Here is a 57671-nt window from a genome sequence, read left to right as displayed (position 1 = left end):
GTATTGCTTAAAATAATGCCTGCACCCATTTCTTTTAATTCTTCTGGTGCAATACTTTTTACTGAGGCAAGTGTGCCTACTGGCATAAACATGGGTGTTGGAAAGGTCCCATGCGGTGTAATGATTTCACCTAATCTAGCGCCTGTATGTTTTTCAGTTTTAATTAATCTATATTTAATTGCTGGTTCTGTTGCCATTTTTGTACCTACTTTCTTTATTTCATAGCAGTTCATCTCTCCTATCATACACTTCCTTCACTACTTTGTGCAAGGAAAACTAAGAAATATCGCGTTACTTTTTAAAATATAAAGAAGTGGTCTTATTTTGTGTTGCCTTCACAAAATAAGACCACTTCTTTATGGCTCTATTTTCTCTTTCACAGAGATTGTACTAATATGTTCCGTATGACTGATTCGCTCATAAAGGAATAGCCTTTTGGTTAAAATAGCATATAAGGCATTTAACACAAAAATTAAAAGAATGACAGTACAGGCAAGTAAGCCAAACATCTCCCAACTTTCTACAACTGTAAAGTCAGCCGTTTCTAATAATAAACACTGCCCTGTTGAGGTCAACCCAACGACACCATATAATAACCCATATCTCACAATCAAGCCCCATAAAGAACAATTCTGATGTTCTCGGTTCACTAACCTGATTTTAACAATGGCTTTACCTAGTGTTCGTCCCTTTGTTAAAAATGGTATCAAAACAAAATAGATTATAATTAAACAGCCATATAACAGCAATGTTCGTTGATTTTTTACTTCTGAGATTGTCACAATGAGCTGTTGTTTTCCTAGTAATTGAACCAATATCGCCAAGAAACTAATCAAGCTCCAATCAAGCAAATAAGCGATAAATCTTCTGAAAAAGCTCACTCGACTCCCCTTTTCATAAGAACGCTGATCCAATGCTGCTCTTGATGGAAGAATAAACTGAATAAGTGGTGCCATATAGTAACCTAGCATGCCTCCCACAGTATTCGTCATTAAATCATTTACATCGAATAAACGGTAAGGTCTTGGATAAATAAAGAATAAACCAGTTAACTGACTAAGCTCGAAAAATAAAGAAACAGCAAAACAGATCAGTACAGTTTGACCAAATGAACGCTTAAAATAATAACGAAGATAGACACCTAAAGGGAGTAATAATAACATATTAAAAAAGGGTTCAGTAAAAGAATGGCTCAATAATGCTGGAAGATACGTACTGAGGTTGTTGTATTGAAAACCACTTTGATTCAAAAATACTGTCACAAAATGAAACGGTGTCGTTTCAGCATAAGGCGTGGTCATTTTTGCTACTTCTGAAATTTCCGGAAGCGGTAAAATCACCATAAAGTAAGCACATAATAAATAAAAGACAAAACTATAAACAATCAATATTTTCAAAAAAGGAAATGAACCATATTTCCGATATTGGATTAAAACAAAGGGAATCATTAAAATAGCCGCTAAAAATGGAAATAAGAGAATGCCCACTTCAACAGGAAAAGTATAGGCTGACATAAGACATCACTCCTTTCCTGCTGAATGAATGGTTTTTAAAACAATTTTTTCCCAGACAGACCAAGGAAATAAGCTTTTAGCTAACAACATCAGTCTGACATTTTTGCCCATTGGATAATGTAGTTTAGGCTTTCTGTGTAAGGCAACAGTCACGACTTTATCTGCTACCTCTTGAGGATTGCCATAATTTTTTCGACCATTCTTCATTTGTTTGGTCATATTCAGCAAAAGCTGATGGTAAAGCGAGGCTTCATTTTCATGAATTGGCGCCTGCTGCATCTCCCAAATATTGGTTTGATAAGAACCAGGTGAAATCAATGAAACAGCAATATTAAAAGGGGCTAACTCTAATCTTAAACTTTCACTCCAGCCTGAGAGCGCATGCTTCACACTGACATAAGGAGAAAGTCCTGGAAAGCCAATATAACTACTAATACTCCCAATATTAATAATCCTACCTTGACCTTGCTGATGCATTTTAGGTAAAACTTTTTGGGTTAATTGAATCAGCTTAAAAAAGTTCACTTCAAATTGTTGCTGGACTTGTTGAATAGGTACCTCTTCAGCGAACCCTGCTGCTGCATACCCTGCATTATTGACTAAGATATCAATTCTTGGTATTTTTTCTAAAGTCCTCTCAAAATCTTCCCAGCTATCTTTTGAATTTAAATCTAGATAGAGAATGTCTATTTGATTGAAGCATTGTGCTTGATGAGCGGCTTCTTTTAAGCGTTGTGCTTTTTCAGGATTTCGAACAGTTGCGATAACATGAAATCCTGCTCTAGCAAAGGTGCATGCTGTTAAAAGCCCAAAACCACTGGATGCGCCTGTAATAAGGACTGTTTTTTGTGTCATAATTCCCTCCTTTTTAGAAATAATCAGAGAAATAAGCACTGCCTTTTGGCAGCATTCTTTCAAGTAGCTCAAGACTATTTTTTGCGCCACTTATTTTATCATATTTGTGTAAATAAGCTGGTCTACGATAGCCCATTAGCATGGTTGTCAGCATTTGAATTGATACTTCAATTGGATGTGCTGTTTCTTCTTCACCGATTGTAACTTGTCCATCTTCTGCTATTTCAACAGAGAAGATTCCTCTATTCCAGGTCAGTAATGGATCTTTAACGATAAAATGCAGTTTTCCCTGTACCTTTTCAAATGGGTAGTCTATTAAAAATTGCTTCACATCTACAATTCTTGCCATGATATAAGGCTTAATTGTTTCTGTAATTGCACTATCTTCCATTAAAAAAGCAATTGGTTCATTTGTATAAGTACGTCCTTTTACTTCATCGACCATTGAAAAATGGGCTGTAATATAGTTCCATAAACCATTTCTAGCCTCTTGATTTAGGTAAACCATTTCTTTCATGTCAAATACATCATTTGAAATATTATAAAAAACATAGCCCTGTGGCAAGCCATCTGGATCATAATAAATCGCCGCAATGGTTTCATCCGTTTCCCAACGCCAATACTCTTCCCAAGCAATCTCGCCTCGAATCATTGCACCATGTCTGGTTTCAGAAAATTGCTGATAAATATGCAAAATATCTGGATAAGTGAAATCGACCCTTTCTACCATGCCATAAACTTCAGTTGGCTTTGGTAATTGCGTATCTTTCATTGTATAGTTCATCTTATCTGAAATAATTTCCCAACCCTTTTTGCGATAATAGGGAATGGAATAGGGATATAAGTAGGAAATAGTCTGCCCTGCTTGACACATTTCTGTTAAACAATGCAGCATTAGCTCATTAATTAAACCGAGATTAGCATATTCAGGATAGGTTCCTACCCCTGTCACACCACCCATTTTATATTTTTTCCCATAGATATTCACTTCAAATGGATAGACAGCGATTTGCGAAGCTAATTTATCGCCATCAAACCAGCCTACGACATTGGCTTTTTCTAAGACAGGTAATTTAGAGCGTTCAATTTCTTCATCTTCCCAACCGACTTCCTGTAAATCCTCATTGGTTACTTGAAACACATAACGCAATAACTCGTTGAATTGAGTTAAATGTTCTGCGGTTAATTTTTGAATTTTCAGTCGCTCTTTCAAGTGCTGAATTGGTGATTGTTCCATTATTTCTCCTTCTTCCATTTATTTTCATTAAATGATATCCATCATTATACCATTCCCTAAGCTTTTCGACTATTTTTTTCAAGTTTTCTCTTTCTATTTTTGGACAAAAATGGTATCCTATTTGAAGATTATTCAATCGGTGATGAAGTTCGCCTTTAACTGCCAATGCGCTGATGACTTCTACTAGTAAAAAAATCTGAAAGGATTTTCCTAGTAGGAGTCTATTCTTTTTTAAGGAGTTTGATAAATTTGGAAAAAGCAATGCGACAAAAAATAACCATGCAGTCTATCAAACAAACAGGTCTTTATTTCATCAAATGGCTGGTACTTGGAAGTAGCGTTGGTGCCTTAGCTGGGCTTGCTTCAGCAGTTTTCCTAACTAGTTTAAATTGGGCAACTGAAACAAGGATGGCTCATTCCTGGTTGCTCTATTTATTACCAGTTGCAGGTGCTATCATTAGTTTCTTTTATTTCAAATTTGGCAAAAATGCTGACAAAGGAAATAATTTAGTGATTGAACAAGCAAATGGCGCAATAGAAGAAGCGATTCCTTTACGCATGATTCCTCTGGTTTTAATGGGGACATTAGCTACCCATTTATTTGGTGGTTCTGCTGGACGTGAAGGAACGGCTGTCCAAATGGGTGGCGCCTTAGCAAACCAGGTCGCCAAATGGTTTAAATTAGTAAAGAATGAACGAAGTATCTTACTGATTTGCGGAATTAGTGCTGGCTTTAGTTCTGTTTTTGGGACACCTTTAGCAGGTACATTATTTGGCGCTGAAGTGTTAGTCATTGGCTTGATGCGAAGAGATGCGTTATTCCCAAGTTTTGTTGCCGCTTTTGTGGGAAATTTAGTGACGTTATCTTTTGGGATTCAACATCATTCTTATGCTATTGGCATCATTCCTGAGCTGTCAGTATTGTTATTATTGAAAGTTTTAGTCGCTACAATCTTATTTGGTTTAACAGGATTATTATTTAGTCGTTTGGTTCACTTTTTTAAGAAAACCTATCAGTCGCTATTTAAAAATCCAATGCTGAAAAGCTTTGTTGGTGGCTTAGTCATTATTTTATTCACTTTTATGGTTGGCAATCAAAAGTATGCTGGTCTAAGTCTTGAACTCATTGATCAGGCTTTTGCTGGTGTTTCTGGTGCTTTTGATTTTATTTGGAAATTATTATTTACGGCATTAACTTTAGGTGCTGGTTTTCAAGGAGGAGAGGTTACCCCATTATTTGATATTGGTGCAACACTAGGAAGTTCATTGGCACATTTGATGACACTTCCCCCTGCTTTTATGGCAGCATTAGGTTTTATTGGTGTATTCGCTGCAGCCACAAATACACCGATTGCTTGCTTTATCATGGGCATCGAGCTGTTTGGCTCAGAAGGTGCAGTCTTCTTATTTATCAGTTGTTTGATTAGTTACTTATGCTCAGGACATTTAAGTATTTATAGTGCACAACAAATTGGGATGCCTAAAAATCAACTATTTAAGCAATAAAATAAGAGCATGCCCTCGGGCATGCTCTGTTATTTTTCTAACATAAATCCTGGTTCTGCCATTGAATAAAATAGCTCCTGATTGTCTCTTTCGATTGGAATAATTAATTTAAAAACGGTCCCATCTGTTAAATAAAAATGAGGAAAAGTGATAAAGCGTTTGCGTTTCTTTTTTTTATCTTGATCTCGTACCTCTTGAATTTCACGATAATAAACCGTTCGTTTAAATTTTGCATAATCAATTTTCATCCCATGCTCATATAAAACGACCCCGTCTTTACGTCTTCCAAAGGACCAATAGCCCATTGCTAAACAGATGACAGCTAAAATGAAGATGATCATTTGTCCATTTGGATAGGCACTAGTAAAAAATAGACTCAGCATCCCGACGATACCTAATCCACCAAAGAAGATGGTGTCCCCTAAGCTTGGTTTTTGTAGTACTTTTATTTCTTTTCCTAAATAGTCTTCTTCCATATTTGGTCAGTCCTCACAATTCTTTTTTCTTGCTTAGTAGTATAACATATCTCACAAATTTTCAATAGATTCTCTTTAAGTCCTATTTTTTGCAAACGCTTACTCAAGGTGCTATACTCTAAGTAGAAAGAGAGAAGTAAGCTTGAATAAGGAGTCCATTCAAAAGTTTTAAGAATGCATATGTTTAAAATGTTCGTCTCAGTTTATGATTTGCCTATCACCTTTGTTTTACTAGGTAAAGTATTGGATAGTGTTAAAAAGAAAAATGTCGTGTGTTTTAACAAAATAACGTGAAGAAAGAGAAAAACCTCGCTTTACCTTATCTCCATGATTCCTTATTCTTGTCTCTCTGAAAGTATAAAGCCAGTTGCTATCACTTTAGCAACTGGCTACTTTTTTGTTTTATCGACTAAAACATAAGCTTTCATCATAATAGTTGCCATTTCCTCAGGTGTTTCTTGCATGCCATTTTTTTGCCAAACCTTTAATAAATGCCAAAAGCCACCAATACTAAAAGAAAGTGCATATTTTTCCATTGTAGTATTCTCATATTCAAAGGTTTGTCCTTCAAAAATTTCTCGAATATGGGGTAAATAAGTATCATACCTAGCAATCACAAAATGATATAAATGACTAGAGATTATAAGCGCTAGAAATTCTCGATGTTCATACCAAAATTCAAAATAAATGAAAGCCATGAGATAAAAATTGATTGGCATGACTTGTTTTAGTCTTCCAATATAAGCAAGGCAAAGTTCATCACAATAGTCTTCAATGATTTCTTCTTTTTGTACGTAATGCCGATAAAAAGTTCTTCGATCTAATAAGGCCTGCTGTGCAATTTCAGTCACTGTGATGCGAGTAAAATCTTTTCTTTTCATTAATTCAAATAAGGATTTTGTCAATTCTTTTTTTGATCGAGTTGCTTGATTCATTGGACTAGGCTCCTTTCTGTCTCACTTTTACTAGTTTTGATGCACTTTTATCCAACTACTAGATTTTCACAAAAAAATCAGCTAAACTGACGTTACTTCACATGTGAAAAATAAAAAAAGTAGGTGATGATATGTTTCAATCTAGCTTTATCATATGGATACTTCCCATTCTATTTATGATTCATGATTTTGAGGAAATCATTATGGTTCGTGCATGGAAAAAGCGTCATAGAAAAAAATTCTCTTCAGCAAAGCGTCCATTTTTTGGCAATACAACTAACACAGCTGCTTTTTCAATTGCCGTTTTGGAAGAGTTTTTGTTACTTTCTGGAGCTTCATTTTTTACACAATCAACAGAGAACTTCAGTATTTATTTCAGCCTATTCTTAGCTTATACACTTCATCTTTTTGTTCATTTTTTAATGTCAATTAAGGTTAAAATCTATGTTCCTGGTCTGTTGACTGCTATTCTTCAATTTCCCTTATGCTGCTATTTACTTCTGCAACTTTACAAGGAAATAACGGATTCTTCTTTAACACTTCTTTTAACTTGTATCGTATGTACTATTTTGGCATTTGCAAATCTCTTACTGTTACACCGGCTTATGGAGAAATTTGATGCTTGGCTCGTTCAATATGGAGCTAGAGTAAATTAAATAAGTAAAAAAGCGCTGGCAGGTGCTTTTTTACTTTAATTTCTCCATAAACCTTAGAACCAACATCTGAAATAAAGGTTCATTATCTATTTGAAAATTGTGTCCTGCAAAATTATCAATGTAACAGGAAAGATTTTTGAAGCGTTCCACTAAAAACAACTGATCTTGATACCCTACTTGCTGATCCTGTTTGCCTAGAAGTAGCATCGTAGGCACAGAAGACCTTTCTGTTCTCATTTTTTCTTCTGTCGATAACTGATAACCATTTTGTTGAAATTGTTGAATAAATTGCTTATTTCTTAATTGTAAGCCTGTTACAACTGATTCTTGATAACACTGCCAAGTCTGTTGATTCTGCAACATCATCATTCCTTGAAAGTCATCAAAATACGCTGTATTTTCCGAAACACTAATAGGTTCTTCTGCTACAACTTCAACTTGCAAAGGAACAGTTCGATTCTGAGAACTAGCAATCACAACTGGGCAAAGTAGAAATAATCCCTTGACTCTTTCTTTTAATTTAAAGGTTAATTCTAAAGAAAGGTAGCCACCATATGAGTTACCAAATAAGATAAAGGATTGGTTTTTTAATAGACTATTTAAGAATTCAATTAAAACCTCAGCTAAGTCATCTGCATTTTTCAGATTAGGACTAGCTATTGAGTTTCCCATTCCTGGTAAATCAATATAAATGCGTTGATATTCCTGATGATTGGACAAAATGGGTTCAAATGCTTCACTCATAATATGGTGATCAACTGCATAGCCATGTAGAAAAACAAGTGGCGTTCCAGTCCCAAATATTTCATAATAAATCTGACAATCTTTCACTGTTTGATACATCTGGTGGCCTCCTTTTATTTAATTTTACACTGCTGAGATTACTTCACAAACATAGCATCTCCAAAACTAAAGAAACGATAACGTGCTTCAACAGCATGATGATAAGCTGCTAAAACATTTTCTCTTCCTGCAAAAGCGCTCACCAACATGACTAAGGTTGATTTTGGTAAGTGGAAATTCGTTGAAAATGCATCCACAATTTTAAAGGTATAGCCTGGTGCAATAAAAATACTTGTCCAGCCACTATCTGCTTGGATATTTCCTTCAAACTTTGTCCCAATTGTTTCTAAGGTTCTAATAGAGGTTGTTCCTACCGCTACCACTCGACCACCTGCTGCCTTAACCTCTCTTAAGATTGCTGCAGCTTCTTCTGTTAAGCGATAGAATTCACTATGCATATGATGATCTGCTAAATTTTCAACACTTACTGGTCTAAAGGTACCAAGACCAACATGTAAGGTTAAGAAAACAAGCTTTATACCTTTTGCTTTTATCTGTGTTAATAATTCTTCAGTAAAATGTAGCCCAGCAGTTGGTGCCGCAGCTGAACCACTTTCTTTTGAATAAACCGTTTGATAGCGTTCTTGATCGTCTAAGCGCTCTTTGATATATGGCGGTAAAGGCATTTCGCCTAATGACTCCAATACTTCAAGGAAAATCCCTTCATATTTAAAATCAACAATCCGACCACCATGTTCAAGCTCTTCAGTCACAACACCTGTTAATCGACCATCACCAAACGAAACTTTTGTGCCTACTTTGGCTCTTTTAGCTGGCTTAACAAGAGTTTCCCATTCATCATTTTTAGTATTCTTTAACAGCAACACTTCTAAATGACCACCTGTATCTGGTTTTTCTCCATATAATCGAGCAGGTAATACTCTTGTATCATTCAGCACTAAAGCATCTCCTGGATTTAATTCATCCACAATATTAGAAAACACCTTATCTTCATAGGCACCTGTTTTACTATTTAATACTAACAGCTTTGAACTAGCACGATCCTCAAGTGGGGTTTGTGCAATTAGCTCTTCTGGTAACTCAAAATCAAAATCTTCAGTTGTTAACACACTTGTTCCTTCTTTCCTTCTCATTTTTCAGTCGATTGATCATAGCCTAGATGTTCATAAGCAAGCGCCGTGACAATCCGCCCTCTTTGGGTTCGCTTTAAAAATCCTCGTTGGATTAAATAAGGCTCATACATATCTTCAACCGTTTCTGTTTCTTCTCCAATATTTACCGCAATTGTTGTTAGGCCTACTGGCCCTCCTTGATACAATTCAATCATTGCTTTTAAGATTTTTTGGTCAATATAATCGAGCCCTTTTTTATCAACATTCAACATATATAATGCTTGATCAGCAATTTCTTTCGTGACAATACCTTCTGCCTCTACTTGGGCAAAATCACGGACACGCTTTAATAATCGATTGGCAATCCGTGGGGTTCCTCTTGAACGCAAAGCAATTTCAATCGCACCACTTGCTTCAATTTCTGTGGCAAAAATATCTGCTGAGCGCAAGACAATCTCAGCTAAATCTTTTTCTTGATAGTATTCCATATGCGCTACAATTCCAAAACGATCTCTTAAAGGCGCAGATAATAAACCTGCTCTCGTTGTCGCCCCTACTAAAGTAAAGGGTGGTAAGGGGAAATGAACTGGATGTGCATTTGGGCCTTCCCCTACAATGATATCAATAAAGAAATCCTCCATTGCAGAATACAGCATTTCCTCTACAACTCTTGGCATGCGATGAATTTCATCAATAAATAAAACATCCCCAGGCTCTAGCTCGTTCAACAAAGCCACTAAATCGCCCTGTCGTTCAATTGCAGGCCCACTCGTTGTTCTAATCCCAACATTCATTTCATTCGCAATCACCATTGCCATTGTTGTTTTACCAAGTCCAGGTGGTCCATAAAGTAAGACATGATCTAAAGCCTCTTCACGTCTTTTGGCTGCTTCTATATAAATCGATAATTCTCGTTTAACTTTATCTTGTCCAATATATTGGCTCATTGTGACTGGACGCAAGCTTTTTTCAATTGTTACTTCTTCACCATCAATCTGCTCCCCCGAAACAATGCGATTTTCCTCTGTCACAATTGTCACCTCTTTCACTTAACTTTTCTTTTGATGAAATAACTTCCGCCAATCCACCAGACCTTGTCCAAGTCCTCTTAATAGAACCTCAGCTGTTCCAATATTGCTTGCTAGTGGCACATCATAAACATCCGCTAATCGAAGCAAGGCTGAAACATCTGGTTCATGTGGCTGTGCCGTTAATGGATCTCTTAAAAAAATGACCAAGTCCATTTGACCTTCTGCAATCATCGCCCCAATTTGCTGATCGCCACCAAGTGGTCCAGAATTAAAGCGATGAATGGATAGTCCTGTTGCTTCTTCAATTCTTAAACCAGTTGTTCCTGTTGCAAAAAGTTCATGTGGCTTCAATAGTTCATAATAGGCCAAACAACATTCAATCATCCGTTCCTTTTTACGGTCATGAGCAATTAAGGCAATCTTCATCTGCTTCAGTCCTTTACAGAGTTATTTTTTCATCAATAATTTTAAGGCTGTTCGTAAATATTCATCTGTGCTTGTTGCTTCAACTAATTTTAATTTTGGTTCAATACGTTTCAATTCTTTCGCGCTATAGCCTAATGCTTTAAGGGCTTCCAGCGCTTCTTCCATATGTTTCGTTGCGCTAACAACTGGACTGGCTTCCATTTTCTCGGTGGCAGCCGCTGTAGTGCTTAATTCACCTAATTTGCCTTTTAAATCTAAGACAATTTGCTGAGCTGTTTTTTTACCAACACCAGGAAACTTCGTTAAATACCCTGCATCATCTGTTTCAATAGCATTGACTAAACCACCATGATCATCGCTAGCTAAGATGGCTAGTGCGCTTTTAGGACCAATGCCTGAGACACTAATTAATTTTAAAAATAATTGTTTTTCATCTAAATCAGCAAAGCCATATAGGGTAATGGCGTCTTCTCTGACTGCTTGATGGACATAAATCAAAATTTCCTCATTAAATTTGCTAGAAAAGCGAAATGGATTTGCAACAAATAATTGATAGCCAATTCCACCTACTTCAACTGCTAAATAACTTGGAGACACAAAGGACAAACGTCCCTTCATATATTCGTACATGTTCAATACCACCTATTCCATTCAATAAAGCATGCATTAACGCACACTTGTTCCCTAACATTTTAACATAAATCTCAAAAAAGAAGTAGTGCTTCGCTAAAGGTTTTCTTTTTTCTGTTGACTCTCTCACTATGTCATCCTTTATACTTATCTTAACTTAAAGAAATGGAAGTGACTAGCTATGGCAACCAGTGCTTTACCAAAAACAAAACAAGCGTTAAAGGATGAAATTCATAAGCGATATCTGCTGTTAGATGGTGAATTTGATGCAATTGCAGAGGCGGATCGTGATGTGAGGGATGAAGTTATTGACCGCACACCTGCTGAAATTATTGCTTATCAAATTGGCTGGCTCAGACTCTTAATGAAATGGGATGCTGATGAAAAGGCAGGAAAAGAAGCGGTCATGCCTAGAGAGGGTTTTAAATGGAATCGTTTGGGGGAGATGTATCAGATTTTTTATCAGGACTGTGAAGGGATGTCATTAACCGACATGCGCAAATGTTTTAAACAGCTAGAACAAGATTGCCAAGCTTGGATTGATGGCTTATCAGATGAAGAATTATTTACTCAAGGCGTCCGTCAATGGACTGGAGATAATGAAAGCTGGGCGATGGTTCGTTGGATTAAGATTAATACCATTTCACCCTTTACAAACTTCCGTACAAAGATTCGTAAATGGAAGAAAAATCAACTTGTAAATTAAAATAAATAAAAGCTTTCCCATTAGGTTTGCAACACTAAATGGGAAAGCTTTTTGTTAACTTAAAGGTTCTTCCTTCATAACGAATTCAGACTTGCTAGAATGAGTTTCTTTGCTATCCTTCATTCTCTTAGATTGTTTTTACTTTCCAAATAAAGTCTAAGGTTTCACTTCTCCAAGAGGATTCAATTGATAATCCCAGCTATAAGGTTTGATAACCTGTGCATCATTTGGCTTTAAGTAAATTGTTAACCAATAAACATCTGTATCTGCAAAATCTAGTATTGGAATAGGATCAGTTGCATTTCCATCCTTATTTGCCGCAGCATGTGGATTCGTGCTAGTCGGTTCTTTAGGCGTTACAACGAAACCGTCATACTGATAATACTCTGGTACAATCGGCTTCACTTGATAGCACCAATAATCAAAAGCTAATTTTAAGCTAATGGACTCAAAAGTTTGATTGCTATCATCCGTTAAAGTCTGTGTTTGTACATTATTCTCAGAATGAATAGTAGGTGTTGCTACGCTATTGAGATTTTGAAACACATAATAGCCTTTCGCTGGTACAACTATTTCATCTTTTTGAGCCAATACAACTTGTCTCACATGGATGGTCACTTCATCTCCAAAAACATGTGCTGTTGGCAGCTGACTCACTCTTGTAGGAGTAACACCACTATATAACAACCTGATTTTATAATCGCCTACCTGTTCCACGAGATTTAAGCCAGTGACATCATCCGTTGCACCTAAATAAGTTAAGTCCACTGATAATTGACTATCAGGTAATTGAGTATCGCCTTTTTTCCAGTTCATCTTAAAATCCCATGCAGATGCTTTAGACGCCGTAATGATTTCTGATGACTGCACTGTTTTTACTTTTTTGATAGATTGATTAAAATCAAAACCGTAAATCACAATATCTTGATCAATTTCAGTTGTATCATCAGTCACAAAGACTGTTGCAATTCGTTCACAAGTTCCATCTTTTGTTTGCATTGTAAAGGTTAACGGATAAGGCTTGATTAGCTTGGCTTTTTCTTCCGCATTAGGTTGACTACCTAGTGCATCATAGGCGGCTTTAGCAGCTTTAATTTTTTTTAATTCATCCTCATTTACAGTGATAGTATTTGTACTATTTTCTGTACTATCAAAGATGTTTCCATTGGTCAAATTCCATCCTATGCTATCAGATAATTTTTTTGCTTCAGTTGCTGTTAAACGATTTAAATCATCCACATGGATAGAGAAATTTGATGCAGCTAATGCTAATTTATTGTCGCTAGTTATTTCTGTTGCATCATCTACTTTATTTACCCATCTTGAATGAGCAGTTGTTAGATTTGTGAAATCAGTCATGAAGTATTTTACCTCATTAGCTCCACGCGTCGTCTTATCAAGCCCTAAAGCTTCCCAGGCGATTGGTAAACTAGGATTGATAGGATTGCGATTGATTCGTTTATCTAGCATTGCTTGTGTTTTTTGACCTGTTAGATTTTGTGGGGATAAATCATAGGTGTCAGAAACTTTCACGTCATTTAGTAAAATCGACTCCCATTCAGCAGCTGACCTTTGCTGATCAATATTAATAATCAGTGGATTCCCTACATGCAACCATGGAAAATGATTTTTACCAATATATAATGAGCCAAAGCCAGCATTATTGGGAACATGTATATCCTTACTATTTGCTGTTTCTTGCCAGCCAGTTTTTGGTGGAACAGTTGCCAAATCCCTAGTTGTTCCACTTCCTGTAATAAAGAAATGATTATCTTTTATTTTATCTAAAGAATAGATAATAAAGTTGCCAGTCATGGAAACTAGCCCTGCTTCTTTTTCTTTCATTTGATACTGATCGTCTAATATTGCAAAAAAGATTCCTGGTGTCGTTAAGTTTAAAAAGGAAGAGGGCTCACTGATTGAACCATAGATAACAAATTCATTCGCTCCATTTGCTTCTATCTGGACCGTTGAACCTTTTGGTAAGGAAAGAATTTTAGTTGAGCGAGGTGTACTTTCGGTTAAATCTACAAGATGTAAACTAACCTCATTTGGCCCTGTTTTTGTATAATAAAAAGCATCACCAGTTGCACTCGCTTTTGATAATCTCATTGGTGAATCCCTGGAATCATCGATAATGACTGGGTGATTTCCATTTTTATCCCATAATCTAATCTGGTATCTATAATTCCCTGGGCTAGTAAGCCCAGTAAATATGGCACCATAATAACCATCATTCATTCTGATTCTTCCTATATCATATGACCAAGTTCCAGAGTCTTCACTTTCTAAACCTGCCAAACTCAAATTGACTAAACGATTGTAAGTATTTTTTGTTGCATCCCACTGATAAACTTCTGTGACATTATGTTGACCCCTATTTGTTATTCCATGATTAATAATATCTTGTGTGCCATATAATTTGTGAACTTGCTCTAAATCTGTTCCTTTCATTACTGGTGGTGCATACTGAATTGTATGCCAATTTTTCACAGCTATTCGATTATTTTCAATTGAAAATTCCAAATCTCTCCATAAGTTTTGACGATTTCCATTTGCATAGCCACTATACTGCACATGATATAAATTTGTTGCTAATGGCATCACATCTGAAGGTGTCGTCGCAAAATGATCTGTATTTGCTGTAGCACCATTAAAGCTTGGACTTAAAGGAGCACCACCTGTCGCAACAGATATTTGATCGATAATTTCTCCATCAGGTTTAGCATAAAACAAACTAACATAATATATATCTGGGGTAGCGCCAGTATTTCTATGCATGATTGTAAATAATACATGACCATCTGCTAGATAATACGGAGAAGCAAAAAAACGATCTGAGGTTTGTGAACTATAACTATGTATTTGTTCTCTATAGAAAACGCGCTCATATCCTTTATCTTGAACGTAACCAGTTGGCATTCCTAATTCCTCTTGAGAATTGGCATCTGATGGCACCTCAAATTTTGCTAAACCTTCATCAATCTCAATAGGTCCTTTTTTTATCAGATTTTTTTGTACATTCGTTTGAGCTTCTATTCGATGATTTTTTTGATTTACCAGAATCATCAATAGTATACTCAACACGAGCACCCCATATTTCCACCATTTTGTCTTCTCTTTTTGTCTCATACTTAAACCCTTCTCCTTTAAATACAACCAGATTCTTTGTTCTAAAGTTATGCAATAAACATCTGTTTTTTACATATTTTCAATTTAAAATAGAGAAGAATAAAAAAAGCTCCAAAAAGTTGTTCTCACAACATTTTGAAGCATACAAATTTATGATGTATTATTATTTTCAGTACAGATAAACAGCGGTGCAATAAACAGATGTTACTTGCAACACCATAATAACGAATCAAAAAGCAGTTGTCAAACGGGGTTCAGCTAGTTTTAGCTAAGCTTCCAGCATTCTATCATTAGGATATACTGAATAAAAAATATAAACTATAAAAACAAATAAAAAAAAACCTGTTTTATTATTAACAAATAAAGAAATCTTTTTAAATATTTATTTCCCTTTCAAAAAACAAATCATAAGGTAATTTTTTCACGCCACCTGCTCTATATGCGCTCCGTGTCTCTTTAATCATTTGCTCTAAAGCTTGTTGCTTATCTTCAGTTTTGATAAATGGCAGTAAACTGTTTTTTTCAAATTCAAAAACAAAATCCCTTCTACCAATTTTACCTTCTGCCATTTCAAAATATTTATACTTCTCTACTTCTTGTTTGGTTATCTCTAACCATTTATTACCATCGGCTGTTTGATTGAACAGAAAACAAAAATAAGTAAGATACCAATAACGCCACATCCAACCAATTGAATAATCTTTTGTCGCTTCATCCTCTAATAAGATTTCATAGAATACTTGATGATTCTGAGCACTTTGAGCTAGCCGAGCAAAATGTTTTCGACTCAATAATTCATCAAAGCCATCAATTAAAGCTTGCTCAAAAGCACGATTTTCATTGAGATAATCTTCAGCCCTGACTGTTGCACAAGTTTCAGATAGGTACATGGTTACTTCATCTTTTCGACTATGTAAAAATTGGACTCCATATTGAAAGCGATAGCGCTCAGCAAACGAACTACTGTCTATCCAAATCCATATGAAAAAGTAGCCACAGTCCTTTACCCACTTTCTAGGATTATTTTTATGTTTCATAAAACCAAAGGGGCCAAGTTTAGCTTTAGCAACCTCGTTTAAAATACTTCTATTGGATTTCTCCATAGTAACCTCCTAATGCTTTTTATTCATTCTATTAAAAAAGATGAAACAAAAGTGTTGCTACTTTTGTTTCATCCAATGTCAGCTTAATTCTTTTCAAGCATTGCAATACGCTCAGCAACTAAGTGACGTTTTTCTAAATAATCTTTCTCTTTTTCACGTTCAGCCTCAACAACTGCTGCAGGTGCACTTGCCACAAATTTTTCATTTGCAAGCTTGCCTTGAACACGTTTGACTTCTTTATCTAATTTATCCATTTCTTTATTCAAACGAGCGATTTCTTCCTCAATATTGATTAGTCCTGCTAATGGCAGATAAATTTCAGCACCTGTAATCACTGCTGTCATCGCCATTTCTGGTGCTTCAATATCGCTTGCAATTACTAAGCTTTCTGGGTTACAGAATCTTGTGATATAGCCTTCATTTTCTTGTAGGAATGTGGCTATGGCTTCATCACTCGTTTTAATCAATAATTCAATTTGTTTAGATAATGGGGTATTCACTTCTGAACGAATATTACGAACAGAGCGGATTAATTCCATTAAAACTTCCATTCCTTTAGCAGCTTGCTCATCATTTAAATCTTTACGTGGTGTTGGATAATCAGCGGTTACTAAAGATTCTCCCTCATGAGGCATATTTAACCAAATTTCTTCTGTTACAAATGGCATAATTGGATGCAATAAACGTAAGGTTTGATCAAATACATGAGCTAAAATAGAACGAGTTGTGTGTTTAGCTGCTTCATCTTCGCCATAAAGGACACTCTTACTCATTTCAATATACCAATCACATAAATCATCCCAAATAAAGTTGTATAAATGACGACCTGCTTCACCAAATTCAAATTTATCAAATAGCTCGGTTACACGTGTAATGGTTTCATTTAAACGAGTTAAAATCCAACGATCTGCTACATTTTTCTTCCCAGTTAAATCAATCTCATCATACGTCATGCCTTCCATATTCATTAATGCAAAACGACTCGCATTCCAAATTTTATTAATGAAATTCCAAGCAGCATCCATCTTATCATAACTAAAGCGCACATCTTGTCCTGGAGAAGAACCATTTGATAAGAACCAACGAAGTGCATCTGCACCATATTTATCAATAACCACCATTGGATCAATCCCATTCCCAAGTGATTTACTCATTTTACGGCCCTCTTCATCACGAATTAAACCGTGAATCAGCACATTTTCAAAAGGACGCTCTCCTGTAAATTCTAAGCTTTGGAAAATCATACGACTTACCCAGAAGGCAATGATATCATAGCCTGTAACCAAAGTGCTAGTAGGGAAATAGCGTTTAAAATCAGGTGCATCTGTATCAGGCCAGCCCATGGTTGAAAACGGCCATAAAGCTGAACTAAACCAAGTGTCTAACACATCTGGATCCTGTTCCCAATTTTCAGCATCTGTTGGTGCTTCTGTTCCAACATATAATTCACCAGTTGTTTTGTGGTACCAAGCTGGAATACGATGTCCCCACCATAATTGACGAGAAATTACCCAATCATGGACATTTTCCATCCAACGTAGATAAGTGTTTTCAAAACGTTCAGGAACAAAATTCACTACATTTTCTTGTTTTTGTAAGTCAATTGCTTCATCTGCTAATGGTTGCATTTTTACAAACCATTGTGTGGATAAGCGTGGCTCAACAACTACACCTGTACGTTCTGAATGTCCCACTGAATGCACCATTTTCTCAATTTTTACTAATAAGCCTAATGCCTCTAAATCTTTAATCACTGCTTTTCTTGCTTCAAAACGATCCATACCAACATAAATACCTGCACGTTCATTCATTGTCGCATCATCATTCATCACATTAATACGTTCTAAATCATGACGATTACCAACTTCAAAGTCATTTGGGTCATGAGCAGGTGTCATTTTTACAACACCTGTTCCAAAATCCATTTCAACATAATCATCTGCCACAATAGGAATTTCACGATCCATCAGCGGTAACATCACTGTTTTCCCAATCAAATGTTGGTAACGCTCATCATCAGGATGTACAGCAATCGCTGTATCCCCAAGCATAGTTTCTGGTCTCGTTGTGGCAATCTCTAAATGACCACTACCATCCGCTAAAGGATAGCTCATATGATAAAACGCACCTTCAACATCTTTATGAATCACTTCAATATCAGAAAGAGCTGTTTTCGCTTTTGGATCCCAGTTAATAATATATTCTCCACGATAAATTAAGTCTTTTTCATAGAGCTTCACAAAAACCGTTTTAACTGCATCTGATAAGCCATCATCTAAGGTAAAACGTTCACGAGAATAATCGACTGAAATCCCGACTTTAGCCCATTGATCACGAATCACTTGGGCATATTCTTCTTTCCAATCCCAAACTGTTTCCAAGAATTTCTCACGGCCTAAATCATAACGTGTAACGCCTTCTTCACGTAATTTTTCTTCAACTTTCGCTTGTGTAGCAATTCCCGCATGATCCATCCCAGGTAACCATAAAGTATCGAAGCCTTGCATCCGTTTTTGACGAATGATAATATCTTGTAACGTTGTATCCCAAGCATGCCCTAAATGCAATTTACCTGTTACATTTGGTGGTGGAATTACGATAGAATAAGGCTTCTTCGTTTGATCACCACTTGGTTTAAATAAATCTTTTGCTAGCCATTCCTCATAACGTCCCGCTTCAACTTCTTGGGGATTGTACTTTGTTGGCATGTTTAACTCTTCTGTCATCTAAGCCACTCCTTTGATTACTATTTTTGGACAAATTAAAACAGCACTCATCCTAATTGACTTAGGACGAATGCTGTTATTCGCGGTACCACCTAAATTGAATCCTTATCTCATCTGATAAAAAATTCCTCTTCATTCACTTTGTTAACGAGGGCGACCCCGGATAAGCCTACTTGTATCCTTCAACTTATCAGCTCCCAAGCTACCTTCAACTGTTTTCTTTAAAAGCTTGCACCATCCGCTTTCTCTCTCTAAAAGAAATCCAATTTACTCCTCTTGTTCAAAGCTGTTATTTCCTTTATATTCTAGCATTGAAGCCTTTTTTCGTCAAATCATTTTGAAGAAACTAGCAAAAAAAGTTGAACTCGCTTACTTACGACTTCAACTTTTATTTGTTTTATTTTGCAGCAGTTTTCACAGCTATTTCAAGGGCTGTTGTATAATCAGGCTCAGCAGAAAGCTCAGCGACAATTTCATCATAAATAATTTTTCCATCTTGATCAATCACATAAATGGCACGTGCTAAACGTTTCATTTCAGTAATATATAAGCCATATGCTTGCCCAAAAACAGAATCTGGATCATGCAGCATTTCCATATCAACACCCTCAGCAGCACACCAATCAGCCTGCTCTTCTTTGGTATTATTTGAAATGGTCATTAATTGTACTTCTGGTACATTCCCTGCTTCTTGGTTAAAACGTTTTGTTTGAATCGAGCAAGTACGTGTATCAATATCTGGCACAACACTTAGTAAAACGACCTTTCCTTTAAAATCAGCTAGTTGAATCGTTTTATCTGCTAAGTTATTTAATGAGAAAGCTGGTGCTATATCTCCTGTTTTTGCCTGTGTTCCTTCTAAATGAATGATTTCACCTTTTTTTGTGATTTCCATTGTCTATCTCCTCTTTCGCTCATATGACTTCTCTTCTATTATAGCGTTGAATGAAAAAAATAAGCAATTTATTAGCTTATAAAGCTTTTTAAGATAAAGGGAAATTCGGAAAATTAGGGAAATGAGAGAAGAAAATAGGACAGATAGAATAATTTCTATCTGTCCCATAAATAATCGTACCATAAACAAACTTATCTAGTATAACGTTTACATATTCTCATTAAAATAAACAAGCGTTTGTAGCTCTGTTGTCAAATCAATATAATGCACATGAACATGCTTCGGCACTTTTACACGACCTGGTGCAAAATTAAGAATGGCTGTCACACCAGAATTCACCAGCAAATCAATCGCATTTTGTGAATATTTACTTGGGACTGTTGATATAGCTGTTCCAATTTTTCTTTTTTTAATCTGTTGTGTTAACTCCTTCATTGAATAAATAGGAATCTCTCCTACTGTTGTTCCTGATAAGGTTTCATTATTATCAAAAGCACAGGTAATCACTAAATCATCATTTCTTCTAAAATTATTTTTAAGCAAGGCTTTCCCCAGATTTCCAGCACCCACCAATGCTAGCTTGGTTACTTCTTTAACATTTAATGTTTGGCTAAAGACAGAAATTAAATAGGATACCTCATAGCCATAGCCACTTCTACCTAACTCCCCGAAATGTGAAAAATCTTTACGAATCGTAGCAGATGGGACTTGAACCAGTTTACTAAATTCACTTGAGTTGATTCGGCAAGTTCCTAATTCCTCCAAAAATTTTAAGTTTCTGTAGTATAAAGGAAGTCGCTTAGCTGTTGCATTTGGTATTTTCTTCACTTGTGTTTCTTCCATTTTAACTCACCATTTTCCTTCTCATTTCAATCTAGATACCTCTATAGTAGCATCTACAACTTCATTTTTCAATCTTTTTTGTGAACGTTATCACAAAAGAGAAAATCCTCACATACAAAAGGAGCGCAACATTACGTCGCTCTCCTTTTACTTATCTCTGTTCAAAAACAATCTGTTCATTCACAACCGTCATGGCCACTTTTGTATCCTTTAATTGTTCTACCGGTATCCTGAATGGATCTTCTTTAACAACCGTTAAATCACATATAAAACCAGGTGCAATTTTTCCTCTAGTTGTTTCTTTATAATCTGCTACACTACTCCCAATTGTATACAATGAAATGGCTTCATAAACGGATAATGCTTGCTCTTTAAAATAAGCCTGCTGATCTGCATCTGCTTTTCTTGTAACAGCACTATAAATGCCATAAAATGGGTTGGGTATCTCAATTGGTGCATCACTTCCACCAGCTAATAACAGACCTGCTTCTAATAAAGACTTCCAAGCAAAAGCTCGTTGGGGATAATGCTCCCCTAAAATATCTAAAGCCCAAGGCAAATCACTGCTCATAAATTGTGGTTGAATATCAAACATTAATGGTAAACCTTTTGCTTGTTCAATTAAAGCATCCGTTAACCAAGGTGTATGAATCATCCGATCTCGTTGCCCTGCTTTAGGTGGATATTTTTGTACCATTGTTAAGACTTTTTCAAAAGCTGCGTCCCCTAAAATATGGACAGCAATCGGTAAACCAGCTTTTCGGGCATTGATAACCATTGCCTCAAATGAAGCATCAGCATGAATTTGCAAACCATAATTAGCTGGATTATCTGCATAGGGTTGTGTCATTAAAGCTGTTCTAGAACCAACTGTTCCATCATAAAAGATTTTCATCGCACCTAATTCAACAAAGGGATCGCCATCTACAAATTTTTCACCAGAAGCGCTATATGCAGCTAATTCCTCATGATGAATTAATAGATGCGCACGAAATGGTGTTTTTTCTTGATCAATCGCGGAACGATAAGCTGCTAGTGTCCCAATAAAGCCATTAAAGTAATGTAAATCTTCACTATGCCCACCAGTCAGCCCTTTCGACCATAAATCTTTAATCGCTAGTTGAATCAAGGATTCCAATTCCTTTTGTGTTGGCATTGGAAAGGCATCAATCGCTAAGTTTGTGGCCTCATCCTTAAGAATTCCAGTTAGCAAACCCTCTGCTGTTAAGACAATCTCTCCTCCGCCAGCAAAAACTTGCTGATCCTTTAAACCAATCGCTTCAATGTAAGCTGTATTAATTGTGACACAATGATAATCAATTCTTCTGACAATCACTGGATGCCCGAAACTAACGCCATCTAAATCCTCTTTGGTAAATAGTGTCTGTTCATCAGTCCACATATTCTCATTATAACCTTCAACAAACAACCATTCTTCTGGTGCCAATTCTTTGACCCGCTGTTCAATTAAAGTCAAAGCTTCTTTTTTGCTTTTCACTTGAGATAAATTCAATCTTGACAGCGCTTGACCATACCAAAGAATATGCAAATGAGAATCCACAAAACCAGGAAAAGCGACTTGCCCTTTTAAATCAATTTCTTCCTGAATTTGCGCTGACCATTTAGCTCTGAGCATTTCAACTGCCCCAGTTGCAACAATCATCCCTTTATCAGATAAAACTGCCTCTACTGTTTTACCAGCTTGTTCCATTGTATAAAATAAACCATTTTTCCATAATTTCATTTGACTTTTCCTCCCAAATTACATTACCTTAATTCTACAGAATGTCCTCTTGAAATGCAAAAAGTTATGCTTCTGATACAGAAGCATAACTTGTGTTTAAAGTAAGTCCATAAAATCAGCTTTAGCTGCTGCTGAAGAATCCTGTCCTACCTTAATTTCTTCTACTTCTAAACCAGCGATTGAACGCTCAATCAAAGCATCTACTTCTAAACGTGCTTCAAATTTTCTAGCATTTTCCAATTTAGGCTTAGTCTTTGGTGCTGGAGGTGCAAAAATTGTACAGCAATCCTCAAATGGCTGAATGGATAAATCAAAGGTATCAATTTTCTTAGCCACTTCAATGATTTCATTTTTATCCATTGATACAACTGGACGAATAATCGGTGTATTGGTTACATCATTAATGGCTACCATACTTGGTAAAGTCTGTGATGCCACCTGACCAAGGGATTCACCATTGACAATTGCAAGCCCACGTTGTTGTTCACGAATGATATCTGTGATACGCATCATCATTCTTCTTGTAACGGTCATTAAATAGCCTTCAGGTACACTTTTTTTTATTTCCTCCTGAATTTCTGTAAAAGGAACCGTAATAAACTGAATACTACCTGAATAGGCTGCAATTTTCGCTGTTAAATCCTTGGCTTTTTGTAAAGATTGCTCACTTGTATAAGGTGGGCTATAAAAATGAACGGCGATAATTTCTACGCCACGTTTCATGGCTAAATAACCAGCTACAGGAGAATCAATCCCACCAGAAAGCATTAAGACACTTCTACCACCTGAACCAACTGGTAAGCCACCTGCACCTAAAATTGTTTCTGAAGAAATGAAAATCCCTTCTTTTCGCACTTCAACTCGAATGGTTAAATCAGGCTTTTTCACCTGCACCTTAATGCCCTCAACATTTCTAAGCACCGCGCCACCTAGATAATGATTGATTTCAGTCGTATCCATATAAAAACTATGATCAGACCTCTTTGTATTAATCTTAAAGGTCATTCCCTCTTCAAATTGACTTTGCACAAGTGCCACTACTTTTTCTTCAACCTGTTCAATATCCTGCGCCACTTGAATGACAGGAGAATAGCTTTGAATACCAAATACATCCTTTAAACGTTCGATTACAACAGCGCTATTGGCACCATGTAAATCTAAAAACATGCGGTCTCTTTCTCCATAAATTTTGATTTCTGGAAAATCATGTAGGGTCTTTCTTACATTTTGCACCAAACGATTAATAAAAGACTTTTTATTTTTTCCTTTTAAAGACAATTCGCCATAACGAATCATCACTCTATCATAATGAATCACTGAATTTCCCCCTTTTATGAATGAATCCCTGAGAATGTTTGACATAGTTGCTGAAATACTTGGATAAATTGTTTTGCTTCAGTCATTGTACTTTCATCGGATAAACTTAAGCGAACAGCACATTCAGCTAAGCTTGTTGGCACATTCATCTCACCTAATGTGCTAGAAGTTGCTTTACTTTTACTAGAGCAGGCACTTGTTGTAGATAAATAGATGGCTTCTTTTTCTAAAGCATGAACCATCACTTCTCCGCGAATCCCTTTTAAAGCAAAGCAAAGGATATGAGGTGCTTGCTGTGCTTGATTGCATCCAGAAAACAAGACCACATTTGGTAGCTGTTCCAGTTGTTGATGAAGGAAATCATGAATCTCTCGCTGCTTAGCAATCTTTTCTGTTTCATCTGTACGAATCAAGCGTAGCGCTTTGGCCATTGCTGCAATCCCTGCAACATTTTCTGTTCCACTGCGTCCATTGCTTTCTTGTCCACCACCTGATAAAAGTGGCGCGATTCTTCTCCCTTTTTTCAAATAAAGAAAACCTGTTCCTCTTAGAGCATGAAATTTATGTCCAGAAAAAGTGGCGATATCAATGCGGCTATTGGCTCCTAACGCAAGGTCCATTTTTCCAACAGCTTGTACGGCATCTACATGAAAATGAATCCGAGGATAATTTTCCAGTAAGTGACCAATCTCAGCAATTGGCTGAATCGTTCCGACTTCATTATTAATTGCCATGATGGATACCAAAATAGTATCTGGTCGAATGGCTTGTGCTAAAGCCTCAACTGTTACACGGCCATCTTTTCCTACTGGCAAATATGTGATATCAAAGCCTAGGAGCTCAAGCTGTTTAGCTGACTCTTTAACAGCAGGATGCTCAATCGCAGAGAGAATGATATGACGACCAAATTCTCTTTTTTCAATGGCTGTTCCTTTGATAGCCCAATTGTCTCCTTCAGTCCCACCACTTGTAAAATAAATTTCACTTGGCTGAACTTGCATCACTTCTGCTATTTGTTTTCTTGCCTGGTTCAATAAGGAAGCAGCTTTATTGCCAAGATTGTGCAAGCTGGAAGGATTGCCCCAAATATCTTCTGTTACTTTTATATGAGTTGCCAACACTTGTTGATTGACAACAGTTGTGGCGCTATTATCAAAATAAATCATTGTTTCACCTGAATTCTTTCTTATTTTGTTAAGAGGTATTTAAAAGCTATGGTAGGGTGTTAAATCGATGATTGATAATTATTCATGACATTATCAACACACAATGATTCGCCACTGGCACGTTCAAATAGACCCTAACCTTGATCAAAATTACCTTTAACATTATAGCACAAATCCTACTATAATAATGGTTAATTTCATTTTTTTCATCATAAGGTCTATAGACAAAAAAAGTTTTACATTTCTCAATATACTATGTTATAATATACCTGTAACACTTATATTTATCCTTATAGTCATTGCGACTCCATAATAGGGGGATGTTATAAGAGGATACGGGGACTATATTTTACGTGCCATATTTCTTAGGAAATATGGTATTTTTTTTGTTTTTAAACAGCATCATAAAAGGGATAGGCTCTTTTAGCCTATCCCTTTTATCTTTGCTTAATTTCTTTTTTCTGTAATAAAGATATCTTCCACTTTTTTAAATGCACCAGGTTCGATTGCTTCAAGTGCTGTTGAAATCATTTCAAGGGCATCTTGATAAGCAAATTGACGACTAAATAGATACATTGTATTTTTAACTGCTTGCTCAATCTCTTCATTTTGATGACGGTAACGGTTTGAATACTGAATCATATACTCAGTCAGCAATGCCGCATCTACCATATCCTCTGTTTTTTCTTTTAAATGACCTAAATCATCATCACATAAGAAACAAAGTTTACTAATTTCTTTCATATTAATTTTAATTCTATTTAACTCTTTATCTAAGGTTTCAATGCGATCACCTGTTGTGAAAAATAAATCCTTATAATCATTAGATAAGCCTGGTAAATGTTGTTTTTCAACATAGCGTTTTAAATTGCGCAATTCAAACTCAAAATCATCTAATTGTTTTTTCGCAGCCAATTCTTCTTTTCGTAATGAGTTTAGACCTGTATAAATGTCTTGTTGCTGAGCTTCAGCTACTGCCAAAGCTTCTGTCATCACTTTAAATTCTGCTTCAATATTAGAATAAACAGCAATTTGCTCATCCATTTGCTTCTTATACTGTTCAAATTGTTTCGAAAAATCTGTTAGCTTACCTTCAATTTCATTAGCACCCTCTAGTTCACCATTGACTAATGAATAGCTTTGAGAAATCATATCAATTTCATTTAACAACTTACGATTATTTTCTTGCGCTCGTTCTAATGTTTCATTTAATTCTTTTTGTATCTTGACGACATAGCGTTTTGCATCAATTTCAAGCTGCATCACTTCATATAAATGATCAATTTTCCCTTCAATTTTTTCAATATTCTCTGTTGCTGCTTGTACTTCACATTTTTCAGTTAACGTTTTTGTGGCTTCAATTAACTCATTTACTTCTTTCATTTCAGTAACTAAATCAGTACCATTGAAACAGTAATGTTGCTCTACCATAAAATCATAACCATTTTTAATTTCAGTTGTTTGTTCTTCAAAAGAAACAGTTAATTGTTTTAAAATATCTGGAATCGTATCAATTAAATGTTTTAATTCCGCCGTTTCCGTTTTTAAACGATCCAATACTTCACGTGCTTCAATATGATCACCATTGCTTGTTAGCTCAGAAAATTTAGAAAAGTTGACTTCTAAGTAACTTAATTGATTTTCTAGGTTTTCTAATGCGCCACCAAATGCAAAGCTTTGAGTCAATAGCTTTTTACGAATATCTTGGTAAGAATCTCTAACTAATTTCACTTCTGTGCGATTATCTTCTTCACTATCCGTTAGTTTTTTCAACGCTTTTAAAATCTTATCAATATCCACAGCTGTTTCTTCAAGTAAAGTAGAAACTTGCTCTTCTGCTGTTCTTGCACGATTCAACTGTAATTTATCGGTTGCTTGTTCTGCTTCAAATAATAAGTTTTCAGCATCTGGGAAACGGACATTGGCAATATTTTGCCAAGCTTTATTCCAAGATTCAAAGGTTCGTTCTGTCTGACCTGTTAAGTTTAAATTTTTAACCAGATTGATTTCATCAATGACAGGGATATCCATTAACTCAATTTTTCTCTTTTCTAGTTCATCAATTTTGCTATAATGATTTTTCTTTAAAATATAGCTAGCAGCATAAAGTGCAGCAGCTAAAATAATAATACCAATTAATATATACAAAAATACATTCATTTTGAGACCCCCACTAAATTGTTTTCATTTAATTTGTTCATTTTTTATATGATTTACGGTTATTTTCTTAATTCTTTAAAAAAAATATACACTCAAGTAAAAGTATACCACAGCAAGCTTTTTCCTACACTAAAAAAAGCCAAATTTATTGATTATTTCTTTTTTTTGCTTCCTATATGTAAAATCAAGACCTTTCAAGTAGAATTATGATAGGATAAGGTAACTAAATCAATTCCCTAAAAAATCTGAAAGGACTGATATAAGTATGAAAAAGACTGAAGCATTAAAACAAATGAATCGCCAGCTTGAAAGCTTAATTGCAGGAGAAAAAAATACGATTGCAAATTTAAGCAATGCTGCGGCTCTTTTAGCCCATCAACTACCAGATGTCAGCTGGGCAGGTTTCTATTTATATGATCGTCAAGCAGATCATTTAGTCTTGGGACCTTTTCAAGGCAAACCAGCATGTATTCGCATTCCAAATGGTAAAGGTGTTTGTGGAGCAGCCTTTGCAAAGAAAGAAACACTTATTGTTGGAGATGTTCATACTTTTAAAGGACATATCGCTTGTGATGCAGACAGTAATGCTGAAATTGTGATTCCACTTGAAAAAGATGGCATCTACTTTGGTGTCTTAGATATTGATTCCACAACTCATCATCGCTTTGATCAAGTTGATCAGCTTTATTTAGAAGATTTCGTGCGTATTTTAATAGAAAACATTGACGTGCTATCAGTGATTGAGGTATACTAGTCATTGTGTAAAATAATGCAGCATGTTAGTGGTATCCACGTCAACAGTTCATTGCCGTTTTCGGTGCAATTGCGTAACCTGCGGCTGCAAAGGTGAAGATTGAAGAATGAACTGCACGAATACTGAACTTACAATCTATTATTTTACTCCAACAAAAAACAATTTTCAATTGGAGGAATTTTATTATGTCACGTTACACAGGCCCAAGTTGGAAAGTATCTCGCCGTTTAGGTATTTCACTTTCTGGCACAGGAAAAGAATTAGAACGCCGTCCTTACGCTCCAGGTCCACATGGTCCAAATAGCCGTAAGAAATTATCAGAGTACGGTTTACAAATGCAAGAAAAACAAAAATTACGTAATATGTATGGTATGACTGAACGTCAATTCCACAACTTATTCGTAAAAGCTGGTAAAAATAAAGAAGGTAAACATGGTGTTAACTTCATGATTTTACTAGAACAACGTTTAGATAATGTTGTTTACCGTTTAGGTTTAGCATCTACTCGTCGTCAAGCGCGTCAATTAGTAAACCACGGTCATATTACTGTTGATGGCAAACGTGTTGATATTCCATCATATAGCGTTTCTATCGGTCAAGTAATCTCAGTTCGTGAAAAATCACGTAACTTAGAAATCATCAAATCATCAGTTGAATCATTATTAGGTCGTCCTGATTATGTATCTTTCGATGCTGATTCATTAACTGGTTCATTAACTCGTTTACCAGAGCGTGAAGAGTTACATGCTGAAATCGACGAAGCTTTCGTTGTCGAATTCTACAACAGATAATCATCTATTGACTATCAATCCCAACAAAATATGATTTTGTTGGGATTTTATTGTATATAAAACTAAAAAAGGAGCATGCAATTTGGATGGACTACTCTTAGATATTTTGCTCACAGGCTTCATCACACTAGGCTTCATTACCTATCTCTTTCTTTTTTTCACCACCAGATTTAAAAAAATTAGCTATCTATCTGATTCCTATAGTTACGGGATTGACCATCTGGCTAATGGGAATAACGACATTTCTCATTATTCTTGGGATAGCATTAATGTCAAGTGTGGCAATGGAAATTCATCTACTACTCATGAAACTAACCATCAACCACTCTTTCAGCTTTTTTATCATCAATCTCTTAATAGTGGCAGTTGCTTTCTATTTATTGAATAGTCAATCATTTTTAGCTGCTTCCCCTCCGAATATTTTCGACTTATTAATTGTGATTTTTGGAATGATTGCCCTACTGTCTATAAAAACCAATTTACGCTTGCTTTTTATATGGATTGAAATGCTAATAGACAAAAAAAGAACTTGATAGAAGTTTGTAGTTAACTTCATAAATCAAGTTCTTTTAATTAGGATCGATCATGTAACCCTTTTTCTTTTTGAATTTGTTTTAATTTTTCTGGTGTCACATCATTACCTTCAGTATCGACAACTTTCATCCCTTCGATATGATGACGCATTCCCCCGCGAAAAACTTCTAAATATTCTTCTCTAAGTAATTTTTGTTCATTTTGTTCATGCAAAGTTAGTCCTTCACCTTTAGCTTTTTTAGCTAAGTGATTGATACGACTTAATTTTTCTTTTGATAACATGTATCTTCACTCCATCATTTTTATTTCTTATACTATAACGTAAATTAGTCATAAAAACAATTGAACTGCTTTTTTATTCTTTTTCAAGTAAATACATCACTGCATCTCTCACATTTTTACAACCATTTATCAAGCTTAATTCTTGTTGTAATAAAGTTGCTCTTTGCTGATAATGTTGCTCATTTAATAATTGATGAAGCATTCTTTTGAAATATTCATAATCTCTTAGTTTAGATTTCTTGATTTGAACTGCATTGCCATATGCCACACATGCTGCAATATTATATTCTTGTTCTTTTTGAAGACCAATCCCAATAAATGGCTTACCAGCTACACATGCAGTTTGAATGGTTCCTTCTCCACCATGAAGTACAGAGGCTGTCACCATCTTTTGCACTTTTAGCGCTGGCAACCAATCGTAAATATAGACATTTTCAGGTAGTTCCTCTATTTCCTTATCTGCTAGAAAGCTTTTCATTGGGCTAATCACCTTAACGGGCAAGTCTTTAAATTGATGTAGTAAAGAAAGAATGACTTTAGCATTTCCAGAACTTCCCATGCTACAAAATATTGTTGGTACTGTACTCTCTTTTAATAATTTCTTTAATGTAAAAGGTATTGCTTCGTTTAAATGAGCAAAAATTGGTCCTACATAAACTGATCCTAGTGGCAAATTTGACTCTTTTGTTAAAACTTCCGGTGTTGTAATACAATTTAAATCTGCATCAAAAAAATCAATTGTATAGTTAAAATCAGCTTCTAAATGATAATATTTAATGACCTTTTTTAGGTTGCGAGGGAACCACTTTAATTGCAAGAAAAATGCACGCATTATTTCTTTTATATACTTATTGGATGCTTTCATAAAATGAACACTTTCAATATTGGCTCTTGTATAAGCATAAGGCTTTACATAAACCAGTGGAATTTTTTTAACTCTTGCACTAATAAACAAACTAATCGTCGATCCTATCAAAATGCAGTCTGGCTGAATCTTTCCTATTAATTGCAGCTCTTGTTGTGTCCTTTCCATTAACATCTCATAAGAAAATGGCATCCTGATTGTTTTCATCTGATCAAATTTCATAATATTGGTAACATCTTGCTCTGTTAAATGGGGGGTTAAATAGTAAAATTCGAAGCCAGCAGTTTCAATTAAATAAGCAAATTTTTGACTATAGCCCATAAAAATACAAGTAGCATCTTCTTTACAAGCTTTTGCTACTTCAATCATCCTAGTTGTCTCTGCTAAATTAAAAGTTTCTGGTGCAAATAAAAAAGTCCTCATCTCATTCCTCACCTTCTAATGAAATAGATGCATAAATTTTCTCAACATAGTCATCAATCTTACTTTCAGTTTCTGCATCAATCGCATTCATTTCAGGAATCTCTTCTATTAAATGAAGCATATGCTGATAATAATGTATTTTTTCTTTAAATGTTGCTTTTTTCAACGCTAACAATTTTTCTGTTTTATGGATACACTCTGCAGTTGGAATGTTGCTCATTGCTGATAATACTAGCTGAATTTCTTCTATTTGAAATTCTCCATATTTCATAACAAGAATGTATTTTAATGTCAGCAAATCAATTTCTTCATAGATTCGATAACCATTCGCCTCTCTTCTAGGGCTTAATAAATGCATTTTATCATAATATCTTAAGGTTGATTCTCGTAAATTTAATCTCTTAGCTGTCTCTTTTATTGTTTTCTTCATTGTTTTCAGCCTCCTATCATCTTCAATATAACATTAAAGTTAAGTTTAAGGTCAAGTCAAAAAAACAACAGCACATTTTATTATGTGCTGTTGCTTATTTTTATTTTACGATTTTACCTCATCCAAATCAGCTGTACAAAACGAACATTTGGTTGCCGCAGCTGGAATTTTAGATAAACAATGTGGACATTCTTTCGTTGGTACTTCTGGTGCTGGTTTCGGTTCTAAAGCTACAACATATTTTGTCATTAAACGAATTAACATAAAAATAACAAAAGAAATAATCAAGAAACTAATAATAGCGTTAATAAACGAACCATAATTTAATGTTGGTGCTCCTGCTGCTTTTGCAGCTGCTAAAGAACCATAACTTTCACCATTTAAACTAATAAATAAATCAGAAAAATCAACATTTCCAATCAATAAACCAATAGGCGGCATAATAATATCATTGACTAATGACGTAATAACCGCTGTAAAAGCTGCCCCAATAATAATCCCAATTGCCATACTAAAGGCATTTCCCTTTGCAATAAATGCTTTAAAATCTTTTAACATACTTATTCCCCCAATCATATTTCATTTTTATTCTACCTGTTTTCACTTTAAAGAACAACTTTTATCCCTTAAAAAAAATAGAACATTTGTTTGAAAAGAATGTATGTTTGTGTTATGATAAATTTATCAAAGAAAACGAGGTGAACATATATGCGTAAAAATCCTGAAACGAGACAAATTGAAGTCCTACAATATATACATGAAAAAGTACTTGAAAAAGGTTATCCACCTACTGTTAGAGAAATTGGAAAAGCAGTGAACCTTGCTTCTACCTCAACTGTTCACGGGCATTTAGAAAGATTAGAAAAAAATGGTTTTATCCAACGAGATCCAACAAAGCCTCGTGCTATCGAATTAACCCAGTTAGGATTATCAAGACTAGGTATTCGTTCTGATAAAATCCCTTTATTAGGAACGGTTACCGCTGGAGAACCCATCCTAGCAGTCGAGGAAGCTTCAGATTTCTTCCCTGTACCTCCTAACTTAAAATATGAAAATGATACCTTATTTATGCTAACCATTCGTGGTGAAAGTATGATTGAGGCAGGCATTTTAGATGGAGATGCTGTCATTGTTCGTAAGCAATCAACAGCCATTAATGGTGATATCGTTATTGCAATGACATCTGAGGATGAAGCGACCTGTAAACGTTTCTACAAAGAAAAAGGGCATTTCAGATTACAGCCTGAAAACGAAACAATGAACCCAATTATCTTAGATGAAGTTATCATTTTGGGCAAAGTTGTGGGTCTTTATAGAAGCCATATTTATTAAAAAAAAAACGGTTGTCCCCTATGCTAAGGAACAATCGTTTTTTTATGTTAGACAAGATCATCTAGTAAGTATTCTCTTATTTTTATCAAAAATAGAAAAATCATCTGGTAAAAAGGAAAGGAGCAAGCCAAATTTCAGCTTGCTCCTTTCCTTTATCTAACTGAATCATATTTCAGTTGATTATTCATCTATTCTATTAATACTTGCTTCCTTTGAAAAACCATTTGGATAACGCTTTTTCAATTTTTGAATATTTTGTACAGCAATTTCATCAAAAGGAATATCTGCCCATTGTGCAATTTGAGATAAATACCATAATACATCGCCCATTTCTTTTGTTAACGCATCTTTATCTAAAGTGTGTCCATGGAAAGTATATTTTTTGATAATATCAACTAATTCCCCTGTTTCCCCTGCAATCCCTAATGCACAGTTTGTTAAAACCTGTTCATTACCATATAATGTCCGGTTTGCTAAGTTTTGATACTCGTTAAATTCCATTGTACGACACGTCCTTCTCATTTCATTATCTACCTTATATAGTATATCTTAAATTTAATCAAAAGTGTACTGAATCAAATAATTAATTAGCTAAACAGATGCTTTTATATTTAAGCTACTACTATATAAAGAACATAAAAAAAAGATTTAACGCTCAATCATTCATGATTAAACATTAAATCTTTTTATCTTAATAAAGCTCTAAATATTGCTCACGTTCCCATTCAGATACTTGTTGTCTAAATGCGCCCCACTCAATTCTTTTTGCTTCAACAAAGTTTGTGTAAATATGCTTTCCTAAAGCTGCCTTTACCACTTCATCTTTTCTTAATTCTTTAATTGCATTGTGTAATGTAGAAGGTAAATCACTAATACCATTTGCATGGCGATCATCTTCTGTCATACTGTAAATATTGCGATCAACTGCTGCTGGTGGCACTTTTTCATTGATAATGCCATCTAATCCAGCTTTTAACAGTACAGCCATTGCTAGATAAGGATTAGCTGTTGGATCAACACTTCTTAATTCTAATCTTGTTGACATCCCTCTTGCAACTGGTACACGCACTAATGGCGAACGGTTACAGCCACTCCAAGCAACATAAACGGGTGCTTCATAGCCTGGAACCAGACGTTTGTATGAATTCACTGTTGGATTACAAATCGCAGTATAGCCTCTTGCATGTTCAAGAATCCCTGCTAAAAATTGATAAGCAGTTGCACTTAATTGCATTTCTCCTTTTTCATCATAAAAAGCATTGCCTTCTTTATTAAATAAGGACATATTGAAATGCATTCCTGAACCATTTACTCCAAAAAGAGGCTTCGGCATAAAGGTTGCATGTAGTCCGTGTTTACGCGCTATTGTTTTAACAACTAATTTAAAGGTTTGAATATCATCACAAGCTTCAACTGCATCTGCATATTTAAAATCAATTTCATGCTGACCAGGGGCCACTTCATGATGAGATGCTTCTACTTCAAAACCTAGGTCTTCAAGAGCTAAAACAATTTCACGTCGGCAGTTTTCTCCTAAATCTGTTGGAGCAAAATCAAAATAACCACCTTTATCATTTAATTCTAGTGTTGGATCGCCATTTTCATCTAGTTTGAATAAAAAGAATTCTGGTTCAGGTCCTAAATTAAAATCAGTAAAACCTAAATCTTTCATTTCTTTTAAAACTCTCTTTAAGTTATTACGAGGATCTCCTGCAAAAGGCTTTCCTTCTGAATCATAAATATCACAAATTAAACGACCAACCTTGCCATATTCTCCACCCCATGGGAAAACGAGCCAGGTAGATAAATCTGGTCTTAAATACATATCACTCTCTTCAATCCGAACAAAACCTTCAATGGAGGAACCATCAAACATCATTTTATTATCAAGAACCTTAGTAAGTTGGCTAATAGGTACTTCTACATTTTTAATCGTACCCATCACATCTGTAAATTGTAAACGTAAAAATCTAACATCTTGCTCTTTTGCTAATTTGACAACATCTTCTCTTGTGTACTTGGCCATTCAGTCTTCCTCCTAATATTTGTTGTTTTTTATTTATCTAAAAATATGAGAACCATCAAAATTTTGATAAGGATTATCACCATCAAGTCCACCAACTGCTTGGAATTCTGAACGTAAAATTCTCCGTACATCATCATCGGTTAAAACATGCTGCGTCGCTTTAAGTCGATCTGCCTTTTCATGCTCTTTTAATTCATACAATCGTTTAATGCCTGCCATATTCACCCCTTCAGTTAAATAATCTTTGATTTCTAAAAGGACATCGACATCATTCAGAGAATACATTCTACGATTCCCTTCATTACGTTCGGGATGAATCAAACCCTGTTCTTCATAGTATCTAATTTTTCTGGCAGTTAAATCTGTTAATTTCATCACTGTGCCAATTGGAAAAACAGATAAGGATCTTCTGAGTTCTTTTTCGCCCATCTACGCTCGCCTCCCTCTTATTATTTTTAAGTATACCGATTTATTTTTATCTGTCAATATTTTATGTGATATTTTCTTACATAAGTTTAAAAAAGCAAAAAAAGAACAACCAATTATGGTTGTTCTTTTATGATCAATTCCGGGAAGAGCATACCTAAAATTCCTAAAGTTAAGCGTCTTCCTTTACCTTGATAAGGAAAGGCATGCATATGCATCGCTGGATTAAAGTTTGCTTCAATCACAGCATAACCAGGGTGCTCTTTTGTACTTGGGATTGTTGCATCTGGAATGATTAAATCGACACCTGATACACGCGCACCTAAAGCAGCTGTCATTTCAATAGCTGCCTGTTTATAGCTGACATCAATTTCATCAGTTTTATCAATTGAATCGCCACCCGTACTGACATTAGAATTTTCTCTTAGATAAACGATTTCTCCCTTTTGAGGAATACTACTGATTTGATACCCTTGTTCTTTTAACATCAATTGTTCAATTTCACCTAATTGAATCAGCTCTAAAGGTGAACGATGATGACTACCTCTCAAAATATCTTGATTTTTTTCAGCTACTAAATCCGTAATGGTTCGTTTTCCATCCCCAATAACATTGGCTGGAACTCTTAACATGATCGCTTCTACTTTCCCATCTAATACAAAGAAACGATACTCTGTCCCTGTCACATATTCTTCAACTAATACAGCTTGATCTTCTTTAAAAGCAATCTTAATCGCTGTTGTATAGTCTTCTAAACTAGGTCCTTCTTTAAAAATAGAAATGCCAAGTCCATAGTTTGTTGATTTTGGCTTTACAACAATGGCTTTATCTTGATAACGCCAATAATTGGCAAGCGCTACTGCTTCCTCCTGATATTCTTCACCAGCAGGCACATGGAAACCAGCAGCCTCTAAAATGCGCTTTGTCACACTTTTATTTTCCATAATTAAAGGTGCAATATATTGATCTTTTGATGTCATGTTAGCATTTTTAACATATTCTATATGCTCATGGTATTGTAGTTTTAAGAATTGATCATGTTCATCAATCACTTCAGCTGTAATTCCCTTTTGAATCGCATCAAAAAGGAGTAGCTGTGTTGATAATTCCATATTGGTATAGCCTCTTAAGGCATACGGCTTAGCTAAACAATCTGCTTCATATTGTTCAGCTAAGGCTGTGACACTAGAAATAAAGCCATTTTCTGATTGAATCAATTCAATTAATTGATTGGCTAATGTTTTTTCTGGATATACCAATTTTTCTTTTGCTTGTTTTAATGCTTCCTCATAATAGGTTGGGAGTGCGAGTTGAGCACTCATTTTTTCCATTCCAGCGAGAATCGTCATTGCCTCAGCTTGATAGCTAGAGGGTTTATCTGGTTGCTCTAAAGCAGTTGTTTCATTCATTTTATGCCCTAAGCTAGCTTCAGCATCACTTTCATGAAGCTCTTCAATCCATAACATATAAAGCATAAATAAATGAACAAAGGCCATATCTTCTTTTGTCATTCCAAAAGGTGCAAAAGGATTTAAGTCAAAGACTCTAATTTCAATATAGCGAATGCCAGTTTCTAACAGGCCTCTCACTGATTTAGAACCACGAAAACGAATCGGTGAATAAAATTCTTTTTCAGCAATAAAATCACCATTCGCTACTAAACGTTCAATATCTGAAACATATTTTTCTAAGCTTTCAAAAGAAACAGCAATATGGCTATCATTCGAGTAGCCTAGATGGCTATTACGAATACTTCTTACAGGTAATTGAGGTTTTTCCATAGGATGTGTTTGATTACGCCAGAAAGACTCATCGGCTATTGGTGTTGCGCCTAATAAATAAGTAAGTACCCAGCGATAGCGTAAAAAGTTTTGTGCCATTTTTAAGTATAAGCTTGTTTTAAAAGTTTCAATGCAACCTGTTTCGCCTTTTCCTTGATAAAGAGCTTCAACAAATTCACTGCCTAATTCAAAATTATAATGAATGCCACTGACTAACTGTTTTGCTTTTCCATATTTTGCAGCTAATGCTTCACGATAAAGCACATCTTCCTTATCATCAAGCTTGGCAATTGGAATCTCTGACTCAGCAGGAATAATAGCAGGCATACTTGCAGGCCAGATAGCTTCTCCTGTTGCAAGGCTCCTTCCTGCTACATCATGAATGGCCATCATTCTACGATACATTTCTGCTACATCTGGTGCAGGGGAAGTAATCAATTCTAATTGTGATTCACTAAAATCAGTTTGGATATAAGGGTGAAATGAACGATTTCCTAATACTGAAGGATGAGGCGTTAAGCTTAAATGTCCATCCTTTGTGATACGCAGGCCTTCCTTTTCCATCCCAAATTGACCACTTGAAAAAGCAGGAAAAAGATTTAATTTTTTAATATCTGCTTGTAGATGTTTCACATTTAAAACTCCTAACTATTTTCAATTTGTCTAGCAACCTCAGCATGAAGCTTAGGTTCAGGAGCATAGTCTGCCTCCCAATTATCAGGTTTAATGACTTTACCATCACCTTCACGATAATGTGGTTTTCCATCTGGAAAAAGCTTGCCCATATTTGCTTGATGAACAATTTGGAATAATGGATCTGGATTCACACCCATTAATACAAAAGAACCATAAACAAAATAATTTGTATCAGTTAAAGCATCCACTTGTCCTACTAAAATATCTTCGACTGGCTCAGCCTTGGTTTTAATTTTGGTAACAGCATCTTGGATGCCTTCTTGCCATTGTGCTAATAGTGTATCAAATTGACTCATATCGCCACCTGATGTTGCATAAAGAAACTCAATGATTTCTTCTGTTGTAAAGTTCGCTCTATAAAGAGCCTCTTCTGATGTAAAAGCTGTAGGTTTTGTATTTTTAGCAGGTGCGAAAACCTGGTGAAATTCACGGACCATTTCATATGGTGTTTTTTGATTCATAATATTAATCTCCTCCTAAATAATGTCCTTTCTATTATAGCCTAAAGTACATAAAAAGTCATGATTGCTGATTATACAAAATGGAAATAGGCTAGCTTTATTTTAAATATATCATATAATAAAAGGTGAACATCATGAGAAAATACTATGCTTTTAGCATAATATGTCAATTTACAACAGAGAGATGATTAAAATAGATAATTAATGGAGGGTAAAACATGGCAAAATTTGGTTTTGGCAATTTTATTAATGCCACATTAGGTAACTTTAGCGAACGCACAATTGAGGAGCTAACAGAAAAATACGGTGCTTATTTATTTGAAGAAGAAGAAATTACAATGGGATACAAGCTTGTCCGTGACTCGTTGATTTTTACAAATGCTAGAATCATTTTTATTGATAAACAAGGTGCAACAGGTAAAAAAACTTCTTTTAAATCTATTTACCTTTCTTCCATTGTGGATGTTGAAATGGAGACAGCAGGTTTTGGTGTCGATGATAGCGAGATTACAATTACATATCTCAAAAATGTTCATCGCAGAGCTCATACTGAATACTTTGAAACTAAAATGTTTGAATTTCCTAAATCAACGGATATTGTTCCACTTTATACCATGCTAGGTTCAATTGTACTAGATAATAGACAGGAGATTAATCAATAATGAAAAATGGGAAAGCTAAAAAAATTATTTTTTTACTATTCTTATTATTCTTTATTACAGCTTGTCGTCAACAAAAAACTGCTCCTTCTGAAAAAAGAGACAGTCAAATAACTCAAAATAAAAAAGAAGAAAGCGAAGAATCTATTGTTTCCGAGGCTACTCTTTTAAAAATCATCAAAAAGGAAATTCCTGCTGATGATTATTTAGACCAAAAGATTGCTTTTGAATCTATCGCAATGTCTGAGTCCAGTAATCGAGAGAGTTTAGATGGAAAGCGCTATATTCAGGTATATATTGATCATTTAACCTACTTTTTAATGGTTAAAACAGAAGGAATAGACGAAAAGTTTCAGTTTCATGACAATATTACAGTAGTTGGTACCATCAAAGGATTTGAAAGTGCTGAAAATGATCTTGGTAAAACTGAAGTCTTAATTATTGAGCCTGACTACTTAGAAGATAGTAATGGCAATCAATATAAACCCAACTAAGCCACAATTTGATAAACTGTTTGACAATTAGCGTAAAAATAAAGGAGACCACTTCAGTTAAGGTAGTCTCCTTTATTGAATCATATATAAAACATATACCCTTCATCTACTGCATCATCACTCTGATGATCCATTAAATCCTGAATCGTCGTTTCCTTCACAACCAAATTTAATGCTCTTGTCATTCTTTGATAAAGCTCTCTTGTTTCAGGAGGCTCTTTTTCATCACTCTCTAACACCTGAATGGGTCCCTCAAAAACTTGAAATACTTCAGCAACGGTTATCTCTTTTGCTGCACGCGCTAAGTAATAACCACCTTTTGGACCTCGAACACTCTTAATCAGTCCACTTTTTCTTAGAGCATTTGCTAGCTGCTCTAAATACTGAATAGATAAATCATACTTCTCAGCAATACATTTTAAACTTTTCACTTGATTTTGCTCTGCTAAATAAACCACAATCAGCAAGCTATATCTGACCTGTGTTGTTAATTTCATCTTTTCCTCCAATCACAACAATTGTTGTTCTAGAAAAATAATTGATTCACAATTCCCATCATAAATGGTGCCGCAAATACCGTAACAATACCTGTTACACCAATTGCTAAGCCTGCCATTGCACCTTGAACACGGCCCATTTCTAAGGCTTTTGATGTCCCAATAGCATGTGCAGAACTTCCAAGAGCAATTCCTTGTGCGACAGGATCTGTAATCTTAAACCATTTTAAAACAGAAGGCCCGATAATTGCACCTATTACGCCTGTAAAAATAACCATTACCAAAGTCACTGCTGTCACGCCACCCATTTTTTCAGTAATACCCAAAGCAATCGCAGTTGTGACTGATTTTGGCATAATAGAAACAATAATTTTTTGGCCGACTCCGAATAAAATTGCAAAAATACCCGTTAAAAAGGTGCCTAGCAAACTACCAGTAATAATCCCGATACTAATTGATTTCGCATGTTTTTTGAGCAAATGGAACGTCTTATACAAAGGAATAGCCAATGCAACCGTTGCAGGTGTAATCAAGACATTTAACATTTCGCCCCCAATATAATAATTTTCATAAGGAATCTTAAAAACGACTAAAATTAAAATAATCACTGCAATTGAAATAATCAGTGGATTAAATAGTGGAAATGGAAATTTTTTAAAGAATGCCAGAGCAATCAAATAAACAGCCATCGATAAAATCAAACCAAACATTGGGTTACTTGTTAACTCATTATACATGGTTCTCCCCCTTTTTATCTTCCTCTGTTAAATTCACTTTATCCCCTTCAAATCGCAGCTTAATTTTCTGAACCACAACACCGATAAACGCGATAGAAATAGCTGTTGTCAAAACTGAAATAACTAGTAGCGCTAACCAACTGTTCTTGATGACAGAAAAATAAATCATTAAACTGACCCCTGCTGGCACAAATAGAATGGCTAAATTGTCAATTAAAAAGTGCCCGACCACTTCAACATCTTCAAGCTTTACAATATTAAACTGTAAAGCTAAAAACAAGAGCAGCATGCCAATAACACTGCCTGGAACCGGTAAGTTTAATCCTTTCGATGCGATTTCCCCTAGAAAAGAAAAAAGCAAAATATACGTTAATTGCTTATAGATTTTCATAAAATCCCTCCATATTATTCCTGTCTAATATAGCACACTTTTTAGGCTATTTCATTGAAAAATCAAGGTTTTTCTTATGTAAACCTTTTCTTCTAACCAAAACGAAACAAACGTTCTATTTTAGTAGTTTACAATGAAAGAGCATGGTATAATAAAGATATTAAGTTTGTAAAAAAGGAGATGCCTATTATGAAACAACCATTGGCTTACCGGATGCGTCCCACTTCAATTGATCAAATTGTTGGTCAACAGCATCTTGTTGGTGAAGGGAAAATTATTCGTCGAATGGTCGAGGCGGAAATGCTATCATCAATGATTTTATATGGCCCACCAGGTATCGGTAAAACAAGCATTGCCAGTGCTATTGCCGGCTCTACAAAATATGCATTTAGAATTTTAAATGCTGCTACTGACTCAAAAAAAGATTTACAAATTGTTGTGGAAGAAGCAAAAATGAGTGGCACAGTGATTTTACTTTTAGATGAAGTCCACCGTTTAGATAAACCCAAACAAGATTTCCTACTGCCACATTTAGAAAACGGTCGGATTATTTTAATTGGCGCGACTACAGAAAATCCTTACATTTCTATTAATCCTGCAATTAGAAGTCGAACACAAATCTTTGAATTAAAACCATTAGCCTTAGAAGATATTGAAATAGCTCTTTTACGCGCATTACATGACGCTGAGGAAGGCTTAGGTAGCTATCCAGTAGATTTAGAGGAGCAAGCATTACAGCACTTTGCACGAGCAACAAATGGGGATTTACGCAGTTCCTTAAACGCCTTAGAGCTAGCGGTTAAATCAACCAAGCCTGCTACAGACAAAAAAATTCATATTTCGATTGAAACAGCTGAAGAATGTCTACAACGAAAAGCATTGACCCATGATAAAAATGGAGATGCCCATTATGATGTCATTTCAGCATTACAGAAATCTGTTCGTGGGAGTGATGTGAATGCTGCACTTCATTATTTAGCAAGACTAGTAGAAGCAGGAGATTTGCCGATTATTGCAAGAAGAATGATGGTAATGGCTTATGAAGATATTGGCTTAGCTAATCCTGCGGCAGCTGCTAGAACTGTGACTGCCATTCAGGCCGCTGAAAAACTTGGCTTTCCGGAAGCCAGAATTCCCTTAGCCAATGCGATTGTTGACTTATGCCTCTCCCCTAAATCAAATTCGACTTACGTAGCGATTGATGCAGCCCTTGCAGATGTAAGAGCTGGAAAAAGTGGTGAGGTACCCAATCACTTAAGAGATGCACATTATAGTGGTGCAGCCGATTTAAACAGAGGCATTGACTATCAATATCCACACCAATTTCCAAATGCCTGGGTGGATCAACAATATTTACCTGATACACTTAAACATGCTAAGTACTTTGAGCCTAATCATACAGGTAAATATGAGGATGCACTAGCAGCCCAATATGATCAAATTAATCAGAAGAAAAAAATAAAGCAAAAAAATAATCCAAATTTATGAGTATCATTGATTGTAAATTTTTAGCCCCTGTGCTAACATAAAGATAGGAATTCTGAGATGTTTGTTCCGTTCTCATTCGTGTTGACCGAACAATTATTATTACCTTGGGATCCAAACAAGCCATGTGGATAACAAGCCTTTTCATTTGGAAGTTAGAAGCCTGACATAGGAGCCCACCTGCAAACATGCGGGTTCAATACTCAGAGAACCATATAACGGCATTATCGGATTTCCTATTAATAAGTTTATTAAAAAGCCACGCTACTTTATGTAACGTGACTTTTTTTATTTGGCTTGATAGGCCTTAACTAAGCTTCCAGAAACAACGCTTGTTTTAGACACCATATCCACTAAATGTTGCTTTTTCGGTGTGAGACCAACCATTAAATAAAGTGGTAACAAGATTTTTTGACAATAACGGCCTAGGCCTTCTCTTAAAAAGATTGCGCCCCATGTTAATTTTCCGCCTGTTAAAGAGACCACTCTTAAATCAAAAATCATTTTTCCAATTGTTTGTCCATTATTTATCTTAGTAAATAACACAAAGTATAACACAAAGACAAGTACTTGAATGTATTGACTAAGGGAAAATGGTCCAATTAATAAAGAAACATTCGCGGCTTCCTTCAATTGATTCACAACAATTCGATGAAAACTACTCACCATTAAAATATCCACTAAATAGGCAAACATCCGCATCCAAAAACCTGCATATACAACATTTGGGTAAACTGCAGCTGGCTCTTGTACCTGCTCAGCTTCATTCATTTCAATAGCCGGAGCCATTTCTTCTTGTATGATTACTTGCTCTTTGGTTTCTGTTGCTACAGCATTTACTTTTTTATGTTTTTTTCTACTTGATCTTGGTGGCAGTGGAAGAGCCGCTACCTCTGGTTCAATTTGCTTCTGCTTCAACCGTTGTAATTCAGCAAAAATTTCAGATGTTTCTGTTTGAACAGGCACCATTTGCTGTTTTTCCACAGTATCTTCTTGCAACACTTCAACTTCAGCAAATTCCTTATAAGCCAATTGCTCTGCTTCCATATCAGACTCTCGACATAATCTTTCTAACTCAGCACGATGAATTTCAGAATAAGAAGCTGCATCTTCCATTTCACTTTCTTGTTCTGTAAACAACTCTTCATCAATTTCACCTAATAATTTAGAAATTTCTACCTTTTCTTCCTCAATTGTACGTTCTTTTATGCCACTTCTTAAATCATGATTTAAAATAGCATTTTGAATATTCAATGGAAAATCAGTTAAATTTAAATCTTCCATATGCAAAACAATATCTTCTTCATTTTCCTCATGTTTTACTGTTTCATTGTGATGAATTCCTGGAAAAGGCGTCACATTATGCCCAAATCCAGCAGAATCTTTGTCTTCTTTATAAAAATCTGGCATAATTACTCCCCTCCATATAAATACATCATTTGTGGTATATCTGAAACATTAGGCTGTTGCTCTTGTTCATTTTTGAGCTGTAATATTTGAAGCATTTTATCAGTCATCATGTTAGATACAGTTGGATTGGATGGTTGATACATAAAAACTTCTGCATCCTCCAATTGATGATCATTCATCAATACCGCTAAAGCATCCTGTTCATTGCCTATTTCATCAATTAAACCATTCTTTTTGGCTTCATTTCCATTAAAAATACGACCATCAGCTAGAGCGGTTATTTTATCTTTAGGTATCTCTCTACTTTGACTCACAATATCAAGAAAACGAAGATAAGAGTCATTCGTTGTTTTTTGTACAACTTCTTTATTAGGACTATCAGCGTTCTTCATTGTTGCTTGAATAAATCCTGTTATCGTTTCATTTGAAGCAAATAACTTATCTCCACTAGTTGCAATAAAATAACTACCACCAGTTGCGATATTTTTCATTGCTACATAAATTGGAATAGCTTGTGTCTTTTGAATTTCAAGCAAGCGTTCACGAACTTGATTGCTTTCATAGGCACCACCACCTGGTGAATTCAGTACCAATAAAACACCACCAATTGTTTGGTCTTTTTTTATGGCTGTTAATTCTTCTAAAATAATTTCATGGTCATAACCATTTGTAGCAGATTGTGGGTTATTGACAATGGTGCCATCAATATTTAAGATCACAATTCGTTTTTTAGAATTACCTTTATGGATTATTTGTTCGGTTAAGGCTTCATCTTGATTATCAAACTGATCAAGTAGAGCAGTTGCTGCAGCTTTATCACCTTGAATAGCGGAGACAACATTTTTCACTGTTTCGATTGAAACAAATGAAAAGACAAAAATCGCTATTGCTAAGACAATCGCTAACCAACGTTTTTGACTCATTTTTTCCGCCTCCTTCTCTCAAGTGATTGCATTAATTCTTTACTAAAATTTAAAAAATGCCATATATACTCCATTGTTACAAAAAAAAGCAATTTTAGCAAGAAATATCTTTGTTTTCATCTACTAGTCTTTAGGAAAGCATACACTCAAAGGGAAATACTTCCTATTTAAAAGAGTTAGACACCATAAAAAAACGTCATTTAGTTCAACTAAATGACGTTCAAATCTTATTCTCCAGCTTCTTCTATTGTTATTTCAAGCGCTAATTCTTGAAGTTGAGCAGTTGCTACCTCACTTGGTGCCTCAGTTAATGGATCAGCTGCACGCCCATTCTTAGGAAAGGCAATCACTTCTCTAATATTATCTTTACCCGCAAGTAACATTACCAAACGGTCTAGGCCTAAGGCAATCCCCCCATGTGGTGGAAAACCATATTCTAGTGCATCTAATAAGAAACCAAATTGTGCTTTTGCTTCTTCTTCTGTAAATCCTAAAGCAGCAAACATTTTTTCTTGGACTTCCCGTTGATAGATACGGAGTGAACCGCCTCCAAGTTCATAACCATTTAAGACAATATCATAAGCTTCAGCATACACCGCACCTGGATCAGTTTCTAGCAATGAAATATGTTCGGCTTTTGGCATCGTGAATGGATGATGCGCTGAAGTATAGCGACCATTTTCTTCATCATACTCAAGTAATGGCCAATCTACAATCCATAAAAATTCAAAGACAGATTCATCAATCAAATCTAAATCTCTTGCTAATCTTCCACGTAATGCACCTAGCGCATCTGCTACAACTGATTTTTGATCAGCAACAAATAATAGTAAGTCACCTGGCTCTGCAGCCAAACGCTCAATCAAAGCTGCTGCATCTGCTTCAAAGAATTTGGCAATTGGTCCTTTTAAGCCTTCTTCTTCAACTTTTAACCAAGCAAGCCCTTTGGCACCATAACGCCCAACGAATTCACCCAAGGCATCAATGTCTTTTCTTGAATAGTTTGCGGCAGCTCCTTTAGCATTAATGGCTTTTACTTCACCACCATTTGCAACTGCACCACTAAAGACTTTAAAATCAGAATTTGCGACAAGGTCACTAATTTGTTGTAATTCTAAATCAAAACGAACATCAGGCTTATCACTACCATAACGATCCATGGCTTCATCATAAGACATACGAGGAAGTGGTAATTGTAATGTGACACCTTTTGTTTCTAACATGACCTTAGCAAGCATTTCTTCTGTCATTGTTTGAATTTCCTCAGCAGATAAAAAGCTCGTTTCAATATCAACTTGTGTAAATTCAGGCTGTCTATCTCCACGTAAATCCTCATCACGGAAGCAACGAACGATTTGATAATAACGATCAAATCCTGCCCCCATTAATAACTGTTTAAATAATTGTGGTGACTGAGGCAAAGCATAAAAATGACCTGGATGTACACGAGAGGGTACAAGATAATCCCGTGCGCCTTCTGGTGTTGATTTGGTTAAATAAGGCGTTTCAGTATCTAAAAAGCCTTGTTCATCTAAATAATTACGAATCGTTTTTGTTGTTTGATGACGTAATTTTAAGCTATTTGCCATTTCTGGTCTACGTAAATCAAGATAACGATATTGCAAACGAAGCTCATCTGAAACACTGACACCATCTTCAATGTAAAACGGTGTTGTTTTAGCTGTATTTAAAACCGTCATTTCCTTGACTTCAACTTCAATTTTACCTGTTGAAATATTAGGATTAATGGCTGCCTCAGCTCTAGCAACCACCGTTCCAGTTACCTCAAGTACATATTCGCTACGCACCTGTTCCGCACCTGTTAAGGCCTCTTTTGAGAAATCAGGATTGAATACCACTTGCACAATGCCCTCTCTATCTCTTAAATCAATAAATATTAATCCACCTAAGTCACGACGTTTTTGAACCCACCCTTTTAAAGTAACTGTTTGTCCTATTTGTGCTTCAGAAACCTGACCACAATAAATTGTTCGTTTGCTCATACTGTAATCTCCCTTCGTCTATTAGTCTTCCTTATTAAAAAATTCATTAAATGCGGTCATATCTGTTGTTTGGATATTATAAAATTTTCTAAAATCTTGATAAATTTCAGCTAAAGGTACTTCAACTTCTTTACCAGATGCTAAGACCTTAAATCTTGCGACACCCTTTTCAAGCTCATCTTCACCAATGATAAGCACTGTTTTTGCTGCTAATTTATCAACTACTTTAAATTGACCTTTCATTTTGCGATTAAGATAATCGCGTTCTGCAGATAAGCCAGCATCTCTAGCAGCTTGAACCAGCTTCAAGGATTCAATATTGGTTGCTTCCCCTAATCCCATGATATAAACTTCAACTTCATGTAAGTCAGGAATCTTCACATTTTCAGTATCTAATACCATTAATAAACGCTCAACACCAAGTCCAAAACCAAAACCAGGCGTAGCAGGTCCACCAATTTCTTCTACTAAACCATTGTATCGTCCACCAGCACAAATCGTAGTTGCAGTCCCACCAAATGCAGGTGCATCACTCATAATTTCAAAAATCGTATGATTATAGTAATCTAACCCACGAACCATTGTCGCATCCACTTCATATGGAATTTCCAAAGCTTCTAACATGGTTTTAATCGTTTCAAAATACGTTTTAGAGGGTTCATTTAAATAATCCAAGATAGAAGGTGCTTGCGCCACAATTTCAATATCTTTTGGATCTTTACTATCTAAAATACGCAAAGGATTTTTTTCAAAACGACGCTTAGAATCTTCACTTAATACCTCAAAATGAGGAGTTAAATAAGCAAGTAAAGCTTCTTTATGCGCAATCCGACTTTCAATATCCCCCAAAGAATTAATGATTAATTTTAGATGCTTCAAACCTAATTGATCAAATAAACTCATAGCTAAGGCAATGACTTCTACATCAGTCGCTGGATTATCGCTACCAAAAGCTTCTACACCAAGCTGGTGAAATTGACGCATTCTACCATTTTTAGGACGTTCATAGCGAAACATTGGTCCCATATAATAAACTTTATAAGGCTTGGTATGCTCTGGTCCAAATAACTTATTTTCAACATAAGCGCGAACGACTGGGGCTGTTCCTTCTGGTCTTAAAGCAACATGACGATCGCCTTTATCATAAAAATCATACATTTCTTTTGACACAATATCCGATGTTTCCCCAACACTTCTTGAAAATAAATCATAACTTTCAAAAATGGGTGTGCGTACTTCTTGAAATTGATAATCAGCAAATGTCATTCGTGCAATCTCTTCTACATATTGCCATTTTTTTGTTTGATTTGGTAATAAATCAGCGGTTCCTCTTGGTTTTTGAATTGCCATTTTAATCTTCTCCTTTTCTTTTGATAAACAAAAAAACCCGCACTTAGATTCATTCATCTAAGGACGAGTTGTTAATTCCACACGTGGTACCACCTTTTTTTAGAAGCAAGCGAGCTGCTTCCCTTAACGATTAACGCTCGTAACGTAGTAGCTTTGCACTACTAACTCTCCAGAGTGTCCTTCAATAAACGAATGGGTAAACTGCTTTCAGCTAAGGCAGTTCTCTCTTGTACTCATCTCACATTTATTTACTTTTTCCTTCATCGAGAAATATTCTATCTATTTACACAAGATTACAAGAATATGCCCTACTTGTCAAGGAAAGAACGGACTTCTTTCACAATAAATCGTTTTTAACTAAATAATGATACATGGCACCATAAAGATTGGCATCATTATAGAAGGTACAGTTCACAACTTGAGGTGAGGCCAGATGAAAAGGGTTCATTTTTTTGATTTTCTCAATGCCTTTTTTTATTCCTGTTATGACCATGGGTTGACTACTAATGCCGCCACCAATTGCTATCAGCTCAGGATCGAAAATATATTGTAAATTCATCACTTGATTGGCTATTGCTAGACAGTAGGCATCAAAAATAGGCATAACCTCTGCATCATTAGCTTGAATATGGTCAAAAGCACGTTCACCCCCTGCGGCTACTTCTCCTTTTGCTACTAATACTTTTTGAATCATTCGAACCGAAGAACAAACACTACCAGCATAAATTCCTTTCCCAGTTGTACAATCCATCTCAGAAGCTACAAAGCTCAATTCCCCTGCTAGCAAATGCTGTCCATGTAATAACTGTCCATTAACAATGATACCGCCGCCTAAGCCACTACCGAGCACCAAAACAGCTGCTTGCTGCTTTCCTTTGATACTTCCTAACCATAACTCAGCCAAAGCAGCACATTTCCCATCATTTTCAATCGTTGCTGGCAATTGAAATGCTTGCCAAATTTCTGCTATTAAATTTTTCCCATCTAAATAACGTAATGAACCGCCAAATTTAATCTCACCATTATTAGGTTGAATTATCCCTGGACAACTCATTGCAATCCCTATAATGTCTTTTCTATGTATCTGAATAATTGAGAAAAAAAGCTGAAGAAATGTATCATAGCAACTTTTAGGAGAAGCTACCTTATCCTTTTTGATGATTTTCCCATGTTGATTCATTAAACTATATTTTATAAAAGTCCCACCAATATCGAAAACTAAGTACATCATTTCCTCCTCTTTTTACCCTTTTTACTTCATTATAACGAGTTCTCTCATTAAATTCACTAAAATACCTCTTTCAGGCGATATTTATTTGTGCTAAAATCTATATTGAAGTATAATAATAAGGACAAACTCACCAATGATAAAGAAAGATTTGGGGAATATATAAATGAAGAAAAAAAATCAAACAAAATTTCAGACTAGCTTGTCTGTTTTTCTAATTGTCTTTATGCTCCTTGCCAGTACAATCATTTCAACAATTGTACTAGCAAATGTTCAAACAATTAGAGTAGAAGCCAATGTTGTCAATATCCGAACGGGTCCTGGACTCTCCTATGATATTTTATCTCAAGTGAGACAAGGAGACATTTTAAATGTCATTGATGAAGAAAATGAATGGTATAAAGTACGATTAAGCAATGACCGTGTTGGTTGGATTGCTAGCTGGCTGATTTCAAATGTTGATGTCAGTGTTGCGAGTAATACAACAGGTACTATTAATGTAAATGCTGTAAATGTTCGTGATCGTCCAACAACTGCAAGTGATATTATAGGAAAAGCAACAAAAAATGAGAAAATGATTATTTTATCGCAAGAAAATGGCTGGACACAAATTCAGTATAATAATAATGTTGCTTGGATTAGCTCTGAATTCATCACACTTGAAGGTTCTCCAACTCAGGAAACGGCAATCACTGATAAAGAAGAAACAACTGAAACACCAATGGTTCAAACGGTTACGGTTCGTTCTGATAACACAAAAGTCAGAAGTGATGCCTCAATTGAAAGTAGTATTATTACAACTGCATCCGCAGGAGATACTTTTAATTATCGAGAAACAAAAGGTGATTGGTATTTTGTAGAAGCTACAGATGGTACTACTGGTTACATTGCCAACTGGGTTGTAGACTTATCTCAAACTGAAGAAGCTGCACCTATTGCAAAGGTTTCTTCTCTTGCAGAAGCAACTATTGTGATTGATCCTGGTCATGGTGGTGAAGATCCTGGTTCGACTTCACAAACTAATTACTATGAGAAAGAAATTACCCTAAGTACTGCTGAAGCTGTTGCTGAAAAATTAAGAGCTGCTGGTGCAAATGTTGTCTTAACCAGAACAGCAGATGAATATGTTACCTTAAAAGAACGTGCACAAATCAGTCAAGAAATGAGTGCTGACTTATTTATTAGTATTCATTATGATTCTACTGAACAGGTTAACGCTGTATCTGGCACAACCACTTATTATTATGGTTCAAAAGAAAAAGCTGCTGCAGATTCGATTAATGATGCATTAGAAAATACGCTCCCATTAGATAATTTAGGCGTTCGTAAAGGAAACTTTTATGTGCTAAGAGAGAACACACAACCATCAATTCTTTTAGAATTAGGTTATATGAGCAGCGAAAATGATTCAGCTGTTGTAAACTCTAATCAATATCGAACAAAAGTTGCAAATGGTGTATATGAAGGTTTAACAGACTACTTCAAATAAACAAAAGCTTGCCATTAAGATTTTTCTTAATGGCAAGCTTTTTAGTTTGTAATGAAAAAAGACCTTTTAACCTCTAGCAAGGTTTTAAAAGTCTTTTAAATAGCGCGGTCATTTAGCTACATAATATCTGTTGCATTTGAAAAGTATTCAAACATATCTCTACCAAAAGTACTATAAATTAAACTTTGTGTATCAGAAAAGCTTGGTTTTAAGCCAACTAAACTCTCAATTTTTTCTAATCCACCTTCTAGCATACTTTCTTCAAAACTGATTGATGTATCTACTTCATTAAGTAATTCTCTTCCCTCTTCAGTAATAGTAACGATGGTTACGCGAGTATCTTCAACATCTTTTTCTAAATGTACAAGCCCTCTTTTCTTCAAACTTTGAGAACTATTTAACGCAGTGGATACATGCATCAAACCATAGCTTGAAACATCCGTTACACGACATGAGTCTTTTTTCGCTACCACACGTAAAATACTATACTCATTAATCGTCAGGTGATGCCCTCTTAAATGATCTTGCCAATCTTGCTCTACGATACGCCACATTGCTTTTGCTAACCAAAATAATTTACTGTGGTACGCTAAACCCGGATCTACCGTCAATTCTTCTTTGCTTGTCATTTCATTCATCATTAAACTTTCCTCCTCTTATAACATGTCTTTTTGTTGATTGGTTGTTTTTTGAATTGTTAGGTGCTGACCTATAAATAGGACATTCTGGGTCAAACCATTCATTTTTTTCAATGTTCTTGGATTCATTTGATAACTTTTCGCAATACTTTGAAGTGATTCTTTTCCTTGAACAATGTGTTGAATGGTTCTTGTTGCTTTGTCTAGCACAACTTGTTCTGTTGTTTTTGCCTCTTGTTTATTTATTGGTTCAGGGAAACCAACAATCAACTCTGTTCCTGTATAGATGAGGTTTGTTTCTAATTGATTCCAAGCTTTGATTTCATCTACGCTAACACCATACTGTTCCGCAATCTCCCATAAGGTATCATCTGCTTGAACAATATGATAAACCGGCTTTTGTTTTGGTACATCATCAAATTGGGTAAGGTTATAACATTCAATTAAGCCATTCAATTTTGCTGCATATCGGGTATCTGTTGCATATCTTCCAGTTAACCATTTTGTGGCATCTTTATAACTGGTTGTATTGCTTCTCCATACCCCTTTATAATAATCCGCATTGAAACCAGGACCATCTTTTATGACTTTTGCATAGTCTAAGAAAGACTCCTTATAGCTTGGGTATTTTCTAAATTGACTACTAATAGAGAACAGATCTCCTCTACCGTTGTCTTCTTGTGTCTTCATTTTAACTGTGCTACCTTGATAATTTCCTTTCACTCCGAATAGATTATGATTAGGTGCTTTAGATAAGCTACTACCACCTGAACCACTTTCTAAGATGGCTTGTGCAATCATCACGGATGGATAAAGATCATTAGCTGTACCTACTTCCACTGCTGATGGCGCCACAGATGCAATAAACTCTTCTGTTGTTTGTGTCTTCGCATAATGAATGCTCTCTTCCTCTGGTTCTAGCTCTGAAGAAGCTTCGTTTTTTGAAGGTATTGGCGCTGCTGGTGCTTGTTTAACAGGTTGTTTAGGTGCAACAGGTTTAGGACTTTGCGGTTGTTGAGCAGGCGATGGCACCACAGGTGCTTTTACTGGCGGTGTCGGAGCCACTTCTTTTGGTGGCGTTACAGGAATGACTTCTTCCTTTTCCGGATTTGTTTGCTCGCCAGTTTCCTCTTCTTTTGGTAGCTCTTCTGAAGGGATTTCTTCCTTAGGTTCTTCACTTTCAACTTTTTCTATAGGAACTTCTAAGTTCTTTAATGACACCTGCTCTTCACTTAAAGCTTTCACAGTTGTATGACTACGAGTTGCGGTTTCATTTGCACTTGCTTTAACTGAAAATGAAGGAAGAGCTAGCGTGCTCAACAGTAAAGTCGTACTCAAAAAAGCTGTTCCTTTTTTGAATGTTTGATTTTGTCGATTCCTTCTCAGTTCTTCCATTCGTTCTTTTCTTGTTGGATACACTGATGCTTCACTTCCTTCCATTTACTGTTAATCAGAGATACGCGTAATTTGATTTTGCAAGTTTGAAAAGACTTGATTGGCTTCATGTTGTGTCATTTCTAGTTGTTGATTCAAGTTTTTCGCTTTTCCTTTAACTTGTTCTAATTCTTCATAGGCATCACTCTTAATTTGAACTGCTTCTTTAATCGCATCGTCTAACATTTTCTTCGCTTTTAATTTTGCTTCAACTAGCACTTCTGCTATTTCCGCTTTTTCTTCACTTAAACGCGTATCTACTTGTTCATGTGACATTTTCAGAACATTGATTTCATTGCGTGCTGATTTCAATTGTTCTTCTAAGATACGTGTTTGCTCGCTTGTTCCACGAGTTGACATAGTCGGCTGAACTGGAGCTGGTGCGCGACGCTGCTCTTCTTGAAGTTGTAACAATTGGTATTCTTTCATAGCCAATTCTTGTTTCAAAGCTTCATACTGACTTTGTTCTTGGGCTAAGTTTTGGCTTAATTGTTCCATTTTTTCAGTTGAAACATAGTTTTCTGTCATTTTATCAGTCTCCGCAATTTGTTGTTCTAAGCGACTATTCTTTTCAGACAAACGTTCAATCGTTTTTTCATATTGAGCTAATTTGTCTTCTAAGCCTTCATAATGTTTTGGCAAAGCTTTCGTTGCATAAATTTCTTTTTCTAATTGTTTCTTTTCTTCAGAAATTTTCTTTAATGCATCTACACATTCCATGAGTTTGCTTTGCATGTCTCTGTTTTTATTGGTTAAGCGTTCGATTTCATCTTCATAAGCTTCAAAGATGTCTTCTTGTTTGTTTTTCTTGCTTAATACCTTAGGAAGCCAGCTTTTATTTTCCTCATCTAACGTTCTGTGTACGCGTTTTTCCTCCATGATTTATTCACTCCTTACTCAGTTAATTTTTTGTTAATTTTATCTCGAGCACTATTTGGTGGGATTTCATCATTCCACCATGCTTTGCTAAAACCGCCTGCTGTTGTATTGATTCCTTCTACTTTTACTTCGAAATCAAACTGACTATCTTTATATTTAGCATCAATATTCGCATCAATCACTATTTTTGAAAGAAGATTTTGTGTGGTTGCTCCTGGTTCCAATTTTTTCAAATAATAATAATAACCATCATCACCATACATCCAGTTCGTTGTATCTAAATCCGTATACTTAAACTGTTTTGGATGTTGTGCTTCTAGTGTTATCTTATTTTTATCAATAATTGTAGGAAACAACATGACACGAACATAAGAAGCATTGTTTGCTACATTTTTAACTGCTACTCTTTTGGTTATCTCTGCATTTGGTACTAAAGGATTGGGAATTACATCTGATCCATCATTTACCAATTCTAATTCCAAATTTCCTACTTGATAATTTTTCGCTTGTTTATCCTCATCTTTAAATGTTGCTTGTGTATTTAACAAAAGCAAACTAAAGCAAAGAATAAAAAGTGAACCAAAGAAGCCAAGTATGATTAGTCTTTTTTTCATCCGATTATCCTCTCCTTTTAGTTTGTTCTGTTCATAATTTTGGGATTTATAAGCTCATAAACTTTACTAGTAGTTTGTGATAAACCCCATGTATCTAAGGCACCTTCGGTAGCTGATACAGCTTCCAAATTAATTCCTAAGTCATAAAGAGTCGCTTTTAAAGCATTAGGTGAATCTGCTGATAACTCTAAGTCTGCTAACAAAATTTCTGTTGCTTTTCCTGGTTCTACAAATTGGGAGTAGTAAAAATAACCATCTTCATATACCCAGAATGCTTTATTTATATCAGCTGGTGGAATAGGCCAATCCTTTAATACACCAAATTTTAGATTCATATATTTTAGTAGTTTTGTATTAGCACGAGCTGGATCCTTCAATAAATAAGGTCCTTTTTCTACTTCTTTACTCTTTAATTTTAATTGACCATAAGAAAAAGTCTCGCCTTTTTTCCATGTAGCTACATCATCTTCTTTAATCGTAACAGGGGGATTACCCGCTTGCCTTAACAAATTCCCATTACCTTTTCCCACACCGTCAGTTGTATCAATTTCAAATGACAACATATGCTCATCAAAGGATACTCTGACAATTGCTGGCACATTAGATGTATTTTCTACACGAATATCTTTTTTGACACTTAAGCCAGGCTGCCAATCTTTTTTATCTTTAAATAGTTCTTGTATTCTGACACTTAGATAACCTGCTGTAAAATGATTTTCTATATTGTCTTCAGTAACAAGCCAAGAATATGTACTACCTACCACTAATACAATCGAGAAGGTTAAAGTAAAAAAGAATAAGAGAAAACGGTAGCTCAGACGGGTTATTACTTTTCTTAAAAAATCCATAGCTTACACTTCCTCACGTTTAATTTTCGTCTTCTTTTTTGCTTTTCTTCTTGAGTAAAAAGAGGAAAATAGCAATTAGGAAAAGACCTGCACAAATTCGGTAAATAGCATTTCTCCACTCTTCACCAGTATGAGGTAAGAATCCTTTAGGACCTTCAGGTTTTTCTTTTGGCGTATATTCATCTTGTCTTGCGGTAAAATTCCATTGAATATTTGCAATATTTTTTTCAGTTAAATATTCACTGGTAATATTTCCAGGCAATGTGAAAGTTGCTTCAATAACTTCGCTGTCTCCATATTCAAAGCGACCAATTTCTAATTTTTCAGCAGAAATATCTATATTTCCTTTACCGCCTAAATTCCCTTCATATAAAACATTCCCTTTATACGTAATAACTAAAGAAACTTTATCAAATAAATTTAATTTCCCATCATTCGATAGCGGTTCTACCTGTAAATATAAATAAAAAGGTTTTTTTTCTTCCAAATTACGAACAGAGATCTCTTTTGTAAATTTATCTCCTGGTTCCATGTCAGTAGCTTCAATGAAATACTTACCTTGTCCATCAGCATTTATTCCTTTTTCATCAGCTATAATCAAACCAGGAGGGAGATGAGTCTCCGCAGCAGAAACTGGTTTGGCAAACAACATCGTTGTTATAAGTAAAATTAAAACCAATATATTCTTCTTCGGTTTCATCACACTTCCTCCTTTACTTTGATTAAATCTCTAACATATTATTTACTAAATGCGCCTGCAGCTTTCATTGCATCGAAAATTAATGCTTTGTCTCCTGCTGGAGTTTCTCCGAATGCCCAACCGCCTGCATCAGTAGCTTTAATAGCTGCTTCTTCAGCTTGTAAACCAGTTGCATGAATATCTAAAATAGCATCCATTAAACTATATACTTCTTTTGCACTATCTAATAAAGTAACTGATTTAATTAATTGTGGAGATTCTCCGCCTGCTTGGATTTGTCCAATATAGTAGAAATAACCATCTTTTTCGTTATAGAACCATTTGTTTGCTTCAGGTGTTGTTGAATTTCTTGTTACAGCATCATTATTAAATTCAATCTTCATTAATTTGCCATGGTCATTAACAAATGTACCAGTTAAAGCATCTGCTTTAACATCAAATACATCAACAAATTTAGGAGAAACTGTATAAGATGGAGTTCCAGCTGTTGGATTAGCCCAATCTAATTCTTTATGTTCTTTTTCTGCATAGAAAGCAAATGTAATTGCTGGGTCAATATAAACTTTTCCAGCAACTGTTTTAATACCATCTGTTGGTACGTTTACTTTTTGTGCTTTACCGTTACCAAGATCACGATAAGCTACATAAGTTCTAATTGTTTTTGTTGCATCAGTTGCATCTGCAACTTCTTTGTATTTTACAGTAAGACCATTATCTAATGCCGCAACACCAGAAGGGTCTAAATCGCCAACAGCAACAGTGTTCCAAGTGCTATAAAGTGCTGTAGGAACTTCTTTAGCAACCCATTTTGGGTCAATAGAAGCTAATTCAGCAATAGTTGCATCTTTCATTGCTGGTTTAGTTGCATCTGTACCATCCGCTTTTAATTGATCTAGAACTTCTCTAAAGTTCACACGAACGATAAATGGGCTATCACCCAAGTTTTGAATGCTTACTTCTTTCACGATTTTCTCACCTGGTTGCCAGTTTTCTGGCTTTTTAAAGATCTCGTTGATGTGTAAGCTATCATCTGTTATACGTTTTGTAGAGAACTCATTCTCCACGTTCTTACTAGCTGTCCACCAAGCAAATGTTGCACTAACAATTGCTAGCATTGCGAACAACGCAACAACTGTTAATTTCTTTTTCTTGTTTTTTTTCATCAAAAAAACCTCCTATAATAATATATATGTATATCAAGCTCTATTAAGAGCTTCATACCCGTTAATTAATTCTTCGCAACATTAAATCTCTTCTTTTGAAAAATAATGTTTGATTGCAAAGATAAAACCAAAAAATGAAATAATAAAGACTAAGCTGACCACAAAGTTATTTCTAACGAATAAAATCAATGGTCCAACTTTAGGTATTGTGAATATTTTTTTCCCTGATACTAGTTTTGCATTGAAGGGCGAATCATTTATTTCATTCGCATCCCCTTTAGTCATCAGAAATTCACCTTGTTCGCCATTTAAATCAGAAATTTTTTCAACAATTCTATGTGTTAAGTATGCTTTGCTTTCTTCACCAGGAGAAAAAGTAATGACATCTCCAACCTTTAAATCAGCATATGGTGTTTTTTTCACTATAAGAATATCACCAGCTGCAAAGCCATCTTTATGTTCACTTCCATCACTCAACATTGAATTTGTCTTAACTGTATAAACCTGAAAGCCTAAAAAGTCTTTCTGTTGATTACCATTTAAAGCAAATAATGCAGAACCTGATATCAATAGCAAAATAAAAGCATAAAACAAAACATCAAATACTATTTTCATGGTTTTTTTTAAACCAGTTGGCTTCTTATTCGCAACTTTCGTTTGCTGTCTTTCAGCTGAACGTTTAAAGTTCTCTTTTGAATTGCGCGCTTCCGTTCTATTTACTGTATTGTTTTTTGAAGGACGCGTTTTACTTTTTTCATTATGTATATGTATAGGTACAAATTTTTCTTTCTGAGAAACAACTGGTTGTTTTTGTGGTTTGTTATTCTCTTCATTGACGTTTCCATATTCTTCCGAAATGCTTTCAATTAATTTATCAATATTATCTGTCAATACTTTCACTCCCTGCTCTTAATTTAAGTACAATCATAGGGACAGTGCAATAAACACTTGTTT

General features: G+C 35.4%; 56 protein-coding genes, 1 other RNA gene, 1 riboswitch and 1 other annotated feature (1 of these 59 running past the window's edge). Of the genes, 12 read left to right on the top strand and 45 right to left on the bottom strand.

Features of this window, described 5'->3' with window-relative positions; all coding sequences use genetic code 11:
* From tgt to BMW29_RS05030, 4 genes are all read right to left on the bottom strand, one after another.
* A protein-coding gene (gene tgt / locus BMW29_RS05045; RefSeq protein WP_092650987.1) for a tRNA guanosine(34) transglycosylase Tgt crosses the window boundary here: on the bottom strand, positions 1–197 show its start. The gene continues 952 nt to the left of window position 1, outside the view; only the first 197 of its 1149 coding nucleotides appear in the window; its start codon is at positions 195–197; its stop codon lies off the left edge, out of view.
* Positions 198–356: 159 nt separating this feature from the next.
* Positions 357–1514, bottom strand: a complete 1158-nt coding sequence (locus tag BMW29_RS05040; protein ID WP_092650985.1) for a VanZ family protein — start codon at positions 1512–1514, stop codon at positions 357–359.
* A 6-nt stretch (positions 1515–1520) separates the two neighbouring features.
* Complete coding sequence (locus BMW29_RS05035) at positions 1521–2369, bottom strand: SDR family oxidoreductase (RefSeq protein WP_092650983.1); 849 nt, start codon at positions 2367–2369, stop codon at positions 1521–1523.
* A 13-nt stretch (positions 2370–2382) separates the two neighbouring features.
* Positions 2383–3606, bottom strand: a complete 1224-nt coding sequence (locus tag BMW29_RS05030; protein ID WP_092650981.1) for a GNAT family N-acetyltransferase — start codon at positions 3604–3606, stop codon at positions 2383–2385.
* A gap of 129 nt (positions 3607–3735) precedes the next feature.
* Positions 3736–3796: riboswitch (Fluoride riboswitch) on the top strand.
* A gap of 89 nt (positions 3797–3885) precedes the next feature.
* Here BMW29_RS05030 and BMW29_RS05025 point away from each other — a divergent pair.
* Complete coding sequence (locus BMW29_RS05025) at positions 3886–5112, top strand: voltage-gated chloride channel family protein (RefSeq protein WP_245706233.1); 1227 nt, start codon at positions 3886–3888, stop codon at positions 5110–5112.
* A gap of 29 nt (positions 5113–5141) precedes the next feature.
* Here BMW29_RS05025 and BMW29_RS05020 read toward each other — a convergent pair whose 3' ends face one another.
* Both BMW29_RS05020 and BMW29_RS05015 read right to left on the bottom strand, forming a co-directional pair.
* Positions 5142–5588, bottom strand: a complete 447-nt coding sequence (locus tag BMW29_RS05020) for a hypothetical protein (RefSeq protein ID WP_092650979.1) — start codon at positions 5586–5588, stop codon at positions 5142–5144.
* Between the two features lie 389 nt (positions 5589–5977).
* Positions 5978–6523: a TetR/AcrR family transcriptional regulator gene (locus BMW29_RS05015; RefSeq protein WP_092650977.1), complete on the bottom strand. Its 546-nt coding sequence runs from the start codon at positions 6521–6523 to the stop codon at positions 5978–5980.
* Positions 6524–6654: 131 nt separating this feature from the next.
* Here BMW29_RS05015 and BMW29_RS05010 point away from each other — a divergent pair, with 131 nt between their 5' ends.
* Entirely contained in the window at positions 6655–7179 is a 525-nt protein-coding gene (locus BMW29_RS05010) for an HXXEE domain-containing protein (protein WP_092650975.1), read from the top strand.
* Positions 7180–7209: 30 nt separating this feature from the next.
* Here BMW29_RS05010 and BMW29_RS05005 read toward each other — a convergent pair whose 3' ends face one another.
* Genes BMW29_RS05005 through ruvA form a run of 5 tightly spaced genes read right to left on the bottom strand, consistent with a single transcriptional unit; the run spans position 7210 to position 11182 of the window.
* The gene (locus BMW29_RS05005) at positions 7210–8022 is read right to left on the bottom strand and encodes an alpha/beta fold hydrolase (RefSeq protein WP_092650973.1); all 813 of its coding nucleotides are present in this window, start codon (positions 8020–8022) and stop codon (positions 7210–7212) included.
* Between the two features lie 38 nt (positions 8023–8060).
* Positions 8061–9092 carry a tRNA preQ1(34) S-adenosylmethionine ribosyltransferase-isomerase QueA gene (gene queA, locus BMW29_RS05000; RefSeq protein WP_092650971.1) on the bottom strand — a complete coding sequence of 344 codons (1032 nt, stop codon included), beginning with the start codon at positions 9090–9092 and terminating at the stop codon, positions 8061–8063.
* Positions 9093–9112: 20 nt separating this feature from the next.
* Positions 9113–10126, bottom strand: coding sequence for a Holliday junction branch migration DNA helicase RuvB (gene ruvB, locus BMW29_RS04995; protein WP_092650969.1), 1014 nt, complete (start codon positions 10124–10126; stop codon positions 9113–9115).
* Between the two features lie 18 nt (positions 10127–10144).
* Positions 10145–10552, bottom strand: coding sequence for a methylglyoxal synthase (gene mgsA, locus BMW29_RS04990; RefSeq protein ID WP_092650967.1), 408 nt, complete (start codon positions 10550–10552; stop codon positions 10145–10147).
* 21 nt (positions 10553–10573) lie between these two features.
* On the bottom strand, positions 10574–11182 hold the full coding sequence (gene ruvA / locus BMW29_RS04985; protein WP_092650965.1) for a Holliday junction branch migration protein RuvA: 609 nt from the start codon (positions 11180–11182) through the stop codon (positions 10574–10576).
* Between the two features lie 181 nt (positions 11183–11363).
* Between ruvA and BMW29_RS04980 the strand changes: the two genes are divergently transcribed.
* Entirely contained in the window at positions 11364–11888 is a 525-nt protein-coding gene (locus tag BMW29_RS04980; protein WP_092650963.1) for a ClbS/DfsB family four-helix bundle protein, read from the top strand.
* A gap of 156 nt (positions 11889–12044) precedes the next feature.
* Here BMW29_RS04980 and BMW29_RS04975 read toward each other — a convergent pair whose 3' ends face one another.
* The 9 genes from BMW29_RS04975 to BMW29_RS04935 all read right to left on the bottom strand — a co-directional run bounded on the left by BMW29_RS04975 (position 12045) and on the right by BMW29_RS04935 (position 26974).
* On the bottom strand, positions 12045–15020 hold the full coding sequence (locus BMW29_RS04975; RefSeq protein WP_092650961.1) for a hypothetical protein: 2976 nt from the start codon (positions 15018–15020) through the stop codon (positions 12045–12047).
* A 374-nt stretch (positions 15021–15394) separates the two neighbouring features.
* The gene (locus BMW29_RS04970; protein ID WP_092650959.1) at positions 15395–16123 is read right to left on the bottom strand and encodes a hypothetical protein; all 729 of its coding nucleotides are present in this window, start codon (positions 16121–16123) and stop codon (positions 15395–15397) included.
* 83 nt (positions 16124–16206) lie between these two features.
* A complete protein-coding gene (locus tag BMW29_RS04965) occupies positions 16207–18849 on the bottom strand; it encodes a valine--tRNA ligase (protein ID WP_092650956.1) in 2643 nt (880 codons plus the stop codon).
* A gap of 59 nt (positions 18850–18908) precedes the next feature.
* Positions 18909–19142 (bottom strand) — a binding site (T-box leader).
* A gap of 104 nt (positions 19143–19246) precedes the next feature.
* Positions 19247–19744 (bottom strand): thiol peroxidase, encoded by a 498-nt coding sequence (gene tpx, locus BMW29_RS04960; protein WP_092650954.1) that lies wholly within the window; start codon positions 19742–19744, stop codon positions 19247–19249.
* A gap of 207 nt (positions 19745–19951) precedes the next feature.
* A complete protein-coding gene (locus tag BMW29_RS04955) occupies positions 19952–20587 on the bottom strand; it encodes a redox-sensing transcriptional repressor Rex (RefSeq protein WP_092650952.1) in 636 nt (211 codons plus the stop codon).
* 151 nt (positions 20588–20738) lie between these two features.
* Entirely contained in the window at positions 20739–22331 is a 1593-nt protein-coding gene (locus BMW29_RS04950; protein ID WP_092650950.1) for an amidohydrolase, read from the bottom strand.
* Positions 22332–22427: 96 nt separating this feature from the next.
* Positions 22428–23645, bottom strand: coding sequence for a tRNA uracil 4-sulfurtransferase ThiI (gene thiI / locus BMW29_RS04945; protein ID WP_092651024.1), 1218 nt, complete (start codon positions 23643–23645; stop codon positions 22428–22430).
* A gap of 17 nt (positions 23646–23662) precedes the next feature.
* Positions 23663–24814 (bottom strand): cysteine desulfurase family protein, encoded by a 1152-nt coding sequence (locus tag BMW29_RS04940; protein WP_092650948.1) that lies wholly within the window; start codon positions 24812–24814, stop codon positions 23663–23665.
* 447 nt (positions 24815–25261) lie between these two features.
* Positions 25262–26974 carry a septation ring formation regulator EzrA gene (locus BMW29_RS04935; RefSeq protein WP_092650946.1) on the bottom strand — a complete coding sequence of 571 codons (1713 nt, stop codon included), beginning with the start codon at positions 26972–26974 and terminating at the stop codon, positions 25262–25264.
* Positions 26975–27239: 265 nt separating this feature from the next.
* Here BMW29_RS04935 and BMW29_RS04930 point away from each other — a divergent pair, with 265 nt between their 5' ends.
* The 3 genes from BMW29_RS04930 (at position 27240) to BMW29_RS04920 (ending at position 28907) form a co-directional block, all read left to right on the top strand.
* On the top strand, positions 27240–27728 hold the full coding sequence (locus BMW29_RS04930) for a GAF domain-containing protein (protein WP_092650944.1): 489 nt from the start codon (positions 27240–27242) through the stop codon (positions 27726–27728).
* Between the two features lie 185 nt (positions 27729–27913).
* Positions 27914–28519, top strand: coding sequence for a 30S ribosomal protein S4 (gene rpsD / locus BMW29_RS04925; RefSeq protein ID WP_092650942.1), 606 nt, complete (start codon positions 27914–27916; stop codon positions 28517–28519).
* An 82-nt stretch (positions 28520–28601) separates the two neighbouring features.
* Positions 28602–28907, top strand: coding sequence for a hypothetical protein (locus BMW29_RS04920; RefSeq protein ID WP_092650940.1), 306 nt, complete (start codon positions 28602–28604; stop codon positions 28905–28907).
* A gap of 185 nt (positions 28908–29092) precedes the next feature.
* Here BMW29_RS04920 and BMW29_RS04915 read toward each other — a convergent pair whose 3' ends face one another.
* The 4 genes from BMW29_RS04915 to mscL form a co-directional block, all read right to left on the bottom strand.
* Positions 29093–29335: a DUF896 family protein gene (locus BMW29_RS04915; protein ID WP_092650939.1), complete on the bottom strand. Its 243-nt coding sequence runs from the start codon at positions 29333–29335 to the stop codon at positions 29093–29095.
* Positions 29336–29408: 73 nt separating this feature from the next.
* On the bottom strand, positions 29409–30623 hold the full coding sequence (locus BMW29_RS04910; protein ID WP_092650937.1) for a glycosyltransferase: 1215 nt from the start codon (positions 30621–30623) through the stop codon (positions 29409–29411).
* Between the two features lies 1 nt (position 30624).
* Entirely contained in the window at positions 30625–31053 is a 429-nt protein-coding gene (locus BMW29_RS04905; protein WP_092650935.1) for a MerR family transcriptional regulator, read from the bottom strand.
* A 105-nt stretch (positions 31054–31158) separates the two neighbouring features.
* On the bottom strand, positions 31159–31611 hold the full coding sequence (gene mscL, locus BMW29_RS04900; protein WP_218139645.1) for a large conductance mechanosensitive channel protein MscL: 453 nt from the start codon (positions 31609–31611) through the stop codon (positions 31159–31161).
* Positions 31612–31761: 150 nt separating this feature from the next.
* On the opposite strand from mscL, the gene lexA reads away from it, so the two are divergent.
* On the top strand, positions 31762–32385 hold the full coding sequence (gene lexA, locus BMW29_RS04895; protein WP_092650934.1) for a transcriptional repressor LexA: 624 nt from the start codon (positions 31762–31764) through the stop codon (positions 32383–32385).
* 180 nt (positions 32386–32565) lie between these two features.
* On the opposite strand, the gene BMW29_RS04890 is transcribed toward lexA, so the two are convergent.
* The 5 genes from BMW29_RS04890 to BMW29_RS04870 form a co-directional block, all read right to left on the bottom strand.
* The gene (locus BMW29_RS04890) at positions 32566–32886 is read right to left on the bottom strand and encodes a nucleoside triphosphate pyrophosphohydrolase family protein (protein WP_092650932.1); all 321 of its coding nucleotides are present in this window, start codon (positions 32884–32886) and stop codon (positions 32566–32568) included.
* 190 nt (positions 32887–33076) lie between these two features.
* Positions 33077–34411, bottom strand: coding sequence for a type I glutamate--ammonia ligase (gene glnA / locus BMW29_RS04885; protein WP_092650930.1), 1335 nt, complete (start codon positions 34409–34411; stop codon positions 33077–33079).
* A gap of 33 nt (positions 34412–34444) precedes the next feature.
* Positions 34445–34840, bottom strand: coding sequence for a MerR family transcriptional regulator (locus BMW29_RS04880; RefSeq protein WP_092650929.1), 396 nt, complete (start codon positions 34838–34840; stop codon positions 34445–34447).
* A 113-nt stretch (positions 34841–34953) separates the two neighbouring features.
* Positions 34954–37251, bottom strand: a complete 2298-nt coding sequence (gene gshAB / locus BMW29_RS04875; protein WP_092650927.1) for a bifunctional glutamate--cysteine ligase GshA/glutathione synthetase GshB — start codon at positions 37249–37251, stop codon at positions 34954–34956.
* 11 nt (positions 37252–37262) lie between these two features.
* Positions 37263–37775 carry a pyrophosphohydrolase domain-containing protein gene (locus BMW29_RS04870; RefSeq protein ID WP_092650925.1) on the bottom strand — a complete coding sequence of 171 codons (513 nt, stop codon included), beginning with the start codon at positions 37773–37775 and terminating at the stop codon, positions 37263–37265.
* Between the two features lie 218 nt (positions 37776–37993).
* On the opposite strand from BMW29_RS04870, the gene BMW29_RS04865 reads away from it, so the two are divergent.
* Complete coding sequence (locus tag BMW29_RS04865; RefSeq protein ID WP_092650923.1) at positions 37994–38437, top strand: PH domain-containing protein; 444 nt, start codon at positions 37994–37996, stop codon at positions 38435–38437.
* Positions 38437–38928 carry a hypothetical protein gene (locus BMW29_RS04860; RefSeq protein WP_092650921.1) on the top strand — a complete coding sequence of 164 codons (492 nt, stop codon included), beginning with the start codon at positions 38437–38439 and terminating at the stop codon, positions 38926–38928. Before BMW29_RS04865 ends, BMW29_RS04860 begins: the two co-directional genes overlap by 1 nt.
* An 80-nt stretch (positions 38929–39008) precedes the next feature.
* Here BMW29_RS04860 and BMW29_RS04855 read toward each other — a convergent pair whose 3' ends face one another.
* From BMW29_RS04855 to BMW29_RS04845, 3 genes are read right to left on the bottom strand one after another with little or no spacing between them, the layout of a single operon-like run.
* Entirely contained in the window at positions 39009–39425 is a 417-nt protein-coding gene (locus BMW29_RS04855) for an RrF2 family transcriptional regulator (RefSeq protein ID WP_092650919.1), read from the bottom strand.
* Positions 39426–39454: 29 nt separating this feature from the next.
* The gene (locus BMW29_RS04850) at positions 39455–40162 is read right to left on the bottom strand and encodes an LrgB family protein (RefSeq protein WP_092650918.1); all 708 of its coding nucleotides are present in this window, start codon (positions 40160–40162) and stop codon (positions 39455–39457) included.
* Positions 40155–40553 (bottom strand): CidA/LrgA family protein, encoded by a 399-nt coding sequence (locus BMW29_RS04845; protein WP_092650916.1) that lies wholly within the window; start codon positions 40551–40553, stop codon positions 40155–40157. The genes BMW29_RS04850 and BMW29_RS04845 overlap by 8 nt, the downstream gene beginning before the upstream one ends.
* 189 nt (positions 40554–40742) lie before the next feature.
* On the opposite strand from BMW29_RS04845, the gene BMW29_RS04840 reads away from it, so the two are divergent.
* Both BMW29_RS04840 and ssrS read left to right on the top strand, forming a co-directional pair.
* Positions 40743–42041 (top strand): replication-associated recombination protein A, encoded by a 1299-nt coding sequence (locus BMW29_RS04840; RefSeq protein ID WP_092650914.1) that lies wholly within the window; start codon positions 40743–40745, stop codon positions 42039–42041.
* A 46-nt stretch (positions 42042–42087) separates the two neighbouring features.
* Positions 42088–42276, top strand: a non-coding RNA gene (gene ssrS / locus BMW29_RS04835) — 6S RNA.
* A gap of 50 nt (positions 42277–42326) precedes the next feature.
* On the opposite strand, the gene BMW29_RS04830 is transcribed toward ssrS, so the two are convergent.
* From BMW29_RS04830 to BMW29_RS04810, 5 genes are all read right to left on the bottom strand, one after another.
* Positions 42327–43448: an RDD family protein gene (locus tag BMW29_RS04830; protein ID WP_092650912.1), complete on the bottom strand. Its 1122-nt coding sequence runs from the start codon at positions 43446–43448 to the stop codon at positions 42327–42329.
* Positions 43449–43450: 2 nt separating this feature from the next.
* Positions 43451–44371 (bottom strand): S49 family peptidase, encoded by a 921-nt coding sequence (locus tag BMW29_RS04825; RefSeq protein ID WP_092650910.1) that lies wholly within the window; start codon positions 44369–44371, stop codon positions 43451–43453.
* 227 nt (positions 44372–44598) lie between these two features.
* Positions 44599–46374, bottom strand: coding sequence for an aspartate--tRNA ligase (gene aspS / locus BMW29_RS04820; protein WP_092650908.1), 1776 nt, complete (start codon positions 46372–46374; stop codon positions 44599–44601).
* Positions 46375–46395: 21 nt separating this feature from the next.
* Complete coding sequence (gene hisS / locus BMW29_RS04815) at positions 46396–47724, bottom strand: histidine--tRNA ligase (RefSeq protein ID WP_092650906.1); 1329 nt, start codon at positions 47722–47724, stop codon at positions 46396–46398.
* A 337-nt stretch (positions 47725–48061) separates the two neighbouring features.
* Positions 48062–48952 (bottom strand): ROK family protein, encoded by an 891-nt coding sequence (locus tag BMW29_RS04810; RefSeq protein ID WP_177165676.1) that lies wholly within the window; start codon positions 48950–48952, stop codon positions 48062–48064.
* 166 nt (positions 48953–49118) lie between these two features.
* Between BMW29_RS04810 and BMW29_RS04805 the strand changes: the two genes are divergently transcribed.
* Positions 49119–50441 (top strand): N-acetylmuramoyl-L-alanine amidase family protein, encoded by a 1323-nt coding sequence (locus tag BMW29_RS04805; protein WP_092650902.1) that lies wholly within the window; start codon positions 49119–49121, stop codon positions 50439–50441.
* Between the two features lie 116 nt (positions 50442–50557).
* Here the strand turns inward: BMW29_RS04805 and BMW29_RS04800 are convergent, their stop codons facing one another.
* The 8 genes from BMW29_RS04800 to BMW29_RS04765 all read right to left on the bottom strand — a co-directional run bounded on the left by BMW29_RS04800 (position 50558) and on the right by BMW29_RS04765 (position 57608).
* Positions 50558–51082, bottom strand: a complete 525-nt coding sequence (locus BMW29_RS04800; RefSeq protein ID WP_092650900.1) for a transcriptional regulator, SarA/Rot family — start codon at positions 51080–51082, stop codon at positions 50558–50560.
* A gap of 15 nt (positions 51083–51097) precedes the next feature.
* The gene (locus tag BMW29_RS04795; RefSeq protein ID WP_177165675.1) at positions 51098–52498 is read right to left on the bottom strand and encodes a glucosaminidase domain-containing protein; all 1401 of its coding nucleotides are present in this window, start codon (positions 52496–52498) and stop codon (positions 51098–51100) included.
* Between the two features lie 27 nt (positions 52499–52525).
* Positions 52526–53392 carry a coiled-coil domain-containing protein gene (locus tag BMW29_RS04790; protein WP_092650896.1) on the bottom strand — a complete coding sequence of 289 codons (867 nt, stop codon included), beginning with the start codon at positions 53390–53392 and terminating at the stop codon, positions 52526–52528.
* Between the two features lie 14 nt (positions 53393–53406).
* Positions 53407–54006: a hypothetical protein gene (locus tag BMW29_RS04785; protein ID WP_092650894.1), complete on the bottom strand. Its 600-nt coding sequence runs from the start codon at positions 54004–54006 to the stop codon at positions 53407–53409.
* A gap of 17 nt (positions 54007–54023) precedes the next feature.
* Positions 54024–54854 (bottom strand): BsaA family SipW-dependent biofilm matrix protein, encoded by an 831-nt coding sequence (locus BMW29_RS04780; protein ID WP_092650892.1) that lies wholly within the window; start codon positions 54852–54854, stop codon positions 54024–54026.
* A 19-nt stretch (positions 54855–54873) separates the two neighbouring features.
* Entirely contained in the window at positions 54874–55554 is a 681-nt protein-coding gene (locus BMW29_RS04775; RefSeq protein ID WP_092650890.1) for a hypothetical protein, read from the bottom strand.
* Between the two features lie 38 nt (positions 55555–55592).
* Positions 55593–56717: a BsaA family SipW-dependent biofilm matrix protein gene (locus BMW29_RS04770; protein WP_092650888.1), complete on the bottom strand. Its 1125-nt coding sequence runs from the start codon at positions 56715–56717 to the stop codon at positions 55593–55595.
* Positions 56718–56798: 81 nt separating this feature from the next.
* Entirely contained in the window at positions 56799–57608 is an 810-nt protein-coding gene (locus BMW29_RS04765) for a signal peptidase I (RefSeq protein ID WP_092650886.1), read from the bottom strand.
* Positions 57609–57671 lie beyond the last annotated feature (63 nt).

Source organism: Isobaculum melis (assembly GCF_900111355.1).
GTDB classification, from domain to species: Bacteria; Bacillota; Bacilli; order Lactobacillales; family Carnobacteriaceae; genus Isobaculum; species Isobaculum melis.
The sequence above is the reverse complement of the archived record's forward strand: the minus strand, read 5'-3'. Positions and strand labels throughout refer to the sequence as shown.

What these genes read in the sequence shown, in the direction of transcription:
- BMW29_RS04790 (WP_092650896.1), bottom strand. Translation starts at nt 53,392, where the DNA reads ATGGAGGAAAAACGCGTACACAGAACGTTAGATGAGGAAAATAAAAGC.
- BMW29_RS04955 (WP_092650952.1), bottom strand. Translation starts at nt 20,587, where the DNA reads ATGGAAGAAACACAAGTGAAGAAAATACCAAATGCAACAGCTAAGCGA.
- BMW29_RS05010 (WP_092650975.1), top strand. Translation starts at nt 6,655, where the DNA reads ATGTTTCAATCTAGCTTTATCATATGGATACTTCCCATTCTATTTATG.
- BMW29_RS04970 (WP_092650959.1), bottom strand. Translation starts at nt 16,123, where the DNA reads ATGGAGAAATCCAATAGAAGTATTTTAAACGAGGTTGCTAAAGCTAAA.
- BMW29_RS04940 (WP_092650948.1), bottom strand. Translation starts at nt 24,814, where the DNA reads ATGATTTATTTTGATAATAGCGCCACAACTGTTGTCAATCAACAAGTG.
- BMW29_RS04935 (WP_092650946.1), bottom strand. Translation starts at nt 26,974, where the DNA reads ATGAATGTATTTTTGTATATATTAATTGGTATTATTATTTTAGCTGCT.
- mscL (WP_218139645.1), bottom strand. Translation starts at nt 31,611, where the DNA reads ATGTTAAAAGATTTTAAAGCATTTATTGCAAAGGGAAATGCCTTTAGT.
- BMW29_RS04825 (WP_092650910.1), bottom strand. Translation starts at nt 44,371, where the DNA reads ATGAGTCAAAAACGTTGGTTAGCGATTGTCTTAGCAATAGCGATTTTT.
- BMW29_RS04860 (WP_092650921.1), top strand. Translation starts at nt 38,437, where the DNA reads ATGAAAAATGGGAAAGCTAAAAAAATTATTTTTTTACTATTCTTATTA.
- BMW29_RS05025 (WP_245706233.1), top strand. Translation starts at nt 3,886, where the DNA reads ATGCAGTCTATCAAACAAACAGGTCTTTATTTCATCAAATGGCTGGTA.
- BMW29_RS04880 (WP_092650929.1), bottom strand. Translation starts at nt 34,840, where the DNA reads ATGGGCGAAAAAGAACTCAGAAGATCCTTATCTGTTTTTCCAATTGGC.
- BMW29_RS04850 (WP_092650918.1), bottom strand. Translation starts at nt 40,162, where the DNA reads ATGTATAATGAGTTAACAAGTAACCCAATGTTTGGTTTGATTTTATCG.
- BMW29_RS04810 (WP_177165676.1), bottom strand. Translation starts at nt 48,952, where the DNA reads ATGTACTTAGTTTTCGATATTGGTGGGACTTTTATAAAATATAGTTTA.
- BMW29_RS04915 (WP_092650939.1), bottom strand. Translation starts at nt 29,335, where the DNA reads ATGTTATCAAAAGAAAAATTAAGTCGTATCAATCACTTAGCTAAAAAA.
- BMW29_RS05040 (WP_092650985.1), bottom strand. Translation starts at nt 1,514, where the DNA reads ATGTCAGCCTATACTTTTCCTGTTGAAGTGGGCATTCTCTTATTTCCA.
- BMW29_RS04770 (WP_092650888.1), bottom strand. Translation starts at nt 56,717, where the DNA reads ATGAAAAAAAACAAGAAAAAGAAATTAACAGTTGTTGCGTTGTTCGCA.
- BMW29_RS05030 (WP_092650981.1), bottom strand. Translation starts at nt 3,606, where the DNA reads ATGGAACAATCACCAATTCAGCACTTGAAAGAGCGACTGAAAATTCAA.
- BMW29_RS05015 (WP_092650977.1), bottom strand. Translation starts at nt 6,523, where the DNA reads ATGAATCAAGCAACTCGATCAAAAAAAGAATTGACAAAATCCTTATTT.
- BMW29_RS04780 (WP_092650892.1), bottom strand. Translation starts at nt 54,854, where the DNA reads ATGGATTTTTTAAGAAAAGTAATAACCCGTCTGAGCTACCGTTTTCTC.
- BMW29_RS04910 (WP_092650937.1), bottom strand. Translation starts at nt 30,623, where the DNA reads ATGAGGACTTTTTTATTTGCACCAGAAACTTTTAATTTAGCAGAGACA.
- glnA (WP_092650930.1), bottom strand. Translation starts at nt 34,411, where the DNA reads ATGGCCAAGTACACAAGAGAAGATGTTGTCAAATTAGCAAAAGAGCAA.
- BMW29_RS04890 (WP_092650932.1), bottom strand. Translation starts at nt 32,886, where the DNA reads ATGGAATTTAACGAGTATCAAAACTTAGCAAACCGGACATTATATGGT.
- BMW29_RS04785 (WP_092650894.1), bottom strand. Translation starts at nt 54,006, where the DNA reads ATGAAAAAAAGACTAATCATACTTGGCTTCTTTGGTTCACTTTTTATT.
- BMW29_RS04950 (WP_092650950.1), bottom strand. Translation starts at nt 22,331, where the DNA reads ATGAAATTATGGAAAAATGGTTTATTTTATACAATGGAACAAGCTGGT.
- hisS (WP_092650906.1), bottom strand. Translation starts at nt 47,724, where the DNA reads ATGGCAATTCAAAAACCAAGAGGAACCGCTGATTTATTACCAAATCAA.
- BMW29_RS04800 (WP_092650900.1), bottom strand. Translation starts at nt 51,082, where the DNA reads ATGATGAATGAAATGACAAGCAAAGAAGAATTGACGGTAGATCCGGGT.
- rpsD (WP_092650942.1), top strand. Translation starts at nt 27,914, where the DNA reads ATGTCACGTTACACAGGCCCAAGTTGGAAAGTATCTCGCCGTTTAGGT.
- BMW29_RS05005 (WP_092650973.1), bottom strand. Translation starts at nt 8,022, where the DNA reads ATGTATCAAACAGTGAAAGATTGTCAGATTTATTATGAAATATTTGGG.
- BMW29_RS04805 (WP_092650902.1), top strand. Translation starts at nt 49,119, where the DNA reads ATGAAGAAAAAAAATCAAACAAAATTTCAGACTAGCTTGTCTGTTTTT.
- BMW29_RS04775 (WP_092650890.1), bottom strand. Translation starts at nt 55,554, where the DNA reads ATGAAACCGAAGAAGAATATATTGGTTTTAATTTTACTTATAACAACG.
- BMW29_RS04845 (WP_092650916.1), bottom strand. Translation starts at nt 40,553, where the DNA reads ATGAAAATCTATAAGCAATTAACGTATATTTTGCTTTTTTCTTTTCTA.
- BMW29_RS05020 (WP_092650979.1), bottom strand. Translation starts at nt 5,588, where the DNA reads ATGGAAGAAGACTATTTAGGAAAAGAAATAAAAGTACTACAAAAACCA.
- BMW29_RS04905 (WP_092650935.1), bottom strand. Translation starts at nt 31,053, where the DNA reads ATGAAGAAAACAATAAAAGAGACAGCTAAGAGATTAAATTTACGAGAA.
- BMW29_RS04870 (WP_092650925.1), bottom strand. Translation starts at nt 37,775, where the DNA reads ATGAATCAAAAAACACCATATGAAATGGTCCGTGAATTTCACCAGGTT.
- BMW29_RS04975 (WP_092650961.1), bottom strand. Translation starts at nt 15,020, where the DNA reads ATGAGACAAAAAGAGAAGACAAAATGGTGGAAATATGGGGTGCTCGTG.
- BMW29_RS04840 (WP_092650914.1), top strand. Translation starts at nt 40,743, where the DNA reads ATGAAACAACCATTGGCTTACCGGATGCGTCCCACTTCAATTGATCAA.
- mgsA (WP_092650967.1), bottom strand. Translation starts at nt 10,552, where the DNA reads ATGAAGATTGCCTTAATTGCTCATGACCGTAAAAAGGAACGGATGATT.
- aspS (WP_092650908.1), bottom strand. Translation starts at nt 46,374, where the DNA reads ATGAGCAAACGAACAATTTATTGTGGTCAGGTTTCTGAAGCACAAATA.
- tpx (WP_092650954.1), bottom strand. Translation starts at nt 19,744, where the DNA reads ATGGAAATCACAAAAAAAGGTGAAATCATTCATTTAGAAGGAACACAG.
- BMW29_RS04965 (WP_092650956.1), bottom strand. Translation starts at nt 18,849, where the DNA reads ATGACAGAAGAGTTAAACATGCCAACAAAGTACAATCCCCAAGAAGTT.
- BMW29_RS05035 (WP_092650983.1), bottom strand. Translation starts at nt 2,369, where the DNA reads ATGACACAAAAAACAGTCCTTATTACAGGCGCATCCAGTGGTTTTGGG.
- BMW29_RS04980 (WP_092650963.1), top strand. Translation starts at nt 11,364, where the DNA reads ATGGCAACCAGTGCTTTACCAAAAACAAAACAAGCGTTAAAGGATGAA.
- BMW29_RS04865 (WP_092650923.1), top strand. Translation starts at nt 37,994, where the DNA reads ATGGCAAAATTTGGTTTTGGCAATTTTATTAATGCCACATTAGGTAAC.
- BMW29_RS04930 (WP_092650944.1), top strand. Translation starts at nt 27,240, where the DNA reads ATGAAAAAGACTGAAGCATTAAAACAAATGAATCGCCAGCTTGAAAGC.
- lexA (WP_092650934.1), top strand. Translation starts at nt 31,762, where the DNA reads ATGCGTAAAAATCCTGAAACGAGACAAATTGAAGTCCTACAATATATA.
- BMW29_RS04855 (WP_092650919.1), bottom strand. Translation starts at nt 39,425, where the DNA reads ATGAAATTAACAACACAGGTCAGATATAGCTTGCTGATTGTGGTTTAT.
- BMW29_RS04830 (WP_092650912.1), bottom strand. Translation starts at nt 43,448, where the DNA reads ATGCCAGATTTTTATAAAGAAGACAAAGATTCTGCTGGATTTGGGCAT.
- ruvA (WP_092650965.1), bottom strand. Translation starts at nt 11,182, where the DNA reads ATGTACGAATATATGAAGGGACGTTTGTCCTTTGTGTCTCCAAGTTAT.